The 55294-nt window shown below is 72.7% G+C and carries 60 protein-coding genes (2 of these 60 cut by a window edge); 28 read left to right on the top strand and 32 right to left on the bottom strand.

All coding sequences use genetic code 11. The features are described 5' to 3' along the window. The 3 genes from ACFPGP_RS03650 to ACFPGP_RS03640 all read right to left on the bottom strand — a co-directional run. Positions 1-134: the 5' portion of a 2-C-methyl-D-erythritol 4-phosphate cytidylyltransferase gene (locus ACFPGP_RS03650; protein ID WP_378587018.1), read on the bottom strand. The gene continues 436 nt to the left of window position 1, outside the view; only the first 134 of its 570 coding nucleotides appear in the window; it begins with the start codon at positions 132-134; its stop codon lies off the left edge, out of view. A 105-nt stretch (positions 135-239) separates the two neighbouring features. Next, positions 240-725: a CarD family transcriptional regulator gene (locus ACFPGP_RS03645; protein ID WP_378587015.1), complete on the bottom strand. Its 486-nt coding sequence runs from the start codon at positions 723-725 to the stop codon at positions 240-242. A gap of 125 nt (positions 726-850) precedes the next feature. After that, positions 851-2188 carry an anaerobic sulfatase maturase gene (locus tag ACFPGP_RS03640; protein WP_378587012.1) on the bottom strand — a complete coding sequence of 446 codons (1338 nt, stop codon included), beginning with the start codon at positions 2186-2188 and terminating at the stop codon, positions 851-853. Between the two features lie 214 nt (positions 2189-2402). Between ACFPGP_RS03640 and ACFPGP_RS03635 the strand changes: the two genes are divergently transcribed. The 4 genes from ACFPGP_RS03635 (at position 2403) to ACFPGP_RS03620 (ending at position 6079) form a co-directional block, all read left to right on the top strand. Then, positions 2403-3851 carry a sulfatase family protein gene (locus ACFPGP_RS03635; protein WP_378587009.1) on the top strand — a complete coding sequence of 483 codons (1449 nt, stop codon included), beginning with the start codon at positions 2403-2405 and terminating at the stop codon, positions 3849-3851. Positions 3852-3967: 116 nt separating this feature from the next. Next, positions 3968-4717, top strand: a complete 750-nt coding sequence (locus ACFPGP_RS03630) for a hypothetical protein (RefSeq protein ID WP_378587007.1) — start codon at positions 3968-3970, stop codon at positions 4715-4717. Positions 4718-4747: 30 nt separating this feature from the next. Then, complete coding sequence (locus ACFPGP_RS03625; RefSeq protein WP_378587005.1) at positions 4748-5296, top strand: copper chaperone PCu(A)C; 549 nt, start codon at positions 4748-4750, stop codon at positions 5294-5296. A gap of 39 nt (positions 5297-5335) precedes the next feature. Next, complete coding sequence (locus tag ACFPGP_RS03620) at positions 5336-6079, top strand: phosphoglyceromutase (RefSeq protein WP_378587003.1); 744 nt, start codon at positions 5336-5338, stop codon at positions 6077-6079. A 10-nt stretch (positions 6080-6089) separates the two neighbouring features. On the opposite strand, the gene phoU is transcribed toward ACFPGP_RS03620, so the two are convergent. Then, positions 6090-6740, bottom strand: a complete 651-nt coding sequence (gene phoU / locus ACFPGP_RS03615; RefSeq protein ID WP_378587000.1) for a phosphate signaling complex protein PhoU — start codon at positions 6738-6740, stop codon at positions 6090-6092. A gap of 121 nt (positions 6741-6861) precedes the next feature. Here phoU and ACFPGP_RS03610 point away from each other — a divergent pair, with 121 nt between their 5' ends. From ACFPGP_RS03610 to ACFPGP_RS03600, 3 genes are all read left to right on the top strand, one after another. Then, positions 6862-8043 carry a sensor histidine kinase gene (locus ACFPGP_RS03610; RefSeq protein ID WP_378586998.1) on the top strand — a complete coding sequence of 394 codons (1182 nt, stop codon included), beginning with the start codon at positions 6862-6864 and terminating at the stop codon, positions 8041-8043. Beyond that, positions 8040-8717: a response regulator gene (locus ACFPGP_RS03605; protein WP_378586995.1), complete on the top strand. Its 678-nt coding sequence runs from the start codon at positions 8040-8042 to the stop codon at positions 8715-8717. Before ACFPGP_RS03610 ends, ACFPGP_RS03605 begins: the two co-directional genes overlap by 4 nt. 100 nt (positions 8718-8817) lie before the next feature. After that, positions 8818-9786, top strand: coding sequence for a DMT family transporter (locus ACFPGP_RS03600; protein WP_378586992.1), 969 nt, complete (start codon positions 8818-8820; stop codon positions 9784-9786). Between the two features lie 17 nt (positions 9787-9803). Here ACFPGP_RS03600 and ACFPGP_RS03595 read toward each other — a convergent pair whose 3' ends face one another. The 3 genes from ACFPGP_RS03595 to ACFPGP_RS03585 form a co-directional block, all read right to left on the bottom strand. After that, positions 9804-10319, bottom strand: coding sequence for a type III secretion system chaperone family protein (locus tag ACFPGP_RS03595; RefSeq protein WP_378586989.1), 516 nt, complete (start codon positions 10317-10319; stop codon positions 9804-9806). Next, a complete protein-coding gene (mshA, locus tag ACFPGP_RS03590; RefSeq protein WP_465263244.1) occupies positions 10316-11578 on the bottom strand; it encodes a D-inositol-3-phosphate glycosyltransferase in 1263 nt (420 codons plus the stop codon). Before mshA ends, ACFPGP_RS03595 begins: the two co-directional genes overlap by 4 nt. Positions 11579-11658: 80 nt before the next feature. Continuing rightward, positions 11659-12036, bottom strand: coding sequence for a hypothetical protein (locus ACFPGP_RS03585; protein ID WP_378586987.1), 378 nt, complete (start codon positions 12034-12036; stop codon positions 11659-11661). 98 nt (positions 12037-12134) lie between these two features. Between ACFPGP_RS03585 and ACFPGP_RS03580 the strand changes: the two genes are divergently transcribed. After that, complete coding sequence (locus ACFPGP_RS03580) at positions 12135-12941, top strand: SDR family NAD(P)-dependent oxidoreductase (RefSeq protein WP_378586984.1); 807 nt, start codon at positions 12135-12137, stop codon at positions 12939-12941. A gap of 12 nt (positions 12942-12953) precedes the next feature. Here the strand turns inward: ACFPGP_RS03580 and trxA are convergent, their stop codons facing one another. Next, on the bottom strand, positions 12954-13283 hold the full coding sequence (trxA, locus tag ACFPGP_RS03575; RefSeq protein WP_378586981.1) for a thioredoxin: 330 nt from the start codon (positions 13281-13283) through the stop codon (positions 12954-12956). A gap of 186 nt (positions 13284-13469) precedes the next feature. Between trxA and ACFPGP_RS03570 the strand changes: the two genes are divergently transcribed. Together ACFPGP_RS03570 and ACFPGP_RS03565 are read left to right on the top strand one after the other, a co-directional pair. Further along, on the top strand, positions 13470-13952 hold the full coding sequence (locus ACFPGP_RS03570) for an ester cyclase (RefSeq protein WP_378586978.1): 483 nt from the start codon (positions 13470-13472) through the stop codon (positions 13950-13952). 52 nt (positions 13953-14004) lie between these two features. Then, positions 14005-14694, top strand: coding sequence for an aspartate/glutamate racemase family protein (locus tag ACFPGP_RS03565; RefSeq protein ID WP_378586975.1), 690 nt, complete (start codon positions 14005-14007; stop codon positions 14692-14694). Positions 14695-14754: 60 nt separating this feature from the next. On the opposite strand, the gene ACFPGP_RS03560 is transcribed toward ACFPGP_RS03565, so the two are convergent. Further along, complete coding sequence (locus ACFPGP_RS03560) at positions 14755-15057, bottom strand: protealysin inhibitor emfourin (RefSeq protein WP_378586972.1); 303 nt, start codon at positions 15055-15057, stop codon at positions 14755-14757. Positions 15058-15147: 90 nt separating this feature from the next. On the opposite strand from ACFPGP_RS03560, the gene cls reads away from it, so the two are divergent. From cls to typA, 3 genes are all read left to right on the top strand, one after another. Further along, positions 15148-16626, top strand: coding sequence for a cardiolipin synthase (cls, locus tag ACFPGP_RS03555; RefSeq protein ID WP_378586969.1), 1479 nt, complete (start codon positions 15148-15150; stop codon positions 16624-16626). 123 nt (positions 16627-16749) lie between these two features. Beyond that, positions 16750-17346, top strand: coding sequence for an HdeD family acid-resistance protein (locus ACFPGP_RS03550; protein ID WP_378586968.1), 597 nt, complete (start codon positions 16750-16752; stop codon positions 17344-17346). A gap of 107 nt (positions 17347-17453) precedes the next feature. Next, complete coding sequence (gene typA / locus ACFPGP_RS03545; RefSeq protein ID WP_378586966.1) at positions 17454-19373, top strand: translational GTPase TypA; 1920 nt, start codon at positions 17454-17456, stop codon at positions 19371-19373. 74 nt (positions 19374-19447) lie between these two features. On the opposite strand, the gene ACFPGP_RS03540 is transcribed toward typA, so the two are convergent. The 4 genes from ACFPGP_RS03540 to ACFPGP_RS03525 form a co-directional block, all read right to left on the bottom strand. After that, positions 19448-20074 (bottom strand): hypothetical protein, encoded by a 627-nt coding sequence (locus ACFPGP_RS03540; RefSeq protein WP_378586965.1) that lies wholly within the window; start codon positions 20072-20074, stop codon positions 19448-19450. A gap of 76 nt (positions 20075-20150) precedes the next feature. Continuing rightward, positions 20151-20858: a dihydrofolate reductase family protein gene (locus ACFPGP_RS03535; RefSeq protein ID WP_378586963.1), complete on the bottom strand. Its 708-nt coding sequence runs from the start codon at positions 20856-20858 to the stop codon at positions 20151-20153. Next, on the bottom strand, positions 20846-21766 hold the full coding sequence (locus ACFPGP_RS03530) for an LLM class flavin-dependent oxidoreductase (protein ID WP_378586961.1): 921 nt from the start codon (positions 21764-21766) through the stop codon (positions 20846-20848). Before ACFPGP_RS03530 ends, ACFPGP_RS03535 begins: the two co-directional genes overlap by 13 nt. 10 nt (positions 21767-21776) lie before the next feature. After that, on the bottom strand, positions 21777-23105 hold the full coding sequence (locus ACFPGP_RS03525; protein ID WP_378586958.1) for an MFS transporter: 1329 nt from the start codon (positions 23103-23105) through the stop codon (positions 21777-21779). Between the two features lie 212 nt (positions 23106-23317). Here ACFPGP_RS03525 and ACFPGP_RS03520 point away from each other — a divergent pair, with 212 nt between their 5' ends. Then, entirely contained in the window at positions 23318-24154 is an 837-nt protein-coding gene (locus ACFPGP_RS03520; RefSeq protein ID WP_378586955.1) for a hypothetical protein, read from the top strand. A 46-nt stretch (positions 24155-24200) separates the two neighbouring features. Here the strand turns inward: ACFPGP_RS03520 and ACFPGP_RS03515 are convergent, their stop codons facing one another. Genes ACFPGP_RS03515 through ACFPGP_RS03500 form a run of 4 tightly spaced genes read right to left on the bottom strand, consistent with a single transcriptional unit; the run spans position 24201 to position 27695 of the window. After that, positions 24201-24698 carry a class III extradiol ring-cleavage dioxygenase family protein gene (locus ACFPGP_RS03515; RefSeq protein WP_378586952.1) on the bottom strand — a complete coding sequence of 166 codons (498 nt, stop codon included), beginning with the start codon at positions 24696-24698 and terminating at the stop codon, positions 24201-24203. Next, positions 24695-25558 (bottom strand): dihydropteroate synthase, encoded by an 864-nt coding sequence (folP, locus tag ACFPGP_RS03510; protein ID WP_378586950.1) that lies wholly within the window; start codon positions 25556-25558, stop codon positions 24695-24697. Before folP ends, ACFPGP_RS03515 begins: the two co-directional genes overlap by 4 nt. Further along, positions 25555-26496, bottom strand: a complete 942-nt coding sequence (locus ACFPGP_RS03505) for a glucosyl-3-phosphoglycerate synthase (protein ID WP_378586947.1) — start codon at positions 26494-26496, stop codon at positions 25555-25557. The genes folP and ACFPGP_RS03505 overlap by 4 nt, the downstream gene beginning before the upstream one ends. A gap of 29 nt (positions 26497-26525) precedes the next feature. Continuing rightward, positions 26526-27695, bottom strand: coding sequence for an acyl-CoA dehydrogenase family protein (locus ACFPGP_RS03500; RefSeq protein WP_378586944.1), 1170 nt, complete (start codon positions 27693-27695; stop codon positions 26526-26528). A 45-nt stretch (positions 27696-27740) separates the two neighbouring features. On the opposite strand from ACFPGP_RS03500, the gene ACFPGP_RS03495 reads away from it, so the two are divergent. Further along, on the top strand, positions 27741-28796 hold the full coding sequence (locus ACFPGP_RS03495) for a Vgb family protein (RefSeq protein WP_378586942.1): 1056 nt from the start codon (positions 27741-27743) through the stop codon (positions 28794-28796). 14 nt (positions 28797-28810) lie between these two features. On the opposite strand, the gene ACFPGP_RS03490 is transcribed toward ACFPGP_RS03495, so the two are convergent. Genes ACFPGP_RS03490 through ACFPGP_RS03480 form a run of 3 tightly spaced genes read right to left on the bottom strand, consistent with a single transcriptional unit; the run spans position 28811 to position 30897 of the window. Next, positions 28811-29275 (bottom strand): MFS transporter, encoded by a 465-nt coding sequence (locus ACFPGP_RS03490; RefSeq protein WP_378586939.1) that lies wholly within the window; start codon positions 29273-29275, stop codon positions 28811-28813. Then, positions 29260-30042 carry an MFS transporter gene (locus ACFPGP_RS03485; RefSeq protein ID WP_378586936.1) on the bottom strand — a complete coding sequence of 261 codons (783 nt, stop codon included), beginning with the start codon at positions 30040-30042 and terminating at the stop codon, positions 29260-29262. The genes ACFPGP_RS03490 and ACFPGP_RS03485 overlap by 16 nt, the downstream gene beginning before the upstream one ends. A gap of 30 nt (positions 30043-30072) precedes the next feature. Beyond that, positions 30073-30897 carry an N-acetylmuramoyl-L-alanine amidase family protein gene (locus tag ACFPGP_RS03480; protein WP_378586934.1) on the bottom strand — a complete coding sequence of 275 codons (825 nt, stop codon included), beginning with the start codon at positions 30895-30897 and terminating at the stop codon, positions 30073-30075. 94 nt (positions 30898-30991) lie between these two features. On the opposite strand from ACFPGP_RS03480, the gene galE reads away from it, so the two are divergent. After that, positions 30992-31969: a UDP-glucose 4-epimerase GalE gene (gene galE / locus ACFPGP_RS03475; protein ID WP_378586932.1), complete on the top strand. Its 978-nt coding sequence runs from the start codon at positions 30992-30994 to the stop codon at positions 31967-31969. Positions 31970-31976: 7 nt separating this feature from the next. Here the strand turns inward: galE and ACFPGP_RS03470 are convergent, their stop codons facing one another. After that, entirely contained in the window at positions 31977-32441 is a 465-nt protein-coding gene (locus ACFPGP_RS03470; protein WP_378586930.1) for a hypothetical protein, read from the bottom strand. 246 nt (positions 32442-32687) lie between these two features. Between ACFPGP_RS03470 and gmd the strand changes: the two genes are divergently transcribed. From gmd to ACFPGP_RS03450, 4 genes are all read left to right on the top strand, one after another. Further along, positions 32688-33665, top strand: a complete 978-nt coding sequence (gene gmd, locus ACFPGP_RS03465; RefSeq protein WP_378586927.1) for a GDP-mannose 4,6-dehydratase — start codon at positions 32688-32690, stop codon at positions 33663-33665. A 1-nt stretch (position 33666) separates the two neighbouring features. Further along, a complete protein-coding gene (locus ACFPGP_RS03460; protein ID WP_378586925.1) occupies positions 33667-34629 on the top strand; it encodes a GDP-mannose 4,6-dehydratase in 963 nt (320 codons plus the stop codon). Continuing rightward, positions 34626-36053 (top strand): sugar transferase, encoded by a 1428-nt coding sequence (locus ACFPGP_RS03455; RefSeq protein ID WP_378586922.1) that lies wholly within the window; start codon positions 34626-34628, stop codon positions 36051-36053. The genes ACFPGP_RS03460 and ACFPGP_RS03455 overlap by 4 nt, the downstream gene beginning before the upstream one ends. A 164-nt stretch (positions 36054-36217) precedes the next feature. Next, positions 36218-37585 (top strand): hypothetical protein, encoded by a 1368-nt coding sequence (locus ACFPGP_RS03450; protein WP_378586920.1) that lies wholly within the window; start codon positions 36218-36220, stop codon positions 37583-37585. 21 nt (positions 37586-37606) lie between these two features. Here the strand turns inward: ACFPGP_RS03450 and rfbA are convergent, their stop codons facing one another. Beyond that, positions 37607-38476: a glucose-1-phosphate thymidylyltransferase RfbA gene (rfbA, locus tag ACFPGP_RS03445; protein ID WP_378586917.1), complete on the bottom strand. Its 870-nt coding sequence runs from the start codon at positions 38474-38476 to the stop codon at positions 37607-37609. 43 nt (positions 38477-38519) lie between these two features. Here rfbA and rfbB point away from each other — a divergent pair, with 43 nt between their 5' ends. After that, positions 38520-39518, top strand: coding sequence for a dTDP-glucose 4,6-dehydratase (rfbB, locus tag ACFPGP_RS03440; protein WP_378586914.1), 999 nt, complete (start codon positions 38520-38522; stop codon positions 39516-39518). Positions 39519-39539: 21 nt separating this feature from the next. Here rfbB and ACFPGP_RS03435 read toward each other — a convergent pair whose 3' ends face one another. From ACFPGP_RS03435 to ACFPGP_RS03415, 5 genes are all read right to left on the bottom strand, one after another. Continuing rightward, entirely contained in the window at positions 39540-39890 is a 351-nt protein-coding gene (locus ACFPGP_RS03435; RefSeq protein WP_378586911.1) for a phosphomannose isomerase type II C-terminal cupin domain, read from the bottom strand. 104 nt (positions 39891-39994) lie between these two features. Beyond that, positions 39995-40282: a DUF2516 family protein gene (locus ACFPGP_RS03430; RefSeq protein WP_378586908.1), complete on the bottom strand. Its 288-nt coding sequence runs from the start codon at positions 40280-40282 to the stop codon at positions 39995-39997. Positions 40283-40464: 182 nt separating this feature from the next. Continuing rightward, positions 40465-41205, bottom strand: a complete 741-nt coding sequence (locus ACFPGP_RS03425) for a hypothetical protein (protein ID WP_378586906.1) — start codon at positions 41203-41205, stop codon at positions 40465-40467. 51 nt (positions 41206-41256) lie between these two features. Further along, on the bottom strand, positions 41257-41697 hold the full coding sequence (locus ACFPGP_RS03420; protein WP_378586903.1) for a helix-turn-helix domain-containing protein: 441 nt from the start codon (positions 41695-41697) through the stop codon (positions 41257-41259). Between the two features lie 170 nt (positions 41698-41867). Then, on the bottom strand, positions 41868-42863 hold the full coding sequence (locus ACFPGP_RS03415) for an asparaginase (protein WP_378586900.1): 996 nt from the start codon (positions 42861-42863) through the stop codon (positions 41868-41870). 41 nt (positions 42864-42904) lie between these two features. Between ACFPGP_RS03415 and cysC the strand changes: the two genes are divergently transcribed. Genes cysC through ACFPGP_RS03400 form a run of 3 tightly spaced genes read left to right on the top strand, consistent with a single transcriptional unit; the run spans position 42905 to position 45701 of the window. Then, a complete protein-coding gene (cysC, locus tag ACFPGP_RS03410) occupies positions 42905-44104 on the top strand; it encodes an adenylyl-sulfate kinase (protein ID WP_378586897.1) in 1200 nt (399 codons plus the stop codon). Then, on the top strand, positions 44101-44652 hold the full coding sequence (locus ACFPGP_RS03405) for an arsenate reductase/protein-tyrosine-phosphatase family protein (protein ID WP_378586894.1): 552 nt from the start codon (positions 44101-44103) through the stop codon (positions 44650-44652). Before cysC ends, ACFPGP_RS03405 begins: the two co-directional genes overlap by 4 nt. Beyond that, positions 44649-45701: a sulfite exporter TauE/SafE family protein gene (locus ACFPGP_RS03400; protein ID WP_378586892.1), complete on the top strand. Its 1053-nt coding sequence runs from the start codon at positions 44649-44651 to the stop codon at positions 45699-45701. The genes ACFPGP_RS03405 and ACFPGP_RS03400 overlap by 4 nt, the downstream gene beginning before the upstream one ends. A gap of 18 nt (positions 45702-45719) precedes the next feature. On the opposite strand, the gene ACFPGP_RS03395 is transcribed toward ACFPGP_RS03400, so the two are convergent. Further along, complete coding sequence (locus ACFPGP_RS03395) at positions 45720-46583, bottom strand: beta-keto acid cleavage family enzyme (RefSeq protein WP_378586890.1); 864 nt, start codon at positions 46581-46583, stop codon at positions 45720-45722. A 121-nt stretch (positions 46584-46704) separates the two neighbouring features. Here ACFPGP_RS03395 and cysD point away from each other — a divergent pair, with 121 nt between their 5' ends. The 4 genes from cysD (at position 46705) to ACFPGP_RS03375 (ending at position 51156) form a co-directional block, all read left to right on the top strand. Next, positions 46705-47625 (top strand): sulfate adenylyltransferase subunit CysD, encoded by a 921-nt coding sequence (gene cysD, locus ACFPGP_RS03390; protein ID WP_378586887.1) that lies wholly within the window; start codon positions 46705-46707, stop codon positions 47623-47625. 62 nt (positions 47626-47687) lie between these two features. Continuing rightward, complete coding sequence (locus tag ACFPGP_RS03385) at positions 47688-48938, top strand: sulfate adenylyltransferase subunit 1 (protein ID WP_378588065.1); 1251 nt, start codon at positions 47688-47690, stop codon at positions 48936-48938. A gap of 83 nt (positions 48939-49021) precedes the next feature. After that, complete coding sequence (locus tag ACFPGP_RS03380) at positions 49022-50161, top strand: glycosyltransferase (RefSeq protein ID WP_378586885.1); 1140 nt, start codon at positions 49022-49024, stop codon at positions 50159-50161. Between the two features lie 38 nt (positions 50162-50199). After that, positions 50200-51156 (top strand): hypothetical protein, encoded by a 957-nt coding sequence (locus ACFPGP_RS03375; RefSeq protein ID WP_378586882.1) that lies wholly within the window; start codon positions 50200-50202, stop codon positions 51154-51156. 2 nt (positions 51157-51158) lie between these two features. On the opposite strand, the gene ACFPGP_RS03370 is transcribed toward ACFPGP_RS03375, so the two are convergent. The 4 genes in view from ACFPGP_RS03370 to ACFPGP_RS03355 are tightly spaced (at most 8 nt apart) and all read right to left on the bottom strand, a layout consistent with a single transcriptional unit that may run on beyond the window. Continuing rightward, complete coding sequence (locus ACFPGP_RS03370) at positions 51159-52481, bottom strand: lipopolysaccharide biosynthesis protein (RefSeq protein WP_378586879.1); 1323 nt, start codon at positions 52479-52481, stop codon at positions 51159-51161. 8 nt (positions 52482-52489) lie between these two features. Continuing rightward, on the bottom strand, positions 52490-53224 hold the full coding sequence (locus tag ACFPGP_RS03365) for a class I SAM-dependent methyltransferase (protein WP_378586876.1): 735 nt from the start codon (positions 53222-53224) through the stop codon (positions 52490-52492). 1 nt (position 53225) lies between these two features. Next, entirely contained in the window at positions 53226-54413 is a 1188-nt protein-coding gene (locus ACFPGP_RS03360) for a glycosyltransferase family 4 protein (protein ID WP_378586873.1), read from the bottom strand. Beyond that, on the bottom strand, positions 54410-55294 hold the 3' portion of the coding sequence (locus tag ACFPGP_RS03355) for a glycosyltransferase family 4 protein (RefSeq protein ID WP_378586870.1). Its footprint extends 162 nt past the window's final position; 885 of the gene's 1047 nt are visible here — the last part of the coding sequence; its start codon lies beyond the right edge, outside the window — the gene reads right to left on this strand; the stop codon is at positions 54410-54412. The genes ACFPGP_RS03360 and ACFPGP_RS03355 overlap by 4 nt, the downstream gene beginning before the upstream one ends.

The raw sequence follows: 55294 nt of genomic DNA, 5'->3' as shown, positions 1-55294 counted from the left end.
ACCACCCCGGCCTCCCCGAGCGCCCACGCCGCGCAGGCGACCAGCGCCTCACCGTGCAGCAGCGCGTACGGCAGCGAGCCCCGGGCGTCCTCGGCCACGGTCCCGAGCGCGGCAGCGCGGTCGTCGTCGTCCATGCCGCGACCCTAGGTCACCTGCGGGGCCCGGCCGCCCGGAAATGGGTCGTGGCCCCCGGGATCACCCGGGGGCCACGGAGACAGGATCGGCGTGAGCCGGTCAGGTCAGGAGGCGAGCACCTCGTCGAGGATGGCCTCGGCCTTGTCCTCGTTGGTGTGCTCGGCCAGGGCCAGCTCGGAGACGAGGATCTGGCGCGCCTTGGCCAGCATCCGCTTCTCGCCGGCCGACAGGCCGCGGTCACGCTCGCGGCGCCAGAGGTCACGGACGACCTCGGACACCTTCATGACGTCGCCGCTGTGCAGCTTCTCGAGGTTGGCCTTGTAGCGCCGCGACCAGTTCGTGGGCTCCTCGACGTGCTCGGCACGGAGGACGTCGAACACACGGTCGAGACCCTCCTTGTCGACGACGTCCCGGACCCCGACGAGGTCGAGGTTGCAGGCCGGGACGCGGACGACCAGGTCCTGCTGGGCAACGATCCGAAGGACGAGGTACTGCCGGTCCTCTCCCTTGATCTTCCGCATCTCGATGTCCTCGATGACTGCGGCCCCGTGATTTGGATAGACAACCGTTTCGCCGACGGTAAAGGTCATGTGTCAAGTACCCCTTCCTAGGTGACCAGTCTAACATGCCCGCGGTGGTGCTCCAGACATCGTTTGTGCAGGTCAGAGGCACAATCAGGGCTTGACAAGACCGGACTCGTGTGGTGGGGACGGCGTCAGTCCGGGGTGCCGCCGGCGGTCGGCTCGGCCCGGTGGGCGGCGGAGGGTGCTCGTCCGTGGCAGTCGGACCAGGCACGGTCGCGCCCGCAGGTGCAGCGATCCTCCGGGCGGCGCCGTTCGTCCGCACGTGCGTAGACCTCCATGACGTGGTCCGGCGAGGCGCCCCGTCGGAGTGCCTGGCACATCACGGCCATGGGCGTCGCCACGTGCTGGAAGAACAGGCGGTAGTCGGGGCACAGGTAGTTGCCGGGCGCTCCGTCGTCCGCCGCCCGGACGAACCTGTCCTTGGGACAGCCGCCGTGGCACAGCCTGCGGACCGGACAGTGGCGGCACACCTGCGGCAACGACGCGCCCTTCGCCCGCTTGAACGCCAGCTGGGCCGGCGACTCCACCATCTCCAGGAGGGTCCGGTCCATGATCGAGCCCAACCGGTGGCGAGCATCCACGAAGTGGTCGCAGGCGTACACCGAACCGTCGTGCTCGAGGACCACCGCGTCGCCGCAGGCAGGCTGGTGCACGCAGAGGCCACCGGGTTCCCCGAGAGTGTTGCCCAGGGTCGTGTCGAACATCTGGACGAACACGCTCCCGACATCACGGCGCACCCAGTCCTCGAAGACGTCGACCAGGAACCGCCCGTACGCCCCGGGGCGCACCGCCCACTCCCCCGGCTCCCACGATCCGCCGACGTCCTGGAGCGGCGTGACCACGGGGATGAACTGCATGAACCGTGCTCCGCACTCGTCGCGCAGGAAGCAGTAGACCTCCCGGCCGCGGTCCTGGTTCGCGGCGTGCACGGTGGTGAGCGCGTTCCAGGGCACGCCTGCGCCGGTCAGCAGGTCGACCGCGCGACGGACTGCGGCGAAGGAGGGTCGTCCCGCGTGGTTGCGGCGGTAGGCGTCGTGCACCTCGGCGGGCCCGTCGATCGAGAGCCCCACCAGGAACCCCTGCCGCCGGAGGAACGTCACCCACGGCCGGTCGAGCAGCACCCCGTTGGTCTGGAGGGTGTTCAGCACGGTCTGCCCGGGGCGGGCGAACCGGCGTTCGAGCTCCACGGCCTTCCGGTAGAAGTCGATCCCCCGCAGCGTCGGCTCGCCCCCCTGCCAGGCGACGACCACCTCCCCGTCGGGTTGCCCTGCGAACAGCTGCTCGAGGTAGCGACTCAGCACGTCTTCGCTCATGCGTGTGTGCGGATCCGGGAAGAGCCTCGACGTGTCGAGGTAGAAGCAGTAGTCGCAGGCCAGGTTGCAGGCCGGGCCGGTCGGCTTGGCCATCACGTGGAAGGGGCGGCGTCGACCTGCGTCGACGCCTCGTGCGGCTGCGCTCGCCTGTGCCACCGTCGTCACTCTCCTGAGGGGATGGTCGGCCACCTCGACGACGGGCGCCTAGGGCGGATGGTCCCGCCTGCGGAGGGCATCGGCCTCTGGTCGCGCCTGGAGGCCGGACGGTTGACTGGGCTGCATCGCGGAAGCCGGGCACGTCCCGGTGCCTCGGGGGCAGCTGCATCGGCCGTGACGTGTCGCAGAGCTCCGCACCTCACGAGGAGTAGCGATGCGTCACCCATCACTGTGGCTCTCGGCAGTGACCTCGATCTCGTCGGCGGCCCTGCTCGTCAGCGTGGGCGCAGGAACGCCCGCCCTGGGCCAGCCTGTCACCGACGCAGCGGCGACCGCGGAGATCGCAAGTGTCGACCAGCCGAACATCCTGATCATCAACCTCGACGACCTCCGCGCGACCGGCACGCTGCCGGCGATGCCCCGCGTCCAGAGCTACTTCCAGCAGGGAGGTCGGACCTACACCCGGAGCTACGCCACCACGCCGCTGTGCTCGCCCTCACGGGCGAGCCTCTTCACCGGCAGGTACGGCCACAACAACGGCGTGACCGGGAACGGTCTCGATGCGGAGATCGCGGCGCTCGACCAGTCCGCCATGTTCCAGGGTTACCTGCAGGCCGCGGGCTACAACACCGCGATGGCGGGCAAGTTCATGAACACGGTGCCGCTGTCACGGAGTCCGCGGTTCTGGGACCGGTGGGCCTTCACCACCGGGGGATACCAGAACATCTCCTACAACGTGAACGGCACGGTGAGGAGGATCTCGGGCTACTACTCGGACGTGCTGGGGAACTACGCGATCAGTGACCTGAACGAGTTCGAGCGGCAGGATGCCGAGCCCTGGTTGCTGTACATAGCCCCGCAAGCACCCCACTCTCCGAGCATTCCCTCGTCGAAGTACGCGAGCGCGCCCGTGCCTGCCTGGACCTATCCGCCCAGCTTCAACGAGGCCGACGTCTCGGACAAGCCGAGCAGTGTCCGGTGGCGCGGCCTGCTGAACACCTCGAGTGTCGAGCAGACGCGCACGCAGCACCTCCGGACCATCATGTCCGTCAACGACCTCGTCGGCCGCGTGGTGGACGAGATCTCGCGGCTCGGCGAGGACGGCCGCACCCTGGCGATCTTCACCTCCGACAACGGCTACATGTGGGGTGAGCACCGGATCGTCGACAAGCGCTTCCCCTACACCGAGTCCGAGGCCGTTCCGCTCCTCGTGCGCTGGCCGGGGCACGTCACTCCGGGAACCGTGGACAACAGGCTGGTCAGCAACGTGGACATCATGCCGACCCTCCTGGAGGCGGCTGGCGTGTCTCCCCAGCTCAGGTACCCGCTGGACGGGCTCTCCCTGTTCTCGCCGACACCGCGGACCCAGCTGCTGATCGAGTACGGACGCACTCTCGATGCGCCGCTGCCGCCCTGGGCATCGGTGCTGACGACGGCCAACCAGTACACCGAGTGGTACACCAAGGACACCGGAGCCCTCACCGCACGGGAGTTCTACGTGTTCGGGTCGGACCCCTACCAGCTCGTGAACCTGTTCCGCGACGGCAACGCTGCCAACGACCCGAGCATCGCCGTGTGGGGACCCCGCCTGGCAGCACTCCGTGGTTGTGTCGGAGTGGCGTGCGTCGTCACCGGTGCGGGGCGTTCGGCGCCCGGGAGGTGAGCCACCCGCCGGCCGACCATGCCCCCGGCTCGATTTCCCTCCGGTGACGGGGATGACGGGCGCTGGTGCAGGTGGATACTGCAGGCATGGGGGACTGGGGCACGGGAGGGGTCGCCGTGGGAGCCGACTCGGACACCGAGGTGCGTGCGGAGCGGCGCGGGTTGCGCGAGCTGGGACCCGTGGTGCTGGTGAGGTCGGCGCACCCGCTGGCGGCGGTGCTGACCGCCCTCGGCGTGGCCGTCGTGGCGGCGCTCGCGGGCCGCCCGCTGCGCGAGGTGCTGCTGGTCCTGGCCACCGTGCTCGTGGGGCAGGCGGTGGTCGGCTGGCACCACGACCTCGTCGACCGCACACGTCCCTCCAGCGCAGAGCCGGGCGGCTCGCCGCTCGGTCGGGGCCTGCTCGAGCCCGGCACGGTGTGGTTCACCGTGGCCTGCGCGACGCTGCTGCTGGTGCCGCTGTGCGTGGCCAACGGCCTCGTCGCGGGCTCCGCCTACCTGCTCTCCTGGGCCCTCCTCCTGCTCGGCAACCTGGTGCTGCGCCGCAGCTGGCTGTCGTGGGTGCCGGCCGCGGCGTCGTACGCGCTGCTCCCGGCGTTCGTCTCGTACGGCGGGTGGGGCGGCCAGGCGCGCGGCGAGCCGCCCGAGGTGGCGGTGACCGCGCTGGTGGCGGCGCTCGGCGTCTGCGTCCACCTGCTGACCTGCCTGCCGCACCTCGTCGAGGACAACCGCGAGGGCTATCGGCACCTCGCGCTGCGCATCGCACTGCGCACCGGAGCCCCCCGCCTGCTGTGGGCGACGCTGGTCCTGACCGGCCTCGTCGTGACCGCCACGGCGTGGGTCGCGACGCAGGTCGGGCTGGCGCAGTGACCGCCCGTGGGGACCGCTAGGCTGCCGCCCATGCACCTGCGCCGTACTCCCGCGCTCCTCGTGGGCGCGCTCCTGCTCGCGACCGCCCTCACCGGCTGCGGGACCGACGCCACCAACCGGATCAACCAGATCACGACGGGCAGCGTGAACCGCGAAGCGGAGATCGACGTGCTGGGCGCGGTCGTCGTCTCGGCCGAGGACGGCTCCGGCACCTTCGTCGCGACGTTCGTCAACAACAGCGAGGTCGAGCCCGCCTCCGTGGAGTCGGTGGCCGGCACCGACCCGGCCACCGGGCTGACGTTCGACGGCGACACCTCGGTCGACGTCCCGGCCGCGGGCATGGTCAACCTCGCCGATGACGGCGGCTTCCCGATCACGGGCGACTTCGTTGCCGGCGACTTCCTCGACCTGACCGTCACCTTCGGCGACGGCTCCAAGGTCGACATGAACGTCCCCGTGGTGACCAACTGCGGGATCTGGGAGGGCCTCGACGGCCCGACGACGGGCTGCGAGTCCGAGAGCGTCGAGCCGGACCAGACCGAGGAGACCTCGCCGACGCCCATCGAGCAGTCCGAGTGAACTCCGGCCGCTGAGCGGCCGACCGAGCCGGGAGGGCACATGTCCTACACGTTGATCCTGCTCCGCCACGGCGAGAGCGAGTGGAACGCCAAGAACCTCTTCACCGGCTGGGTCGACGTGGCCCTCTCGGACAAGGGCCGCACCGAGGCGGTCCGCGGCGGGGAGCAGCTGCGCGAGGCGGGCGTCCTGCCCGACGTCGTGCACACCTCGCTGCAGCGCCGCGCGATCAACACCGCCGCCCTGGCGCTCGACGCGGCCGACCGACACTGGATCCCCGTCCGCCGCTCGTGGCGCCTCAACGAGCGCCACTACGGCGCGCTGCAGGGCAAGGACAAGAAGGCCACGCTGGCGGAGTTCGGCGAGGAGCAGTTCATGCTCTGGCGCCGCTCCTACGACGTGCCCCCACCGCCGCTGGCCGACGACGACGAGTGGTCGCAGGTCGGCGACCCCCGCTACGCCGGGCTCGGCGAGGAGATGCCGCGCAGCGAGTGCCTCAAGGACGTCGTGGCGCGATTCCTGCCCTACTGGGAGTCCTCGATCGTCCCCGACCTGCGCGCCGGCCACACCGTGCTGGTGGCGGCGCACGGCAACAGCCTGCGCGCCCTGGTCAAGCACCTCGACTCGATCAGCGACGACGACATCGCCGGGCTCAACATCCCCACCGGCATGCCGCTGGTCTACCGCCTCGACGAGTCGCTGGCGCCCACCGTCCCCGGCGGTGAGTACCTCGACCCCGAGGCGGCGGCTGCCGCGGCAGCCGCGGTCGCGAACCAGGGCCGCTGAGCAGCAGCGCTCAGACGTCGACCGGGAAGTCGCCGGTCACGACGTACACGACGCGGTTGGCCACCGACACCGCGTGGTCGGCGATCCGCTCGTAGTAGCGACCGAGCAGGGCGATGTCGACAGCCGCCTCGACGCCGTGCGCCCACTCGTCGGCGAAGAGCTCGGCGAAGCTCTGCCGGCGCAGGCCGTCCATGATCTCGTCGGCGCGCCCGAGCTCGATCGCGGCCTCGACGTCCTTGGTGGTGATGATCTGCTCGACGCGGCAGACCATGTCCTCCGCGACCTCGCCCATCCGGGCCAGGGTGGGCCGGACCTCCTCGGGCACCGCGATGTCGGGCACCCGCAGGCGGGCGATCTTGGCGACGTGCACCGAGAGGTCGCCCATCCGCTCGAGCTCGGTGACCATGCGCAGGGCGCTGACGACGACCCGGAGGTCGCCGGCGACGGGCTGCTGGAGCGAGAGCAGCTGGAAGCAGGTGTCCTCGATCTTCTCCTTGGCCTTGTCGATGTCGGCGTCCGCGCTGATCACCTGCTCGGCGATCGCGGCGTCGCCGCTCAGCAACGCCTGTGTGGCGAGCCGGACCGCGGTCTCGACGCTGCGGCAGATCCCCGCGAGGTCGTCGAAGACCCCGTCGAGCTGTTCGTGGAAGGCCTCTCGCATGCTGCGATCGTAGGCAGCCCGGGTACCGGGAGCCCCACGGGGCGTGAATGGGCGGTGAACAGTCGGTGCGAAGCGCCTGCTCAGGGGCGGTTTCCCGGCGGGTTGCTCGTACGATCACGGTGTGGACCCGACGACGACGGCGCTGCTCGCCGCCCTGATCGGGGGCGTCGTCGTCGGAAGCGCGGTGTACGCCTGGGCGATCAGCGACCGGCTGCAGCACCGGCCGCCGGCCGGGCACGACGAGGAACCGCTCGTGCCGCCGGCCGTGGCGACGGTGCTCGCGGTCCTGCGCAGCAGCGCGGTCGTGGTCGGTGAGGACGACGTCGTCCTGCGCGCGTCCGCCCCGGCGTACGCCTACGGGCTGGTGCGCGGGAACCTGCTGGTCAACGCCGAGCTCGTCGAGCTCGTCCACCGGGTGCGCCGCGACGGGGAGATCCGCGAGTCGGAGATGCTCGTCTCGCGCGCAGCCATGCCGGCGCGCCACGTGACCGCGCGGGTGGCGCCGCTGGGCGCCCGGCTGGTGCTCGCGCTGGTCGAGGACCGCACCCGGGAGCGCCAGGTCGAGGCGGTGCGCCGCGACTTCGTCGCCAACGTCAGCCACGAGCTGAAGACGCCGGTGGGCGCGATCCGCCTGCTCGCCGAGGCCGTCGCCGACGCGGCCGACGACCCCGAGGCGGTGCGCAGGTTCAGCAACCGGATGCTCACCGAGAGCGACCGGCTCTCCCGGCTGGTGCAGCAGGTCATCGAGCTCTCGCGGCTCCAGGGTGACGACCCGCTCGAGTCGCCGACCGCGGTGTCGGTCGACGACGTCGTCACCACGGCCGTGGACACCGTCGCCACCGACGCCGGGGCCCGCAACATCTCGCTGGTCACCGGCGGCGAGACCGGGCTCGAGGTGGTCGGCAGCGCCGAGCAGCTCACCGCCGCGGTCTCCAACCTGGTGGCGAACGCCGTCACCTACTCCGGCAAGGACTCCTCGGTGCTGGTGACCGCCCGGTCGGTCGACGACACCGTGGAGATCTCGGTGATCGACCAGGGCATCGGCATCCCCGCCGCGGAGATGGAGCGCATCTTCGAGCGCTTCTACCGCGTCGACCCGGCCCGGCACCGCTCCACCGGCGGCACCGGCATCGGCCTCTCGATCGTCAAGCACATCGCTGCCACCCACGGCGGCGACGTGCGCGTGTGGTCCGTGGAGGGCCAGGGATCGACCTTCACACTCAGCCTGCCCCGCCACCAGCTCGACCAGTCGGCCCCCCCGGCCGGCTTCCCGTTCGCCCCCCACCAGGAGGTCAGCCCGTGACGAGGGTGCTCGTCGTCGAGGACGAGGAGAGCTACAGCGACGCTCTCACCTACATGCTGCGCAAGGAGGGCTTCGAGGTCGCGATCGCGGCCGACGGCAACACCGCCCTCACCGAGTTCGACCGCTTCGGTCCCGACGTCGTGCTGCTGGACCTGATGCTGCCCGGCATCCCCGGCACGGAGGTGTGCCGCCAGATCCGGCAGACCTCCAACGTGCCGGTGATCATGGTGAGCGCCAAGGACGACGAGATCGACAAGGTCGTCGGGCTCGAGCTCGGGGCCGACGACTACGTGACCAAGCCGTACTCCCCCCGCGAGCTCGTCGCCCGGATCCGCGCCGTGCTGCGGCGCGGGGCGGAGCCCGACCTCGCGCCGATGACGCTCGAGGCCGGACCCGTCCGGATGGACGTCGAGCGCCACGTCGTCACGGTGAACGGCGAGAAGCAGAAGCTCCCGCTCAAGGAGTTCGAGCTGCTCGAGATGTTCCTGCGCAACCCCGGTCGGGTGCTGACCCGCGGCCAGCTGATCGACCGCGTGTGGGGCTCGGACTACGTCGGCGACACCAAGACGCTCGACGTCCACGTGAAGCGGCTGCGAGCGAAGATCGAGCCCGACCCGGGCGAGCCGCGCTACCTGGTCACGGTGCGCGGGCTGGGCTACAAGCTCGACCTCTGAGGCGACGGCGGGGCCCGCCGCCGGTGCGCTGGCGGGAAGTCGCGCTGCGGCGTCCGAAATCCGCGTGTCACCTGTCGGTGGTCGTCCCTACGCTGGTCGGGTGACCGCCGCCGCCCCCACCTCCCCCGCTGCCGACGCTGCCGCGCCAGACGGGCCGCCGACCTGGCTGCCGCTGGCCGCGGTCGGCTGCACCCTCGTGCTGTGGGCCTCGGCGTTCGTGGCCATCCGCCACCTGGCCGACGACTTCTCCGCGGGCGCGCTGTCGCTCGGGCGGCTCGTCGTCGGGTCGCTGTGCCTCGCGGCCGTGGCGCTGCCGCGCGGCCTGCCCCGCCCCTCCCGCCGCGACCTCGCGATCATCGCCGTGATCGGCGTGCTCTGGTTCGGCGTCTACAACGTCGCCCTCAACGAGGGCGAGCAACGGGTCGACGCCGGCACCGCCGTGATGCTGATCCAGGTGTCGCCGGTGCTGATCGCCCTGATGGCCGCGCTCTTCCTCGGCGAGCGGTTCACCCGCAACCTCGGGCTCGGCCTCGCGCTGGCCTTCTCCGGCGTCGGCGTGATCGCGCTGTCGACCAGCCCCGGCGGCAACCGCGACGTCCTCGGCGTGGTGCTGTGCCTGGTGTCGGCGCTCGTCTACTCCGTCAGCCTGGTCCTGCAGAAGCCCCTGGTCGGCCGCCTGCCCGCGGTGCAGGTGACCTGGCTGGCCTGCACGGTCGGCGCGGTGGTGTGCCTGCCGTTCGCCGGGCAGCTGGTCGAGGAGGCGGGCGACGCGCCGGCGTCCTCGGTGTGGTGGCTGGTCTACCTCGGCGTCTTCCCCACCGCGATCGCCTTCACGACGTACGCCTACGCACTGCGGCACATGGACGCCAGCAAGCTCGGCGTGACCACCTACCTCGTCCCCCCGATCACGATCGTGATGAGCGTGGTCTTCCTGTCCGAGGCGCCGCCGACGATGGCCTACCTCGGCGGGGTGCTCGCGCTGGTCGGCGTGGCCGTCGCCCGCCGCAAGCCGCGCGAGCGGCTGCGACCGGCCGACCCGGAGGCCGCGACCGCTGCTGCCGGAAGCTGAGCCGACCGGGCCGACGGTCAGGAGGTCGGGGGGACCTCGCCCGCCTCGAGCCAGCCGCGGAAGGCCTCGAGGTTGCGGGTCGACTCGCCACGGAGCCGCCGCCACTCCCACTCCTTGCGGATCGCGGAGGCGAAGCCGAGCTCGAGGATCGTGTTGAACGACTCGTCGGCGTACGACAGCACCGCGCCGAGCAGGCGGTCGAGCTCGTCGGGCGTGACCGAGGCGAGGGGCAGCCGGGCGTCGAGGTAGATGTCGCCGGCGGCGTCGACGGCGAAGGCCACGGCATACATCCGCAGGTTGCGCTCGAGCAGCCAGCGGTAGACGCGCTCGTGGTTCTCGTCGGGCTTGCGGCAGACGAAGGCGTGCACGCCGAGCGCGTGGCGACCGACGTCGAGGCGCACCGGCACCTGCAGCTTCCGCTCGCCGGGCAGGCTCAGCGAGAAGACGCCCTCGGCGAGCTCCTCGTGCTCGATCCCCTGCTCGCGCAGGTGGGCCCGGACGACGTCGACGGGGCTGGTCGGCCCGGGGGTCACGACACCGCGCGGAGCAGCTCGCGGCGGGCCTGCTCGTAGACGTCGAGGGTGTGCTCGGCGGTGGTCTCCCAGGCGAACGACCGGGCCTGCTCGAGCGCGCCGCGCGACAGGCGGGCGCGCAGGGGCTCGTCGACCAGCAGGCGCTCGATCGCGTGCGCCCAGTCGTCCGGCTCGTGGGTGTCGAGGAGCAGCCCGCTGTGGCCGTCGCGGACGACGGTGGTCAGCCCGCCCACGGCCGCGGCGAGCACGGGGGTGCCGGTCGCCTGCGCCTCGACGGCGACCAGCCCGAAGGACTCGTTGTACGACGGGACCGCGACGAGGTCGGCGGCGGCGCACCAGCGCGCCAGCTCGACCTGCTCGACCGGCGGGACGAAGCGGACCACGTCGTCGAGGCCGAGCTCGGCGGCGAGCTGGGCCAGCGACTCGGGGTGCTCGAGCCCGGTGCCCGACGGCCCGCCGACCACCGGGACGACGAGCCGGGCGCGCAGGTCGGGGCGCCGCTCGAGCAGCACCGCGACGGCGCGCAGCAGCACGTCGGGGGCCTTGAGCGGCTGGATCCGGCCCGCGAAGAGCACGACCAGCGCGTCTTCGGGCAGGCCGACCGAGTGGCGCGCCTCGGCGACCGGGTGCGGCCGGAAGACGTCGAGGTCGACGCCCGGGTGGACCACCCGCACCCGCGTCGGGTCGGCGTCGTACAGGTTGATCAGCTGCTTGGCTTCGAGGTCGGTGTTGGCGACGAGCACGTCGGCGGCCTCGACGACCTGCTCCTCACCGATGATCCGGGCCAGCGGCTCGGGGGTGTCGCCGACGGCGAGGGCGTCGTTCTTGACCTTGGCCATGGTGTGCATCGTGTGCACCAGCGGGACGCCCCAGCGGTCGCGGGCCAGCGCGCCGACCTGGCCGGAGAGCCAGTAGTGGGAGTGCACGACGTCGTAGTGGCCCTCGGGCTGCGCGGCCTCGGCCCGCAGCACCTCGCGGGCGAAGACGCAGAGCTGGCCCGGGAGCTCCCCCTTGGTCAGCCCCTCGAACGGCCCGGCGTGCACGTGGTGCACGGTGACGCCGTCGAAGGCGGGGACGACCGGCGCGAGCCGCGAGCTGGTCGCGCGGGTGAAGATGTCGACCGCGATGCCGCGGGCGGCGAGGCGCTTGGCGAGCTCGACGACGTAGACGTTCATGCCGCCGGCGTCGCCCGTGCCGGGCTGGTCCAGCGGCGAGGTGTGCAGGCTGATCATCGCCAGCCGCTCGATCGCACGATCCACGTGGTGCCTTCCGTCAGGGGGCCAGTACCCACAACCTCCGGCCGGGCTCGCGCATTCCTTGCGGTCGTCCCGGGCGCCGGTCAGCGGGCGTGGGCACCCGCCCGCCTCGGCGGTGGCCGCCGCTTGCGCTCGCGGGCGATCACGACCGCGGACGCCACGATCGTCCCGGCGCCGAAGATCCCGTCGACGAGCTCGGGGTTGTCGGCGCGGAGCATCTCCAGAACGGACCAGACCAGGGCCGGGAAGCAGAGCCCGACGATGACCTGCAGCCAGTGCGCGCTCTTGCCGACCAGGCCGGCCCCGAACCCGATGTAGGCCACCACCAGCAGCAGCCCGCCCAGGAGGTAGAGCGGGTCGAGGGTGGTGTCCGAGACCCCGGCGAGGTCGAGCACCAGCCGCGCCACCCACACCAGGCCTCCGAGCACGCCGGCGATCGCCGCCACGGTGCGCAGGTTCAACAGTCCTTCTCTCTCTGCTCGTCCGTCCTCACCCCCGGACAAATGGCCAGTGTGCCACCGGCTACGCCGGGCCGACCACGGGGCTGGACAATCGGTGCATGCCCGACGCCGCGCAGAGCCCTCGTCCGACCTCTCCCGCCCCCGGCTACCCCGACGGCAACGCTGGCGGGATCGCCGTGGTCACCGGCGCCAGCGGCGGCATCGGAGCCGCGACCGCGCGGGCGCTCGCCGCGTCCGGGTTCGAGGTGGTCTGCACCGCGCGGCGTACCGACCGGATCGCCGCGCTGGCCGAGGAGATCGGGGGCCGCGCCGTGACCTGCGACGTCACCGACCCCGCCTCGGTGGCCGCCCTGGCCGCCGAGGTCGGGCCGGAGCTGCGGGTGCTGGTCAACAACGCCGGTGGCGCGCTCGGCGCCGACCCCGTCGAGGATGCCGACCCCGAGCAGTGGCGCACGATGTACGACGTCAACGTGCTCGGCCTCCTGCACGTGACCCAGGCCCTGCTGCCCGCCCTGCGCGCCAGCGGGGACGGCGTGATCGTCAACGTCGGCTCCACGGCCGGCCGCGCCGCCTACGAGGGTGGCGGCGGCTACACCGCGGCCAAGCACGGCACCAAGGTCGTCACCGAGACCCTGCGGCTCGAGCTGGTCGGCCAGCCGGTGCGGATCTGCGAGGTGGCGCCCGGGATGGTGCGCACCGAGGAGTTCGCCAAGGTCCGGTTCGGCGGCGACCAGGCGAAGGCGGACGCGGTCTACGCCGGCGTCCCCGACCCGCTGGTCGCCGAGGACGTCGCGGACGCCATCGCGTGGATCGCCACTCGGCCGGCCCACGTGAACATCGACGAGCTCGTCCTGCGCCCCCGCGCCCAGGCCGCCCAGCACAAGGTGCACCGGGTCGGGCAGTAGGGCCGGCCGTGGTCAGCCGGCCAGGATGTCGGCCAGGTCGCGCAGGAGGGCCGGCTTGGGCTTGGCCCCGCGGATCTGCCGGACCACCTCGCCGCCGACGTACACGTTGAGCGTGGGCATGCCCGTGACCCGGTAGGCCGCGGCGGTCACGGGGTTCTCGTCGACGTTGAGCTTCACGACCGTCAGGCGATCGGCGTGCTCGTCGGCGATCTGCTCGAGGACCGGCGCGACCTGGAGGCAGGGGCCGCACCACGGCGCCCAGAAGTCGACGAGCACCGGCCCGTCGGCGCCGAGGACGGTCTCGGCGAAGTCGGCGTCGGTCACGTTCCTGATCGTGCTCATGCGGGGTCGTTCCTCTCGTGGCTGCCCGCCGGCGGCGGGGACACCACGGAGCCTGCGGTCCGGTGCTGTCCGGGGACTGTCCGTGGGCTGTCGGCCGACAGCGGTGCGACAGGTGCCGGACAGCGCCGGACCGCAGCGTGGTGCGTGCGACGCCGACCGACCGCCGACCGACCTGAGGAGAGAGCCGTGCAGAAGCCGACCGTGAGGCTGTGGCCACCCGTGCGTGAGCTGGCGGTCGAGCCCGGCGTCGTACCGACGTGGGACGGCATCACGCCGGCCGGCGAGGTCGTCGCCCGCTTCCTGGGACTGGTGCGCACGACGGGCGACGGCGACGCCGCACGCGCGGTGATGGCACCCGCCGTACCCGCCCACCAGGTCGTCGCCGAGGCCCCGGCCACCGTCGTACGCACTCCGGAGGAGTACGCCGCGCACGTGCAGGACATGCTGCGGGAGCACGGGCGGTTCACGTTCGTGGTGACCGAGCTGCTCGCGGACGGCGACCGCGTCTACGTGCGGTGGCGCCAGCGCGGCGCCGGCCCAGAGCCGGCCACGGAGATCGGCTCGGCGGTCTACCGCGTGGCGGACGGTCGGATCGCGGAGTACTGGATCCAGCTCGACCGGCTCGGGCTGCTCGCCCAGCTCGACCCCGGCGCCCTGCTCCGGCCCTGACGGGCCGTGGGACGCGCCCGCCCCCGGCGCGCGGTGGTGGCAGACTGCCGCCGTGCAGACGATCGGACTCGTGGGCGGCATGAGCTGGGAGAGCTCGGCGGCCTACTACCAGGACCTGAACCTCGGGGTCGAGGCACGCCTCGGCGGCCTGCACTCCGCCCGGATCGCGTTGACCTCGGTCGACTTCGACGAGGTCAACGCGCTGCAGGAGCAGGAGCGCTGGGACGAGGTGGGGGCGATCCTGGCCGAGGCGGCGCGGGGCGTGGAACGCGCCGGGGCGGACTTCCTGGTGCTGTGCACGACGACGTTCCACATGGTCGCGGACCAGGTGGCCGAGGCAGTCGACATCCCGCTGCTCCACCTCGCCGACGTCGTCGCCGACGCCTGCAAGGAGCACCGGCTGGAGTCCGTGGCGCTGCTCGGCACGACGTTCGCGATGTCGCGGTCGTTCTTCTCCGACCGGATCGCCTCCCACGGCCTCACCGTGCACGTGCCGGAGGCGCGCCACCACGAGACCGTGAACCGGATCATCTACGACGAGCTCGTGCACGGGAAGGTGCTCGACTCCTCGCGCCGTACCGTCGTCTCCCTCGTCGACGAGCTCTGGGACGCCGGCGCCGGAGGCCTGATCCTCGGCTGCACCGAGCTCGAGCTGCTGGTCAAGCAGGCCGACGTCGAGCTCCCCCTCTTCCCCTGCACCACCCTCCACGTCGCCGCCGCCCTCGACCGCGCCCTGGCCTGACGGGTAGTACGTCACGAAAAGCCCCGTCGGACCGCAAGACATGGGGCCTTTCGTGACGTACTACCGGTCGGTGCCGGTGAGGACCAGGTCGGCGAGGCGGTGCAGGGCGGGGGTGAGGTGCTGGTCCGCGACGGTGTACGGCGGGTGGCCGGGCAGGGTGAAGGTGTAGACGAAGCGGTCGGGGTGGGGCGGACCGCTCGGGGCGGCGGCGAGGGCGGCGGCGAGGTCGTCGGCCTCGAGCAGGGCCCGGACCGCGGGCACCCGCGGGTCGTCGGAGGCGAGGTCGAGGGAGCCGGTGGCGGTGCGGCCGATGAAGCCGCCGCTGCGCCTGACCTCGACCCGTCCTGCTGCCCCCGCGTCCATGGCCCCACCCTGTCACGCGGCCGCGCACCACCCGGCGAGTCACCCGCTGCGAGGGATCCGGGGGCCCGGTGGCCGCCCTACAGTGCGCCAATGCCCACCGCGCTCGCGACCGATGCCGCCACCGTGTCCGCCGTCCTCGGGGCAGTCCTGGTCGCCGCCGACTTCCTGATCAAGGTGATCGCGCTCGGCGTGATCCCCGGGAACCGCAAGCCGGCCGCCGGCATGGCCTGGCTGATCCTGATCATGGTGATCCCCTTCGGCGGGATCCTGCTGTTCCTGCTCTTCGGCCAGAACTCCGTCGGCAAGGACCGCCGTGCCAAGCAGGCCGAGGCCGACGCCGCGATCCGCCACTACGTGCGCCACATGCCGGCCTCCGCGCCGACGTCCGGGCCCGACTACCTGCCGTCGGTCGCGACGCTCAACTCGAGGCTGACCGCGCTGCCGTGGCAGCCGGGCAACCGGATCCAGCTCTTCCCGGGCTACCAGGACGCGATCGACGCGATGACCGAGGCGGTGGAGGGGGCCCAGAGCGCCGTCGAGGTGCAGTTCTACATCTCGGCCTGGGACGACGTGACCGACCCGTTCTTCTCCGCCGTGGTCGCCGCCCACGACCGGGGCGTCCGGGTGCGCGTGCTCTACGACCACCTGGGCTCGCGTGGCATCCCCGGGTTCAAGGACTTCGTCAAGCGCCTCGACGCGGCCGGGCTCGACCACCACGCGATGCTGCCGATCCACCCGCTCAAGGGCGAGTTCCGCCGGCCCGACCTGCGCAACCACCGCAAGATCCTCGTCGTGGACGGGCTGACCGCCTTCGCCGGGTCGATGAACATGACCGAGCCCGGCTACAACAAGCCCAAGAACCACAAGGTCGGCCGCAAGTGGGTCGAGCTGGTCGCCAAGGTCGAGGGGCCGGCGGTCAGCGGGCTGCGCGCGGTGTTCGCGACCGACTGGTTCAAGGAGACCGGCGAGATCATGGCCCAGGACGTGGCGCCGGTCGTGCCGCCGACGTACCCCGACGGCGTGGACTGCCAGGTGGTGCCGAGCGGCCCCGGCTACCCCACGCAGAACAACCTGCTGCTCTTCACGACGCTCGTGCACGCGGCCCGGCAGCGGGTCTCGATCACCAGCCCCTACTTCGTGCCCGACGAGCCGCTCCTCAACGCCGTCACCACCGCGGCCCAGCGCGGCCTCGACGTCGAGCTCTTCGTGAGCGAGGAGGCCGACCAGTTCATGGTCGGCCACGCCCAGCGCTCCTACTACCAGGCACTGCTCGAGGCCGGGGTGCGGATCTACCTCTACCCCGCGCCCGCGGTGCTGCACAGCAAGCACTTCTCGATCGACGACGACGTCGCGGTGATCGGGTCGAGCAACATGGACATGCGCTCGTTCGCGCTCAACGCCGAGGTCTCGCTGCTCGCCACCGGCGCCAGCGTGGTGGCCGACATGAAGCGCGTCGAGGACACCTACCGCAGCCTCTCCCGCGAGCTCACGCTCGAGGAGTGGCGCGAGCGCTCCGCCGGGTCGAAGTACGTCGACAACGCGATGCGGCTGACCTCCAGCCTGCAGTAGCCGGCCGGGCGCCCCGGGACACGCGGCGGCGCGCGCCGCCCACACCCCGGGCCGCGCCGGTCCTACGATCGGCGCAGCGGCGCCAGGGGGCCATGAGCGCGCCGGAGCCCGGGAGGGGTCGAGATGGTCAGGGACTGGATGACGATGAGCTGGAAGGGCCTGCTGCTGCGCGGGGCCATCGCGGTCGTCTTCGGCATCGTCGCGATCGCCGCGCCGGTCGCTGCCGCGCTCGCGTTCGCGCTCCTGTGGGGCATCTGGGCGCTCGCCGACGGCATCGGCGCCTTCGTCCAGGCCTTCTCCAAGGACGTCGTCGGCATGAACGCCGACGGCACCGCCGTGATGGGCGGCCGCTCGGGCGGGGAGAAGGCGCTGCTGATCGTCCTCGGCCTGATCGGCGTCGTCGCCGGCCTGCTGGCGATCACCTCGCCCGGCCTGGCCGCCGTCGCGCTGACCTGGATCCTGGGCATCTGGCTGATCGTGCGCGGCATCTTCGAGCTGGTCGGCGCCTTCTCCGCCAGCGCCGCCGGCGCCCGCGGGCTGCTGATCCTGGGCGCCGTCGTCGACTTCCTGCTCGGCATCCTCTTCGTCGCCAACCCCGGCAAGAGCGTGGTCGGGATCGCGGTCTTCCTCGGCATCCTCGCGATCATCTGGGGCATCGTGATGTTCGTCATCGCGTTCATGATCCGCAAGCAGGCGAACGCCGCTCCCGCGGCCGTCTGAGCAGCGCCGGGGGCCGCTCCGCCGATGCAGGGCGGCCCGGGGATCGCCACTAGACTTCCGTGCGGCCGATCGGCCGACCCCACCACCGGAAGTGACGTCGTACCCCCATGCCTGAGCACACCCCCGAGACCTCGACGCGGTCCACCCGCGTCGACCTGCGCAACGTCGCGATCGTGGCGCACGTCGACCACGGCAAGACGACGCTCGTGGACGCCATGCTGCGCCAGGGTGGCGCGTTCTCCGAGCACCAGGCCGAGGGCGTCGGCGACCGCGTGATGGACTCCGGTGACCTCGAGCGCGAGAAGGGCATCACGATCCTCGCCAAGAACACCGCGATCCACTACGCGGGTCCGGCGGCCGAGGGCAAGCCGATGACGATCAACATCATCGACACCCCCGGGCACGCCGACTTCGGCGGCGAGGTCGAGCGCGGGCTCTCGATGGTCGACGGCATCGTGCTGCTCGTCGACGCCTCCGAGGGGCCGCTGCCGCAGACCCGGTTCGTGCTGCGCAAGGCGCTCAACGCCGACATGCCCGTCGTCCTGGTCGTGAACAAGGTCGACCGCGGCGACGCCCGCATCGCCGAGGTCGTCGACGAGACCTACGAGCTCTTCATGGACCTGCTCGACGACCACCACAGCCAGGACGCCCTCGACTTCCCGGTCGTCTACGCCTCCGCCAAGGCCGGCCGCGCGTCGCTGGAGGTCCCCGAGAACGGCGGGCTGCCCGACTCCCCCGACCTCGAGCCGCTCTTCCGCACGATCCTCGAGACCATCCCGGCCCCGACGTACACCGAGGACGCGCCGCTGCAGGCCCACGTCACCAACCTCGACGCCTCGCCGTTCCTCGGCCGGCTCGCGCTGGTGCGGGTGCACGAGGGCACGCTGAAGAAGGGCCAGACCGTGGCCTGGATCAAGCGCGACGGCACGGTGAAGAACGTCCGCGTGACCGAGCTGCTCGTCACCGAGGGCCTCGAGCGCAAGCCCGGCGAGTCCGCCGGCCCCGGCGACATCGTGGCGATCGCCGGCATCCCCGAGATCACCATCGGCGAGACCCTCGCCGACCCCGAGGACCCCCGGGCGCTGCCGCTGATCCACGTCGACGAGCCCGCGATCTCGATGACCATCGGCACCAACACCTCCCCGCTGGTCGGCAAGGTGAAGGGCTCGAAGGTCACCGCCCGCCTGGTCAAGGACCGCCTCGACTCCGAGCTGGTCGGCAACGTGTCGCTGCGGATCCTCCCCACCGACCGCCCCGACGCGTGGGAGGTGCAGGGCCGCGGCGAGCTGGCGCTGGCGATCCTCGTCGAGCAGATGCGCCGGGAGGGCTTCGAGCTCACCGTCGGCAAGCCGCAGGTGGTGACCAGGGAGGTCGACGGCAAGGTCCACGAGCCCGTGGAGCGCCTGACCATCGACGCCCCCGAGGAGTACCTCGGCGCCATCACCGAGCTGCTCGCCACCCGCAAGGGCCGCATGGAGCAGATGACCAACCACGGCACCGGCTGGGTGCGCATGGAGTTCCTGGTGCCGGCGCGCGGCCTGATCGGCTTCCGCACCGAGTTCCTCACCGAGACCCGCGGCACCGGCATCGCCCACCACGTCTTCGAGAAGTACGAGCCGTGGGCCGGCGAGATCCGCTCACGCAACTCCGGCTCGCTGGTCGCCGACCGCAAGGGCGCCGCCACGGCGTACGCGATGACCAACCTGCAGGAGCGCGGCATCATGTTCGTCGAGCCCGCCACCGAGGTCTACGAGGGCATGATCGTCGGCGAGAACTCCCGCGCCGACGACATGGACGTCAACATCACCAAGGAGAAGCAGCAGACCAACATCCGGTCCGCCACCTCCGACAACTTCGAGAAGCTCGTACCGCCGCGCAAGCTGTCGCTCGAGCAGTGCCTGGAGTTCTGCCGCGAGGACGAGTGCGTCGAGGTGACCCCCGACTCGGTGCGGATCCGCAAGGTCGTGCTCGACCAGAACGAGCGGGCCAAGATGGCGAGCCGGGCGCGCAAGGGCGCCAAGCCCTGATCTGACCGCGAGCTTCGGGTCGTGTGCCTGACACCACCCTCCAGGGTGTTCTCGGGCACACGACCCGACACGCGTCAGGCCGAGAGCGGTACGGCGACGCGGTGGTTGGCGTGGATGCCCAGCCCGGCGAGCGCGACGGTCAGGGCGAGGGTGCCGGCCACCGCGAGGGGCACGGCGAGCAGCACGCCCGCGGGGAGCAGCAGCACCGGCGCGAACAGCAGCACCACCATCCAGCGCGGCACCGTGCCCGCCCGCACCAGGGCGACGGCGAGCAGCAGCAGCCCGGCGAGGAAGACGACCGCCCCGCCGGTGGCGAAGAAGGCGATCGGGGGGCTCTCGAGGGCGGCGTCGTACGCCGCCTCGCCGGTGCCGCCCTCGACGACGAACGCCCGGGCCACCACGAGCGCCATCGCGTAGCCCGCCAGGGACAGGCAGCCGGCGGTGAGCAGCCCGACCGCGACCAGCGCCAGCCGGCGCCGGCGGCGCCCCGGCATCAGGGTGAGCGTCACCGGCAGGCCCCCGAGGAGCAGGACCGCCGCGAGCAGCACGAGGCAGGCGACGACCACCCACTGCACGTCGGCGGCAGTGTCGTACGGCGGCAGGACCGCGCCGGGGGCCGGGACCAGCACCAGGGCCACGGCGAGCGCGGCGGCGCCGGCGACGAGCGAGGCGGCCGAGTAGGGCACCCAGTCGACGCGCATCTCCACCTCCTCCCCCGCGGACCGGTCGAGACGCGCGCAGCCTAGGTCGGGGACTCGGGGGCCTGAGCCCGAACACTCAAGACTTTGCCCAACCTGGGGGATCGACCAGCCAGCGCCCGAGCAGCGTGCCGTCGTGCTCGAGGAGCACGTGGAGGCGCAGGCCGGCGTCGACGGGCGGGCCGTCGAGGATCCGCGGGTGGGTGCCGCCGACCAGGCGCGGCACGACGGTCTGGCAGAGCTCGTCGAGCACGCCCTGGTCGAGCAGGTCGCGCAGCAGGTGCGGGCCGCCCTCGCACAGCAGGTCGGCCAGCCCGCGCCCGGCGAGCTCGTCGGCCAGCCGCGCGAGGTCGACGCGGTGGCTGCCGAGCACCAGCACGTGCTCGTCGCCGAGGGTCTCCCGCGCAGCCTCGAGACCCTCGGCCGCGGCGCAGGTCGCGAGCAGCACCTGCCCGGGCGCGGCGTCGCGCAGCCGTTCGGGGACCTCGCCGCGGCGGCTCACCAGCACGATCGGCCGGTCGGTGGGGCGGTAGCCCTCGGCGCGAGCCGTGCCCGCCCCGACCACCACGGCGTCCGCGGACGAGCGCAGCAGCGCGAAGACCCGGCGGTCGACGTCGTTGTTGATCGAGCCGCTGCGTCCCGAGTCGCCCGCGGCGGCGCCGTCGACGGTCGCGACCATGTTGGCGCGCACCCACGGGTGGCGGGGCACGGCGTACAGCTCGCGGAGGTCGTCCTCGGAGAGCTCGGCGTCGGAGGGCGGACGGTCGGGAGCGGTCAGGAGGCGCATGGCGGCCAGTCTGCCGCCACCACCTCGGCGACCCGCGCCACCTGGGCCACGTCGCGCCCGGTCGGGATCAGGTGCACCTCGTCGGCACCCGCCTCGGCGAACGCCGCCAGCGTCACGTGCAGGTCGTCCGGCGTGCCGGCGAACCCCGTGGTGGGGGCCAGGGCGTCGACGAGGTCGACGGGCAGCCAGTTCATGTAGTGGCGCAGGTGGCGGTGCACCTGCGCGCGGGCGCTGCCGTCGCCGTCGTCGAGGGCGAACCAGAACGACGTCGACAGGTGAGGCGCCGGCCGGCCGGCGGCGGCCCACTCCGCGCGGGTGAGCGCGAAGAGGTCGGCCGCGGCCGCGGTGTCGAGGTCGAGGGTGACGCCGGCCAGGCCGTCGGCCCAGGCGGCCGCGCTACGGATCGTGCGCGGGCCCATGGTGCCGACCAGGAGCCGGGGGCCGCCGGGCTGCACCGGGGGCGGCCCGACCGGTAGCGTCGCCTCGCGCACCTTCTCCCCGGCCCAGACCCGGCGCATCACGCCGGCCCGGGCGGCCATCTCGCCCATGGTCTGCGTGGCCGGGTCGGCGCCGGCGGCGACGTAGTCCTCCTCGCGCCCGCCCACGCCGAGGCCGACCGTGAGCCGTCCGGCACTGAGCACGTCGGCGGTGGCCAGCGCCTTGGCCAGCCGCACCGGGTCGTGCAGCTGCGGCACGACGACGGTGGTCACGAGCCGCACCCGCTCGGTCCAGGCGGCGCACGCCCCGAGGAGGGTGAGGGTCTCGGGGTTGTCGAAGGCCACCCGCTCGCCGAAGCACAGCGACGCGAAGGGCCCCTCGTCGATCGCGCGCGCCCAGGCCTCCAGCGTCACCGCGTCGAGGTCCGGCTCCATCACCGGCATCGTCATGCCCACCTGCACGGTGGTCACTGTGGCAGGTCTAGGACACCAGCACGGGCACCCGGGTGCGCCGGAGCTGCGGCGCGAGGACGACGAGACCGAGCAGCGGGAGTACGGCGAGCACGCCGAGGCTGGCCGGCACGCCGATCACGTCGCCGAGCCCGGCCACCACCGCCGAGCCGACGCTGCCGCCGACCAGGAAGAGCAGGGTGGCGATGCCGAGCGCCACGCCGCGGACGTCCTCGTCGACGGCGTCGCCGACGGCCGCGCTCAGGGCCGGCTGGCCGAGGCCGAACGCCACGGTGACCAGCACGACGGCCAGGACGAGGACGACGGGCAGCACGGCCGAGGTGCCGATCGCGGCCAGCACCAGGGCTCCGGAGGCGATCAGACCGGCGACGGCGAGGCTGCGCGCCGCCCCGATCCGGGTGAGCAGTGGGCCGACGATGCGCGGCACCACGAGCGCGAACGCCGCGCTGGGCAGCAGCAGCGCGCCGACCTCCCACGGCTGCCAGCCGACGTGCACCAGCACCGCCGGCACGCCGACGAGCTGGGCGAACCACGCGGCCGGCACGGCCGCGGCGGCCACCGCGGAGCGGATCACGGCCGGGTTGCGCACCACCTCGACCGGCAGGAACCCGTCGGGCCGGCGCCGCACCCACAGCGCCACCGTGGGGACGCCGAGCACGAGGAGCAGCCCGCCGACGACGGCCACGGCGGCCCCGACGGTGGGCGACTGCACGAGCAGCACCAGGCCGCCCGCGGTCAGCGCCACCAGCACCGCGCCCAGCACGTCGAGCCGGGCACCGGTCCCCTCGCCGGTCAGCGTGTGCCACAGGAACGGGATCACCGCCGCCCCGAGGATCGGCAGCGCCATCACCGCGCGCCAGCCGAGGTGCTCCTCGACCACGCCTCCGGCGAGCGGGCCCAGGCAGCTCACGGCGGCCGCGATCCCGGCCAGCCGGCCGAAGGCGAGGCTCCGCACCTCACCGGCGTACCGCGTGCTCAGGATGGCCACGCCCAGGGTCGGCACGGCGGCGGCGCCGGCGCCCTGGCACATGCGCGCGACCAGCAGCACGCCGTACGACGGGGCGAGCGACGCGACGAGGGCCCCGCCGGTCATCAGCCCGATGCCGACCAGCAGCGGCACGCGGATGCCGACCAGGTCGGAGACCCGGCCGTAGACCGCGGTGGTGACCGCGAGCATCAGCACGTAGAGGCTGATCGTCCAGGCGGCCACACCGATCGGGACGCCGAGGTCGTCGGCCATGGTCGGCAGCACGATCGCCGCGGACGACGACCCCATGCCGGCGAGCCCGAAGAGCAGGCCCAGCAGCACGGAGACGCGGCGGGAGTCGTGGAGCGGCATTCCTGTGGCAACTCCTCGTCGTCCGGGTTCATTCCGCCCCCGGCGCACGACGGGGCGGGTCACGCCGGGAAGCTGGTCCAGCCGGGTGTCGGAGGTCGGGCCCCCGCTGCTGACGCGGTCGGCAGCGGCCGAGGAGACTCGGGCCCGAGGCAGCGCCGCGCACGCCCGTGCGCGTCGGGCGCGCAGGGCGCGCCGGGTGGGAGGTGGAGGCCGTGCCCGACATCCCGTGGTGGAGTGTGCTGCTGCTGAACGTCGTCGTCGTCCTCGGGTACTTCTGGTCCAGGGAGTACCGACGCCGCGACGAGCGCGCGACCATGGAGGCGGCCCAGCTGGCCGTCGAGGAAGTGGGCCCCGGCTCGGTGCCACCGCTGAGACCGTTCTCCCGGCGCACGTTCCTGGAGTCGCTCGAGGAGCGCGGGGTGCGCTTCCCCGCCGACCTCGAGGAGCAGCCGCTCGAGGTCTGGGCCAGGCTGGCGGCGGCACCGGCCGGCTGCACCGTGTGCTGGTGGACCGTCCACGACCTGACCGTCGACCACGTCTACTCCGAGTGGCTGGACGTCTACGCGGCCTGGCCGCCCGGTCGGGTCCCGTCCGTGCCCGGGTACCTCGACGCCGGCGACGGTTGGTGGCTCTTCCTGGTCCTCGACTCCTCGTGCGCCGACGCGGACACGTGGACCCGAGGCTCGCGCCTGTCGACACGAGCGGTGGTCATCGACCACGACGTGGACGTCTGGACGCTCGTGCCACCGACGTCCGACGACCAGCCGGACGCGCAGTCGGAGCGTGGGTGGAAACGGCTCAGGGGCCAGGCACCTGCAGGGCCGGCATCGTGCGGTCCGCCACGGGTCGTCGTTCCCGTCGGGGACGACCCCTCCCCGAGCCAGCTGCGCCGCCTGCACGACGTCGCTGCCCGCACCGGGACGGAGGTCCGCACCGAAGGCGCATGGACACCACGGGCGATCGACGAAGCCCTCACCGCCTGGACGGCTGAGATCCTCGGCCGGCCCGACATCTCGTTCGAGTGCTACGACTGCGACTGGCACCGCTGACGGCGTCGCTGGAGAGATCGACCTCGGGGCGAACTGCAGCGCCGACTCAGACCTGCCAGCGCAGCACCCAGTACTGCACCCCGAACGGGTCGTCGTCGAGGTCGACGCTGACCTCGGCGTCGGGGGTCAGCAGCTCGGCGAGGCGCGGGAAGGACCCGGTGTCGGCCCACAGCTCGGCCGCCAGCACCTGGTCGACGGCGGCGAGGGCCGCGGGGTCGGGGGCGGTCAGCGCCGCGCACAGGGCGTCGTCGAAGCTGGCCGCCCGCTCGTCGAGGTGGCCCGGGGCCTTCTCGGTGCGGCAGGCGCTCCCGTTGCCCACCACGAGGTACGACGGGTGGTCACCGTCGCGGGGCGGCGCCACGCCGAGCAGGTGGTCGGCCACGCGGCGGCCCTGGTCGGAGGCGACGACCTCGACCGACTCCCCCAGCCAGGCGACGGCCCGCAGGCAGGCGGCCCGCAGGTCCGCGACGGGGTCGTCGAGCCCGGCGTACTCGGGCATCAGCGCGAGCACGCCCGGCACCAGCACCACCCGGGTCTCGGTCACTGGAGCCCCCGGATCGCCCGCTGCGGCGGGCGGCGGCCGGCGATGGTGGCGACCATGTCGACCGTCTGGCGGGTCTCGACGACCTCGTGCACGCGGTAGACCCGGGCGCCGGCCATCGCGCAGACCGCGGTTGCGGCGAGGGTGCCGGTGAGCCGCTCGCCGACGGGGAGGTCGAGCGACTCCCCGACGAAGTCCTTGTTGGACAGCGAGACCAGCACCGGCCAGCCGGTGGCGACCATCTCGCCGAGGCGACGGGTCACCTCGAGGGAGTGGAAGGTGTTCTTGCCGAAGTCGTGGGCCGGGTCGATCATCACCGACGCGCGGTCCACGCCCGCGGCCACGGCCCGCTCGGCGTAGGCGACGGTGTCGGCGATCGCGGCGGCGACCACGTCGTCGTACTCGATGCGGTAGGGGCGGGTCCGCGGCGTCACCCCGCCGGTGTGCGTGCAGACGAGTCCGGCGTCGTGCGCCGCCGCGGCGTCGACCAGCTCGGGGTCGGCGCCGCCCCAGGCGTCGTTGATGACGTCGGCGCCCGCCCGGCACACGGCGTCGGCCACCTCGGCCCGCCAGGTGTCGACCGAGATCACGAGGTCGGGGAGCTCCTCGCGCACGCGGGCCACGAAGTCGACGACCCGCGCTTTCTCCTCGGCCGCGCCGATCTCGACGCCCGGCGCGGCCTTGATGCCGCCGATGTCGACGATCTCGGCGCCCTGCGCCGCGACGAGCGCGACCCGCTCGAAGGCCTTCTCCTCGGCCCAGGTGGCGCCCTTGTCGTAGAAGGAGTCGGGCGTCCGGTTGACGATCGCCATCATCAGCGAGGCGTCGTCGGCGAAGGCGTGCCGGCGCAGGCGCAGGGTCACGGCAGGTACCTCTCCGCGGGCGGGCGCTCGAGGGTCGGCACCACGCGGTCGGCCGGCACCAGGCCGGGCAGCACGAACTGGCGCAGCACCGCGCCGTCGAGGGGCAGGTCGGCGTCGGTACGCCGCGCCAGCGACGCGGCGAGGATCTGGGTCGCCATGCCCCCGAGGTCGTGCAGCGCCTGGTGGCGGTGCGCGCGGGTGCCGAGGTCGACCTGGGCGATCGCCTGCAGGCCCAACCGGGCCTCGGTGTCGACGAGCGCGGCGAGCTCGACGGCGTACCCCGTCGGCACCGGCAGCGAGGCGAAGAGCGACCGCCGCACCGCCCACTCGCCGGCCAGCGGCTGCACCAGGTCGGCCAGGCCGGGATGCAGCAGCGCCACCAGCGGGCGGGCGACCAGCTCGGTCACCCGGCCGCCGTCGAGCGAGCCCCGCTGGCCGGGGCGCTCGTAGAACCCCTTGACCAGCGCGACCTCGGGACGGGTCAGCAGCGGCCCGAGCAGCCCGGGCACGAAGTGCGTGTCCCAGTCGAGGAGGTCGGCGTCCATGAAGACGACGAGCTCGCCGGCGGTGACGAAGAGCGACTTCCACATCGCCTCGCCCTTGCCCGGGTGGCTCCCGAGGTCCGGGCGGATCTCGGCCGACCGGTGCACGGTGGCCCCGGCGTCGGTGGCCACGGCGTAGGTCTCGTCGGTGGAGTCGGAGTCGATCACCACGATCTCGTCGAGCAGCGCGACGGTCTCGACCAGCGCCTCGCGGACGCGGGTGACCACGTCACCGACGGTCGCGGCCTCGTTGCGTGCCGGGACGACGAGGCTCACGGTCGCGCCGGAGGCGACCTTGGCGCCGACGAGGGAGTCGAGCGTCCAGTCGTCCCAGTGGTGGGTGTGGGTGCGCGACCACACGTCCGCTCCCACCGCGCTCGAGGCACCCCGGTTCACCCCGAAACCCTAGCGACGAGGTTGAAATCTCAACCGAGGTGTCCGCGGACGGAGGCGTGCCCCGCGAGCAGGTTGCGGGCGATCGTGCGGCGCTGGATCTCGTCGGTGCCCTCGTAGATCCGCAGCACGCGGAGCTCGCGGTACCACCGCTCGACCGGAAGCTCGCGGGTGTAGCCCATGCCGCCGTGCACCTGAAGCACCCGGTCGACGATCTCGTTGGCCTTGACGCCGCCGTAGAGCTTGGCCATCGACTGCGACTGCCGCGAGTCGATCCCGGCATCGACCTGCCAGGCGGCCCCGAGCACCAGCCAGCGCAGCGCCTCGATCTCGACCGCGGAGTCGGCGATCATCCACTGGATCGCCTGCCGCGTGGCGATCGGGGCGCCGAAGGTCTCGCGGTTCTGCGCGTGCTCCATCGCCATCTCGACCAGCCGCTCGCAGGCGCCGAGCGCGCGGGCGGGGAGCAGGTAGCGGCCCTGCCCGATCCAGCGCATCGCGAGCTCGAAGCCGCGGCCCTCCTCGCCGAGGATCGCCGAGTGCGGCACCCGCACGTCCTGGAACGAGAGCGAGGCGGGGCCCCACTCGCCCATCGTCGGGATCGGCGCGGAGGTCCAGCCGGTCTCGCGGTCGACGATGAAGCAGGTGACGCCGCCGTCGGCGCCCTTCTCGACGTCGGTGACCGCGAAGACCAGCGCGAAGTCGGCGACGTCGCCGCCGGTGATGAAGGTCTTCTCGCCGTTGATCACCCACTCGTCGCCGTCGCGGACGGCGCGGGTGCGGATGTTGCGCGCGTCGGAGCCCGCGCCGGGCTCGGTGATCGCGAAGCAGCTGACCTTCTCGCCCTCGATGGTCGGGCGCAGGTAGCGCTCCTGCTGCTCGTCGTTCGCCGCGAAGAGGATGTTGTCGGCGTCCCCTCCGAACTTGAACTGCACGAACGAGCGGCCCAACTCGACCTCGATCAGCGCCGCCATCAGCGCGCCGAGCCCCATCCCGCCGTGCTCCTCGGGGGTGAGCACGCCGAAGAAGCCGGACTCGCGGGCCTTGGCCTGCAGCCCGCGCAGCTCCTCGAGCGTGAGCCCCCGCTCGCCACGCCGCTCGCGCTCGAGCACCGTTGGCTCCAGCGGCATGATCTCGCGGGTCACGAAGGTCCGCACCCAGTCGCGGACCTCCCTCTCCTCCTGGGTCAGCGTGAGGTCCATGCGGGGACCCTATGCCTGCGGCGGATCCCGCCGTACCGTCGGACCATGAGGGTGACCGCCCCGCTCGTGGTGCTGCTCGCCGTGATCGGTGGCGGCTGCTCGTCGGCGGACGACTCGCCGGGGACGGCAGCGCGGAGCTCGCCGGCCTCCGGGTCGGCTGCCAGCTCCGACCCCACGCCCGGTGGGGCCACGCTCGGCGTGGAGCCCACCGACCTCCCGGAGGTCCAGGACGTCGGGGCAGCGGGTGGAGCCAGGCTCGACGTCGCCGACGCTGACTGGATCCAGGTCGTGGACGGCGCAGCCTGGACGGCCGTGCCGGGGGCGGTGGTCCGGCTGGACGACCGGGGCCGCGAGACCGCACGCGTTCCGGCCCGGCCCGGCAGCTGCCTGGCCATGGATGTCGGTGACGGCTCGCTCTGGGTGGGCGTCTGCTCCCGCTCCCCGGAGGTGCTGCGCATCGATCTCGCGACCGGCGAGGTCGAGGCGAGCATCCCCCTGCCACCGGGCCTCGGGCTCGTGCCCGAGGGGTCGGTCGGCGCCGGCGAGGGGAGCGTCTGGGTGATCGCGGCGTCGGGAACGGGAGACAAGGAGCTCCTGCAGATCGACCCGCGCCGTGACCGGGTGGTCAGTCGGCACCGCATGCCCCTGACGGTCGCGGGGGTCCGCGCGGGTCTGGGAGGAGTCTGGGTGACCGACCCGTCCAACGGCCAGCTGCTCCACGTCGACCCGGCCGACGGGCACGTGCTCGCGCGGATCCCCACCGGGGCGGGCGCGCGCTTCTTCGACATCGGCGAAGGCGCTGTCTGGGTGCAGAACAACACCGACGGCACCGTCACCCGCGTCGACGCTCGCACCGATGAGGTCGTGGCCACCATCCCCGTCGACCAGGGGGTCGTGAACGGCGGTGACCTGGCCGTGGGCGGGGGCTCCGTCTGGGCCCGGGTGACCTCCTCGCTGGTGACCGAGATCGATCCCGACACGAACACCGAGGTCGCGCGGTACGGCATGCCCGAAGGCAGCGGCAGCGTGGCTGCGGACGAGGGATCTGTGTGGATCACGGCGCACGACGTCGACGCCGTCTACCGGATCCCGCTGCGCTGACTGACACCTCCTCGTCAGGTCCGGGTGGTCTCGGACTCCGCGGCGCGGGGCAGCGTGCGCACGGAGCGCGACAGCAGCGTGCTCAGCGCGATCACCACGTAGAGCACGCCACTGACCACCATCACGTCGGCCAGCCCGTACGCCGTGCCGAGCGGTCCGTACAAGAGCTGGCCGACCGGGATCGCCACGAACGAGCCGAGCGCGTCGTAGGAGTAGGCGCGCGAGAGCATCCGGTCGTCGACGTTCTCCTGCATCGCCAGCGCCCAGCCGAGCCCGAACACCTCGGTGCCGGCCCCGGCGACGAAAGCGATCATCATCAGCAGCGCCAGCTCGTCGGTCAGGCCGTACGTCGCGATCAGGACGCCGTAGCCCGCCATGCCGAGCATGCCGAGCAGCAGCGGCCGCTCGAGGCGCACGCGCAGGAAGACCAGGCTGCTGACCAGCAGGCCCATCGCCTGCGCGCTCAGGACCAGGCCCACCCGTCGGCACCGATGGTCTCGTCGGCGCGCACCGGGCCGAGCGTGCTCCAGGCGCCGGACGAGATGGCGTTCATCGCGCCGAAGGCGAGCACCACGACCCAGAGCCAGGTGGTGCCGGTGAAGAGGTACCAGCCCTCGCGCAGGTCGCTCCACGTCGAGGACCGCTCCGTGCGGACGGCCGCGGGGATCTTGACCGGCGCCAGCAACAGGCTGGCCAGGAGCCAGGTCGCGGCGTCGAAGGCCAGCGCCCACCCCGGCCCGGCCGTCACCACCAGCACGCCGCCCAGCGCGGGGCCGAGCACGCGGAACCCGTTGCGGAGCACGGCGTTGAGCGCGTTGGCCTGCTGGAGCTCCTCGCGCGGCACCAGCTGCGGCACCAGGCTCGCATACGCCGGGAACACCAGCGCCATGGTCAGCCCTGCGAGGGCCTCGATCACGACCATCATCCAGATCTCGGCGACACCGGTGAGCACCAGGAGCGCCAGCGAACCCTGCAGCACGGCGATCGCGACCTGCCCGACGCGCAGCACCAGGGCCCGCGGCAGCCGGTCGGCGATCACCCCGCCCCAGAGCAGGAACAGCACCAGGGGGATCGAGTTCGCCGCCAGCACCACGCCCAGCGCGCTCGGGTCGTCGGAGACCTCGAGCACGGCGAAGGCCAGGGCGACGCTGGTCATGAACGTGCCGGCCAGGTTGACGGCCTCGGAGGCGATGTACCAGCGGAAGTTGCGCTCCCGCAGCGGCGCGAGCGCCTCCCCCCTCAGCACCGGCTCAACCTAGTCGAACCGAGCTGCCCCTCAGCCGAGGTAGCGCTCGACGGCGGCGACCAGCCCCCGCACGTAGGTCCGCTGCCCGTGGGACGAGGTCAGCCGGTGCGCGTCGTGGCGGTTGCGCAGGTTGCCCATCTCGAGCATCACGGTCGGGACGTCGGAGAGGTTGAGCGTGCCCAGGTCGCCGCGGCGGTCGAGCCCGTCGCCGCCGGCGACGTAGTTGGCGACGGCCAGGTCGCGGGCCACGAGGGCGCGGCGCACGTCCCTGGCCAGCCGCACCGACGCCTTCGCGATGTCGCCCGTCCAGCGGGGGCGGTTGGTGGGCGCGATGACGTGGAAGCCGTGCGCGTGGGCGACGTACGACCCGTCTCCGTGCAGGCTCAGCTTGAGGTCGGCGCCGATCGCGTTGCCGCGGCGGCCGCGCTCGTCGATGCACGGACCCCAGCGGTCCTCACGGTTGCTGGTGCGGGTGCGGACGACGTCGGCGCCGAGGTCGACCAGCCGGGCGCGCAGCCGCTGGGCTACCTGCCAGGCGATCGTGGCCTCGGGGACGCCGGCGTTGGTCGCCGTCCCCGTCGTGTTGCACTCCTTCTTGAAGCCGCCGGCCGGCACCAGCTTCGCGATCTTGCGTGGGTAGTTGTGGTTGCCGAGCTGGTGGCCGGCGTCGATCACCACGGTCCGCCCGGCGAGGGGCAGCTCGGGGGCGGCCACGAGCGACACGGAGCCCGGGCCGTCGGTGCCCGGGGCCACGACCGGCGTCGACGCCGGCGCCGCGAAGGCGTTGCTGCCGACCGCCGCGAGCAGCACCGTCGCGACGACGGCGGCGCGGGCGTGGGGCAGGACGGGGATCACCCCGTCGAGGCTACGTGGCCCCGAGGCCGTCCGCAGCGACCGGCGCCGATCCGGCTACGGTGGACGTCTGCCACCCCGACCGAAGGAGACCCCCGTGACCTGGCTCGTGACCGGAGGCGCCGGCTACATCGGCTCGCACGTCGTCCACGCCCTGCTCGAGGCCGACATCGACCCCGTGGTGATCGACGACCTGTCCTCCGGCGTGGAGTCCTTCGTGCCCGAGCGGGTGCCGTTCGTCCGGGGCACGCTGCTCGACGGCGCGCTGGTCGAGCAGACCCTGCGCGACCACGACGTCGAGGGCGTCATCCACCTCGCCGGCTTCAAGTACGCCGGGGTCTCGGTGCAGCGCCCGCTGCACACCTACACCCAGAACATCACCGCCACCGTCACCCTGCTGCAGGCGATGGAGACCGTCGGCGTCGACAAGATCGTCTTCTCCTCCAGCGCCGCCACCTACGGCACGCCCGACGTCGACATGGTCACCGAGGACACCCCGACCAGCCCCGAGTCGCCGTACGGCGAGACCAAGCTGGTCGGCGAGTGGCTGCTCCGCGACGCCGCCCGGGCCCAGGACCTCCGGCACACCTCGCTGCGCTACTTCAACGTCGTCGGCTCGGGCTCGCCCGACCTGTTCGACACCAGCCCGCACAACCTGTTCCCGATCGTCTTCGACATGCTCTACCGGGGCGAGACGCCGCGGATCAACGGCGACGACTACCCGACTCCCGACGGCACCTGCGTGCGCGACTACCTCCACGTCAGCGACCTCGCGCTCGCCCACGTCGAGGCGGCGCGGGTGCTCGCCGCAGGCGGGTCGCTCGAGCCCGTCTACAACCTGGGCAGCGGCGAAGGCGTGTCGGTGCGGCAGATCATGGACGCGATCCGCGAGGTGACCGGCATCCACTTCGAGCCCGAGGTCCGCGAGCGCCGTGCCGGCGACCCCGCCCGGATCGTCGCGAACGGCGACAAGGCCGGGCGCGACCTCGGCTGGCAGATGCGGCACACGCTGCGCGACATGGTCGAGAGCGCCTGGCAGGCGCGCAAGGCCGCAGGCGACCGCTACCCCGGCTGAGCAGCGCTCAGGAGCCGAGGCTCGGCAGCGGCAGGGGCACCTCGACCGGCCCGGTCACCCCGCTGTCGACGACGACCTCGTCGTCACCGACCTGTACCTCCACGTCGAGCGCGGTGTCGTCGTCGGAGCCGGGCGACTGATGATCGTGCGCGCCGTCACCACCGGCAGTGGCCGTGGCGTCGCCAGAGCCCGGGGCCGGGCCCGTGGACGCCTGGTGCACCTGCTCGCCGGGTGCCTGCCCCTTCGGCACAGGCCCGAGCGGGGTGTCCCTCCGGCCGTCGCCACCCCCGGCTCGGTGTCCCGCGAAGGCGGGCCGGGAGCGCACCGCCACCGGCTCCGCCGTGGAGCTCGACACGAGAGCCCGGGCGGAGCCGTCGGCGCCGGGAACCGCCTCGGCGCGCTCGCCGCCGCCCGAGACGACCGAGGGGGCGATGGCGACGACGACCGTGACCGCGGCCGCAGCACCGGTCACGGAGGAGAGGGCCGCAGGCGGCTGCCAGGGCCTGCGGGCGCCGCGGTGCCGGCCGGGTGCCTCTCGCCTCGACCCCGCACGGTGCTGACCTCGCATGTCCGCTCCTGCCTCGTCGGTGTGCGGGAGGATCAACGCCGCGCCGTAGAACGCGTTACTGCCTCAGAACCCGGGTTCCGTGTGGGCTGTGCCACCACCCGCCGTCCGGCCTGCCCGGCGGCGGGCCTCCCGGCTGGCATGATCGGCGCCATGCCCACCGCCTTGATCACCGGGATCACCGGACAGGACGGCCTCTACCTCTCCGAGCTGCTGCTCGCCAAGGGGTACGACGTCCACGGTGTCGTCCGGGGTCAGAACAACCCCAAGCGCGAGCTCGTCCGCCGCCTGCTGCCCGACGTACGGCTGCACAACGGCGACCTCACCGACCTCTCGAGCCTGATGAGGGCGCTACGCGACAGCCGACCCGACGAGGTCTACAACCTCGGCGCGGTCTCGTTCGTGGCGTACTCGTGGGAGAACGCCTTCGTCACCAGCGACGTGACCGCGCACGGCGTGCTCAACGTGCTCGAGGCGGTGCGGCTCCACGAGGACGACGCCGGGTCGGTGCGCTTCTACCAGGCGTCGAGCTCGGAGATGTTCGGCAAGGTGGCCGAGGTGCCGCAGCACGAGCGCACCCTGCTGTGGCCGCGCTCGCCGTACGGCGTGAGCAAGGTCTACGGGCACTACATGACCATCAACTACCGCGAGTCCTACGGCATGCACGCCTCGTCGGGGATCCTCTTCAACCACGAGTCGCCGCGGCGCGGGCCGGAGTTCGTGACCCGCAAGATCAGCCAGGCCGTGGCCCGGATCAAGCTGGGGCTGCAGGACGAGCTCGTGCTCGGCAACCTCGACGCCCAGCGCGACTGGGGCTTCGCCGGCGACTACGTCGAGGCGATGTGGCTGATGCTCCAGCAGCCGGTCGGCGACGACTACGTCATCGCCACCGGCGAGACCCACTCGATCCGCGACTTCCTCGACATCGCCTTCGCCCACGTCGGCATCGACGACTGGACGCCCTACGTGCGGCAGGACCCGCGGTTCATGCGCCCGGCCGAGGTCGACCAGCTGGTCGGCGACGCGAGCAAGGCGCGCGACGTGCTCGGCTGGAAGCCCCGGGTGTCCTTCGGCGACCTGGTGGCGATGATGGTCGACGCCGACCTCGAGGCGACCCAACAGGGCTGGTGACATGAGCCGCGCGTTCGTCACGGGCATCGGCGGCCAGGACGGCAGCTACCTCGCGGAGCGGCTGCTCGCCGACGGCGTGGAGGTTCACGCGCTCACGCTCGAGACCGACCCTCCGCCCGACCTGCCCGGCGTCACGCTCCACCCCGGCGACCTGACCCGCGTCGAGGAGGTGCGGGCGCTGCTGCTCGAGCTCGCCCCCGACGAGGTCTACAACCTCGCCGCGATCAGCTCGGTCGCGCTGGCCTGGGAGCGCCCCGACCTCACCGCCCGGGTCAACGGGCTCGCCGCCGTCGGCCTGCTCGAGAGCGCGCTGGAGGTGCAGGACAAGACGGGCCGGCGGGTCAGCGTCGTCCAGGCCTCGAGCGCCGAGATCTTCGGCGAGCCGGCCACCAGCCCGCAGGACGAGTCGACGCCGCTGCGCCCGGTCAACCCCTACGGCGCAGCGAAGGCGTACGCCCACCTCATGGTCGGCGTCTACCGGCGCCGCGACCTCCACGCGACCAGCCTGGTGCTCTACAACCACGAGTCGCCGCGGCGTCCGCCGCAGTTCGTCAGCCGCAAGATCACCTCCACGGTGGCGGCGATCGCGCAGGGTCGGGCCGACGTGCTGACGCTCGGCAACCTCGACGTACGGCGCGACTGGGGCTGGGCGCCCGACTACGTCGACGCGATGGTGCGGGCCGCGCGGGCCGACGATGCCGACGACTTCGTGGTGGCCACCGGGGTCGGCCACACCGTGCGCGAGTTCGTCGGCGCCGCCTTCGCCCGGGTCGGTATCGACGACTGGCCCCACCTCGTCACCGTCGACCCGGCGTTCGTGCGCCCGGTCGACCCCACCGACCTCACCGGTGACGCCAGCCGCGCCCGCGAGCGGCTCGGCTGGGCGCCGACCGTGGCGTTCGACGAGATCGTCGGCCGGATGGTCGACGCCGACCTCGACCCGCCGTCCGGCGGCGGCCGATGAGCTCGGCCGCCTCCCGGCCGCTGCGCTACGTGCCGGCGGTCGCGCTGGTCGTGGACGTCCTGGCGATCACCGTCGCCACCGCGGTCGCCACGTTGCTGCGGCACCGGGTACCGGGTTTCAGCACCGAGCTCGACGACGCCGACCTCTACCTCACCGGCCCGGCGCTCGTGGTCGTCTGGCTGGTCACGCTGTGGCTCTCGGGCAGCTACGCCGCCAACCTGTTCGGGGCCGGCACCGACGAGTACAAGCGCGTGGTCAACGCCAGCCTGCTCGCCGCCGGCCTCGTCGGCGTCACCTGCTACCTCGCGCGCTACCAGTTCTCCCGCGGCCTCTTCCTCTTCGCCTTCGGCATCGGCGTGCCCCTGCTCGTGCTCGGCCGCTACCTCCACCGCCGCGCGCTCCACCGCGCCCGCCGGGCCGGCTTCCTGCGCTACCAGGTGCTGCTCACCGGTGAGCCCGAGAACGTCGACGAGCTCGCCGGCGTGCTGCGGCGCGAGTCGTGGCTGGGCTACGAGGTGGTGGGCGCGCTCGTTCCCGGCGGCAGGCCGGGCGGCGCGACCCCGGGCGGTGTGGCGGTGCTCGGCGACCTCGCCGACACCCTCCAGCACGCCTCCGACGACGACCTCGACGTGCTCTTCCTGACCTCGGGATCGGGCTCCGCGCTGACCGTGCGGCGGCTGGTGTGGGCGCTCGAGGGCCACGACGTCCAGGTGGTCGTCGCGCCCAGCGTCACCGACGTCTCCAGCGACCGGATCCGGGTGCGCCCGGTCGGCGGCCTCCCCCTCATGCACCTCGAGCCGCCCCGCGCCACCGACGCCAGCCGCTGGGGCAAGCGGCTCTTCGACATCGTCGGGTCGGCCCTGCTGCTGGTGCTCTTCAGCCCGGTGCTGCTCGTCGCCGCCATCCGGGTCAAGGCCCACGACCACGGGCCGGTGCTCTTCCGGCAGACCCGGATCGGCCGGCACGGGCAGGAGTTCGACTGCCTCAAGCTGCGCACCATGGTCGTCGACGCCGAGGCCCGGCTCGCCGCGCTGCGCGCCGAGCAGGGGTACGTCGACGGCGCCGAGGGCCTCTTCAAGCTCAAGGACGACCCGCGGATCACCCGCCCGGGCCTGTGGCTCCGCAAGTGGTCGTTCGACGAGCTCCCGCAGCTGGTCAACGTGCTGCGCGGCGACATGAGCCTGGTCGGCCCCCGCCCGCCGCTGCCGAGCGAGGTCGCGGCGTACGCCTCCGACACGACCCGCCGCCTGCACGTCCGCCCCGGCCTCACCGGCCTCTGGCAGGTCTCCGGCCGCTCCGACCTCACCTGGGACGAAGCGGTCCGCCTCGACCTCTACTACGTCGACAACTGGTCGATGGTGCAGGACCTGACGATCCTGGCCCGCACCTTCAGCACGGTGGTGTTCCACCGCGGGGCGTACTGAGGGGTCCGGTGCAATTCACGGGGTAACCCGTGGTTTGTGCCTTGTCGCACCGAAATAACCATCCGGAAGCGGACAAACCACGGGTTACCCCGTGATTTGTGAGGCTCCTGTGACCAGTCCCCGCCCACCCCGGCCGCCCGATGGCTAGAGTCTCGCCACCGTTGGTGGACGTTGGGGGGCAGCTCGTGGTGCGCAGGTTCGTGGTCGTCGGGGTGGTGGTGCCGGCCTTGTCGGTGCTCGCGGCAGCAGGTCCGGCGCCGGCGGCGCCGGACGCCGCCGGGCGGACGTGCCGGGGGGTCGCGGCGACCGTCGTCGGTACGCCGGGGGACGACGTGCTCACCGGCACCCGGGGCGCCGACGTGGTCGTCGGGCTGCGCGGCGACGACACCCTCGTGGGCCTCGCGGGCGACGACGTGCTGTGCGGCGGAGGCGGCGCCGACGACCTGGCCGGCGGGCACGGGGCCGACCGCCTGTACGGCGGGCGCGACGCGCACGAGGAGCGCCGGCGGCGCACCTTCGTGGCGGGTGACCTGCTCGAGGGCGGGCCGGGCGACGACCACCTCAGCACCGGCCTGCAGCCTCGGGAGGAGGGCGTGTGGGTGCGCCGGAGCAACACCATCAGCTTCCGCCACAGCGCCGGGGCCGTGACGGTCGACCTGCGCGCCCGCACCGCCGTCGGCGAGGGCTCCGACGTGGTGGTGCGCGGCCCGTCGCTGGAAGTGGTCGGTTCGGCCCACGACGACGTCCTGCAGGGCTCCCGCGCGGACGAGGTCCTCGACGGCCTGCGCGGCGACGACCACACCCGTGGCGGCGGGGGTGCGGACGTCGTGCTCGACTACCACGGCGACGACGAGCTCGACGGCGGCGCCGGCAACGACATGGTCATCAGCACGACGGGCGTCGACACGGTGGCCGGCGGGGACGGTCACGACTTCCTGATCGCGTGGAGCCACATCACCACCACGCTGCTCGGCGGGGCCGGCTCCGACTACCTGTCACGGCCGATCACCCCCGGCGAGACGGGTGTCATCGACGGCGGACCCGGCGAGAACCAGCTCGAGCTCACCCCCCAGCTGTGGTTCGCGGACGCCCCCTCGGCCACCCTGGACGCGGCGGCCGGCACGTCGGTGGTGACCGCCGGCGACAAGACCCAGACGACCACGTTCACCGGCATCACCGCGTTCACGCTCTGGGACGGCCCGTGGACCTTCGCCGGCAGCGAGGGCGACGACTTCGTCCAGGTCCTGTGGGGCCGCCTGCAGGCCCAGGGCCTCGGCGGGGACGACTACCTGCTCGGCGGCGAGCGCAACGACGTCCTCGACGGCGGCGACGGCACCGACACCGCCTGGGGCGGCGAGGGGCACAACACCTGCCTCGCGACCGAGGCCGGCAGCTGCAGCGGCTACCCGTGGGACGGCACCACGACGCGGGCCCGCATCGTCACCGGCGACCACCCGCAGCAGCCCGACGCCGCCTCACCCCACCGGCTCGTGCAGCGCTGGCTGAGCCAGGGGGCGCGGCTCACCCGTTGAGCGGGTCGTGGCCCCAGCTCCTCAGCGGCCGAAGCGGAGCAGGTCGAGCAGGTAGTCGCCGTACCCGCTCGCGGTCAGCTCGGCGGCGCGCTCGGCGAGGGTGTCGTCGTCGATGAAGCCGAGCCGCCAGGCCACCTCCTCGGGGCAGCCGATCTTGAACCCCTGCCGCGCCTCGAGCGTGCGCACGAAGTTGCTCGCGTCGTTGAGCGCGTCGAAGGTGCCGGTGTCGAGCCAGGCGGTGCCGCGCGGCATCGGCTCGACGCGCAGCCGGCCCTCGGCGAGGTAGCGGCGGTTGAGGTCGGTGATCTCGAGCTCGCCGCGCGGCGACGGCTCCAGCGCCTTCGCGTGCGCGACCACCTCGTTGTCGTAGAAGTACAGTCCTGGAACGGCGTGGTTGCCGCGCGGGTGCTCCGGCTTCTCCTCCAGCGAGATCGCGCGGCCGGACTTGTCGAACTCCACGACGCCGTACGACGAGGGGTCGGCCACGCGGTAGCCGAAGACGACCGCGCCCTCGACGTCGGTGAACCGCCGCAGCGTCAGGCCCAGGCCCGAGCCGTAGAAGATGTTGTCGCCGAGCACGAGTGCGACCTTCTCCGCGCCGATGTGCTCCTCGCCGATGAGGAACGCCTGCGCGAGCCCGTCGGGGCTGGCCTGCACGGCGTAGGAGAGCTCGATGCCGAACGCCGACCCGTCGCCCAGCAGCCCCTGGAACTGACCGGCCTCATGCGGCGTCGTGATCACCAGGATCTCGCGGATCCCCGCCAGCATCAGCGTGGTGAGCGGGTAGTAGATCATCGGCTTGTCGTAGACCGGCACCAGCTGCTTGCTGATGCCCCGGGTGATCGGGTGCAGCCGGCTGCCGGTCCCGCCGGCCAGGATGATCCCGCGCATGCGCCGATCCTTGCAGACGGTGGCGCCTCCTAGACTCGCGCCAATGGAACGCCTGCTCGTCACGGGAGGCGCCGGCTTCGTCGGCGCGAACTTCGTGCACCACGTCCTCGCGCACACCGACGTCACGGTCACCGTGCTCGACAAGCTCACCTATGCGGCGTCGGAGGAGTCGCTGGCCGGGCTGCCCGGCGACCGCGTGGAGCTGGTGGTCGGCGACGTCGCCGACGGCCACCTCGTCGACCGGCTCGTCGGCGAGCACGACGCGGTGGTGCACTTCGCGGCCGAGTCGCACAACGACAACTCCCTCGACGAGCCCGGCCCCTTCATCCAGACCAACCTGGTCGGCACGTTCACGGTGCTCGAGGCCGCGCGCCGCCACGACACCCGGCTCCACCACATCTCCACCGACGAGGTCTACGGCGACCTCGAGCTCGACGACCCGGCCCGCTTCACCGAGGACTCGCCGTACCGCCCGAGCAGCCCCTACTCCGCGGCCAAGGCGGGGTCCGACCACCTCGTGCGCGCCTGGGTGCGCAGCTTCGGCGTGCGGGCCACGATCTCCAACTGCTCCAACAACTACGGCCCCTGGCAGCACGTGGAGAAGTTCATCCCGCGCACCATCACCACCGCGCTCGACGGCGAGCGGCCCCGCGTCTACGGCACCGGGCACAACGTCCGCGACTGGATCCACGCCGACGACCACGCCGCCGCGGTGTGGGCGGTGCTCGAGCGCGGCCGGATCGGCGAGACCTACCTGATCGGCGCGGACGGCGAGCGCTCCAACCTCGACGTGGTCGGCGACGTCCTCGAGCTGCTCGGCCGCGGGCGCGACGAGTACGACCTCGTCAGCGACCGCGCCGGGCACGACCTGCGCTACGCGATCGACGCGACCAAGGTGCGCGAGGAGCTGGGGTGGCGCCCGCAGCGGGCCGACTTCGCGACCGGGCTCGCGGAGACCGTCGCGTGGTACCGCGACCACGAGGACTGGTGGCGCCCCCACAAGGCCGCCACCGAGGCGGCGTACGCCGCGCGGGGGCAGTAGCGCGCCACCCTCGGGCAGGCCTCAGGCGTCGTGGCGCCCGTAGTCGTCCTCGAGCCGGCAGATGTCGTCCTCGCCGGTGTAGGCGCCCTGCTGCACCTCGACCACGATGAGGACCTCGTCCTCGTCGTTGGCGATCCGGTGGGCCTGGCCCACGGCGACGTCGACGAAGTCGCCGGGCCCGGCGATACGGACCTGGCCGTCGATGGTGCAGGTCGCCTTGCCGGTGACCACGAACCAGTGCTCGCTGCGGTGCTCGTGGGTCTGGTAGGAGAGCCGGCAGTGCGGCTGCACCACGATCCGCTTGACCTTGTAGCCGTCGCCCACGTCGAGGACGTGCCACGACCCCCAGGGGCGTTCGGCAGAGTCGGTCACGATGCCTCCGTTCAGGGCGCTGGGCTCGTGCGAGCCATCAGCCAAGGATATCGACGTGACACGGTGCTCCGGGCCGAATCCGGAGAGGTCGTCGTCCCGGGCAGTCAGCGCCGGTAGAGCCCCGCGAGCGCCGGGCGCACGTCGGCGAGGTAGACCAGCGCCGCGATCGTCAGCACGAGGTTGATCAGGTTCATCGGGGACCCGAGCAGTGCGAACTGCGCGAGCACGCCGATGCCGAGGATGATGCACCAGGCGGGCTTGGTCAGCTTGTCGGCGGCCTTGTAGGACTCGGTCGAGAACATCAGCGAGCTCACGAACGCGAAGACCTTCACGGCGAGCAGGGCGAAGGCGACGACGATGAGCACCGTTCCCTCGAGCTGGAAGACGTTCACGAGCGCAACTGTACGGGGCGGGCTCGGTAGTCCCCGACGAGTTGGCCCCCCTACTGGCGAGTAAGGGGGCCAACTCGTCGGGGACTACCCACCTCCGGACGTGCCGAGGCCCCCGCGGGCTCATGCTCCCCGGGGGCCTCGGACGAGGGTGGTGCATCCGGCACGGGGCCGGAGCGGCGAGATCAGTCGCCGATCTTGGCGGCCGCGTCGGTGGTCGCCTGGGCGGCCGACTCGGCGGTCTTCTTCGCGGCGGTGACGGTGGCCTTCGCCGACTTCTTCGGAGCGGCCTTCTTGGCGGAGGCCTTCTTGGCCGTCGACTTCGCCGACTTCTTGGCGGTGGTCGCGGTCTCCTGGGTGGCCTTGACCGTCTGGGTCTTGGTGGTCTTGGCCTTGGCGGTCGTGGTGGCGGCCGCGCGCTTGGTGGCCTGGGTCGACTCCTGGCGGCGGATCCGCGCCACGAGCACCTCGCCGCGCTTGACCAGGTCGCCGTAGGTGTCACCGGCGGTCTCGACGTTCTCGTTGACCAGCTCGGTCACGCGCGACTGGACCTTGCCCGGGTAGGCCTTGGCCTCGGCCTGCAGCTCCGTGACGCGGGCCTCGATGGCCGCACGACGGGCCTTGGCGTCCTTGCTCAGCGCCTCGACACGGGCGTTGACCACGGTGGTGGCCTGCTCGCGCAGGGCGGCGGGCTGGAGCTCGATCTTGGTGGCGCGCTTCTGCACGTCCTCGACACGGGTGGTGACGTCCTTCTGGACGCCCGCGACCTTCTTCTGCATGTCGGCGAGGTACTCGCGCAGGGCCTCGACGGCCAGGTCGGCCACGCCGGCGCCGGCGTAGAGGGTCTTGGTGGCGCTGTCGCGCGCGACCTTGAGGTCGAGCTGCGGCAGGTCCAGCTGCTTCAGGTCGAACTTGGTGTTCGGCATGGTGAACTCCTTCGGGTGGGGGTGAGGTGAGCTGCCAGGGGGAGGGGCCGGTCAGACGGCCTCGTCGGCGGCCGCGTTGAGGGCCAGGAACGACGCGTAGACGTCGAGCAGCGACTGCTTCTGCCGCTCGGTGAGGCCGGTGTCGCCGAGGACGGCCAGCTCGACCGACCCTCCGACGCCGTCCTCGGGGCTGAGGATGCCCGCACGGATGTAGAGCTGCTCCGCGGAGATCCGCAGGGCCTTGGCGATCTGCTGCAGGACGTCGGCCGACGGCTTGCGCAGGCCGCGCTCGATCTGGCTCAGGTAGGGGTTCGACACCCCGGCCTGCTCCGCGAGCTGCCGCAGGGAGAGGCGGGCGGCGACCCGCTGCTCCTTGAGGTAGTCACCGAGGTTCTCGACGGTCTTGCCGACCTTCGTGCCGACCTTGCCGGCCTTCTCGGCGGCCTTGTCGACACCCTTGTCGACGCTCTTGGTCGCTCTTCCCTTGGCCATGCCTCCATTGTGCTAGCAAGAGTTAGCACTTTGCAAACAAGACAAGGGTGAGTCACCCCACACTGGCTGAGTACGGAAGCCCTGTGTTTCTCAGGTGTTTCACGATCCGACACCCGTGCGCGCCGTACGCCGGCCCCCACCGCCTGCTAGCACCGCACCCGCCACGGGGCTCAGTAGCAGGCGCGGATCTCCCCCACCGGCCGGCCGCCCCCGAGCAGCACCACGCGACCGGTCGCCCGCACCGCCTCGGTGTCGACGCCGGGCTCGGTGTCGACGCCGCTGCGCCGCAGAGCCTCGGCCATCAGCACCGGCCGCACCCGCGGGGCCCCGTCGTCGGTCTTGAGCGCGAACGCCCGCCCGTCGGGCAGCGCGACGGCGTAGCACGACTCGGCCCCGGCCTTGCCGATCGCGCCCGGGATCGCCTCGAGCAGCGCCTTCTCGTCGCGTGCGCTCCCCGAGACGTACGCCGGGTGGGTGCGGATCGCGGCCGCGATCCGCGCCGCATCGGCATCGGCCGCGCCGGAGCCGTCGACACCCGTCGCCACCCGGGCGAAGGCGCGAGCCAGGCCCACGAGCGACGTGGAGAGCAGCGGCGCACCGCACCCGTCGACCGCGACGACCTCGACCTCCTCGCCGGTCATCTCGGCGAAGGTCGCGGCGATCCCCCGCTGCAGCGGGTGGTCGGGGTCGAGGTAGGTGACGGTGTCCCACCCGTTGACCACGCAGGTGGCGAGCATCGCGGCGTGCTTGCCCGAGCAGTTCATCAGCACCGGCGCGGCCCGGCCGCCCGAGCGCAGCACCTGGTCGCGCGCGGTGTCGTCGAGCGGGAGGTCGGCCGGCGTGCGCAGCGCCGACTCGTCGAGCCCCGCGCCGGCGAGGATCCGCCGTACCCCCTCGACGTGGAAGGGCTCGCCGGAGTGCGACGCGCAGGCCAGCGCCAGCAGGTCCGGCGGCAGGTCGAGGCCGAGCCGCACCATGCCGAGCGCCTGCAGCGGCTTGTTGCACGACCGGGGCAGCACCGGCGCGTGCACCGCACCCACCGACCAGTCGACCGACCCGTCGGCGGTCAGCGCCACCACGGAGCCGTAGTGGTGCCCCTCGACGAACCCGGAGCGGACGATCTCGGCCACGGGCACGGGCAGGGCGGACGGAGGGGTGGCGGGCATGGCCCGCAGGCTAGCGAGAGGCTGCTGGCAGGATGACCCCCGTGCCCCCTGCTCTGCCCCAGCACTGCCCCACGCCCGGAGAGCTCGACGACCTCGAGCTGCTGCTGAACGGCGCCCTGGCCCCGACCCGCGCCTTCAACGAGCCCGGCAGCCCGGTCACCCTGACGCTGCCGCCGGCCCTCGCCGACGCGCCCGAGGTCGAGCTCGTCGACCCCGAGGGCCTCCCGCTGGCGACGCTGACGACCGCGACCGGCGCGGTGGCGCCACTGAGCCACCCGGAGTACGGCCCCTTCCGCCGGCTCTACCTCACCCCCGCGCAGGTCCGCGAGCGCTACGCCGGGCGCACCTTCGTGCCGGTCGACGACGCCCTCTACGACGGCCAGCTCGCCGAGCTCGCCGGCGCCGGCCCCCTGGTGCTGCTGGCGCTGGTCGGCCACGGCACCCCCGAGCTCTCTGCTCCGGCCCTGCTGCGCGCGTCCCTGACCGCCGCCGCGCAGCTGCCCGACGCCGCGGTCGTCGCGGTGCCGGCCGCCGCGCACGGTGACGACCTGCTGCTCCGCGTGGTCGAGAACTACGCCGCCGGTGACCCGGTCCGCGACGCCGGGCCCGCCGACCACCACTCCGGCCGGATCGCCGAGATCGTGCGGCACGACCAGCCCCACGCCGACCACCGTGGGCTCGTGCTCTTCTTCACCGGCCTCTCCGGCAGCGGCAAGTCGACCCTCGCCCGCGCCCTGATGGACCGCATCCTCGAGCAGACCGACCGCCGGGTCACCAGTCTCGACGGCGACGTCGTGCGCCGCCACCTCTCGGCCGGCCTCACGTTCTCCAAGGAGGACCGCGAGACCAACATCCGCCGGATCGGCTGGGTGGCCGCCGAGATCTCCCGCCACGGCGGCATCGCGGTGTGCAGCCCGATCGCCCCCTTCGCCGAGACCCGCGAGCAGGTGCGCACGATGGTCGAGGACGCCGGCGGCGCCTTCTTCCTCGTCCACGTGGCCACGCCGCTCGAGGAGTGCGAGCGGCGCGACCGCAAGGGCCTCTACGCCAGGGCCCGCATGGGCGAGATCCCCGAGTTCACCGGCATCTCCTCGCCGTACGACGAGCCGGTCGACCCGGCCGTCCGCGTCGACACCACGGGCCGCACCATCGACGACGCCCTCGGCGACGTCGTCGCCGCGCTCGAGGAGCGGGGCTACCTGCACCTGCCCCGGGGTGCCGCCGGCGGGGACGGTCCGTGACCGCCGGGGCCGCGCGCTTGCGCGTGCTCTTCGTCTGCACCGCGAACATCTGCCGCTCGCCGTTCATGGAGCTGCTCACCCGCCACCAGGTCGGCGACGCGCTCGCGGTCTCGAGCGCCGGCACCCACGGCTTCACCGACCACCCGATGAGCGAGGAGATGGCCGACCGCCTCCGCGAGCGCGGCATCTCCCCCGACGGCTTCCGCAGCCGACCGCTGACCGGCGCGCTGGTCGAGGAGGCCGACCTGGTGCTGACCGCCGAGGCCGCCCACCGCGCCTTCGTCCTCGACGAGTGGCCGGCGGCCTCCCGCCGCACCTTCACCCTCGGCCAGCTCGCGGCGGCCGTCCGCGCCGACGGCTCCGGCCGCACCGGGCCCGAGCTGCTGGACCACCTCGGCGACCGCCGCGGCAACGCCGACCCGGCCCTCGACGTCGCCGACCCCTACCTGCGCGGTCCAGAGGTGGCCGCGCGCTGCGCAACCGGAATTGATGACCTGCTGCGCGTCGTCGTTCCCGCCCTCTCCGGAACAAGGATGATCGCCCCATGAGTGACCTGATCACCACCACCTTCTTCGCGATCCTCGCGGCGGGCTTCTTCGTCGGCATCGTCGTGGGTCTCACCGGGATGGGTGGCGGCGCGCTGATGACGCCCGCGCTGATCTTCCTCGGCGTCGGCGACGCGGCGACCGTGGTCACCGCCGACCTGACGGCCGCGGCGGTCTACAAGAGCGGTGGCGCGGTGGTGCACCACCGCGAGGGCTCGCCCAACATGCGGCTGGCGATGTGGTTGATCGTGGGCTCGGTGCCGATGGCGCTGCTCGGCCCCCACCTCGTCGCCTACTTCACCGATCCGGCGAACATCGACGACGTCCTCAAGATGTGCATCGGCTTCGCGCTGCTCTTCGCCGCCGCGACCTACGCGGCGCGCCTCTACATCGGCCTGCGCCGCGAGCGCCGCGGCGTGCCGCCGGGCGACCCCGACCCCCACATCCGCCCGATCCCGACGATCCTCGTCGGCGCCTTCGGCGGCCTGCTCGTCGGCATCACCAGCGTCGGCTCGGGCTCGGTCATCATGATCTCGCTGCTGATCCTCTACCCCGGCCTCTCCGCGGTGAAGCTCGTCGGCACCGACCTGGTGCAGGCGGTGCCGCTGGTGCTGGCCGCCGCGATCTCCAACATCGCGCTGCACGGGCTCGACTTCGAGATCCTGATCCCGCTGATCATCGGCTCGCTCCCCGGCACCATCCTCGGCAGCAAGATCGCCCCGCGCGTGCCCCAGTCGGTGATCCGCCGCGGCATCGTGATCGTGCTGACCATGTCGGGCGTCGCGCTGCTCGACAAGGCCGGCTGGGCCCCGCTCGGCGCGGGCGAGGACGACACCCACCCGATGCTGGTCGCTCTCGTCGGCGTCGCGATGCTCGTGCTGGTGCCGATCATCTGGGGCCTGATCCGGCGCACGGAGGGCCTGCCGATGTTCGGCTCGCCGACCGTCGCCGAGCTCGAGGACCCCAACTACAAGCCCGGCATCATCGGGATGAAACCCGCCAAGCCCGCCCTCGGCGACGACCACAAGCCCGACCGCACCGGCGGGGCCTAGCGGGCGCTGGTCCAGACCTCAGGCGGCGAGGCCGAGCAGGGCGCGGGCCTCGGCGGTGGTCATCGGCACCCGCTGGGCGAGCTCGCCGAGGGCCACGGCGCGCTCGACGAGCTGCGCGTTGCGCTCCACGGGTACGCCGCGCCGCAGGGTGAGCACGTCCTCCATGCCGACCCTCAGGTGACCGCCCTTGGAGAGCGCGGCGAGGGCGACGGCGAGGGTCGAGCGGCCGATGCCGGTGGCCGACCAGCTGGTGACGGCGTCGGGCAGCGAGGCGACCGCGGCCACGAGGGAGTCGGCGGTGCCGTTCATCCCGCCGGGCACGCCCATCACGAGGTCGCAGTGCACCCGCCCGCCGTACGGCAGGCCGAACTTGTCGAGCAGCCGCTGCAGTGCGTGCACCTGGCCGAGGTCGAAGAGCTCGAACTCCGGCACCACGCCGCGCTCCTGGCTGAGCTGGTAGAGCTCGCAGACGAAGGGCCAGGGGTTGGAGAAGACGTCGTCGCCGAAGTTGGTCGTGCCCATGGTCAGCGAACACGAGTCGGGCTGCGCGTCGAGGACCTTGAGACGGTTCTCCAGCGGGTCGTGCACCGAGCCGCCGGTGGAGAGCTGGACCACGAGCGAGGTCGACTCGCGCAGCGCCTCGACGGTCGCGGTGAGCCGGCCGAGGTCGAGCGTCGGCTTGTGCTCGTCGTCTCGGATGTGGACGTGGATCATCGCCGCGCCGGCGGCCTCGCACTCCACGGCGGTGGCCACCAGCTCCTCGAGCGTCGTGGGCAGCTGGGGGCAGTCCTGCTTGGTGGTCTCGGCGCCCGTGGGGGCGACGGTGACGAGCAGGCGGTCGGCGGGGATCTCGGGCGCTCGGCCGGCGGGGGGTACGGACACGGGGGCCAGCCTGCCAGAGCCGGGGCCGGGTGACCCACCTCGCACCCCCCTTCGATTTGAGGGACCCCCCGACCCGGCGGCTACAGTGGGCGAGATTTCACGAGGAGAGGCCACAACCCAGATGAGTGCACCCCCGACCCACGTCGACTACCAGCTGAGTCAGCTCGACCAGCTCGAAGCGGAGTCGATCCACATCTTCCGCGAGGTAGCCGCCGAGTTCGAGAAGCCCGTCCTCATGTTCTCGGGCGGCAAGGACTCCATCGTGATGCTCCGCCTCGCCGAGAAGGCCTTCTACCCGGCGAAGATCCCGTTCCCCGTGCTCCAGGTGGACACCGGGCTCGACTTCCCCGAGGTGCTCGAGACCCGCGACCGGTGGGTCGACCGCCTCGGCGTGCGGCTGGTGGTGGCCAGCATCGACGACGCGATCGCCAACGGCATCGTGGTCGACGACGGCAAGACCAGCCGCAACCGCCTCCAGATCGGCACCCTGCTCAACGCCATCGAGGAGAACGGCTTCACCGCCGCCTTCGGTGGCGGCCGCCGCGACGAGGAGAAGGCCCGCGCCAAGGAGCGCGTCTACTCCCACCGCGACGAGTTCGGCCAGTGGGACCCCAAGAACCAGCGCCCCGAGCTGTGGAGCCTCTACAACGGGCGCATCCACGCCGGCGAGCACATGCGCATCTTCCCGATCTCGAACTGGACCGAGCTCGACGTGTGGTCCTACATCGCCCGCGAGGGCATCGAGATCCCCAGCATCTACTTCGCCCACCAGCGCCGCGTGTTCGAGCGCGACGGCATGCTGATGTCGGAGACCCCGCTCAACCCGTGCCGCGAGGGCGAGACCGTCACCGAGCGCACCGTCCGCTTCCGCACCTGCGGCGACATCAGCCTCACCGGCTGCGTCGAGTCCCCCGCCTCCACGGTCGAGCAGATCATCGAGGAGATCGCGGTCGCCCGCGTGACCGAGCGCGGCGCCACCCGCGGCGACGACAAGTTCTCCGAGGCCGCCATGGAAGACCGCAAGAAGGAGGGCTACTTCTGATGGCCGCTGACGACACCACCCTGAACGCCGGCGCTGACGTCGTCGAGAACGTCACCTCCAACATGGACCTGCTGCGGTTCGCCACCGCGGGCTCCGTGGACGACGGCAAGTCGACGCTGATCGGCCGCCTGCTGCTCGACTCGAAGTCGATCTTCGAGGACCAGCTCGAGGCCGTCGAGGCCACCAGCGTGAGCCGCGGGTACGACTACACCGACCTGGCGCTGCTGACCGACGGTCTGCGCTCCGAGCGCGAGCAGGGCATCACCATCGACGTGGCCTACCGCTACTTCGCGACGCCCAGCCGCAAGTTCATCATCGCCGACACCCCGGGCCACGTGCAGTACACGCGCAACATGGTCACCGGCGCCTCCACCGCCGACCTCGGCCTGGTGCTCGTCGACGCCCGCCAGGGCCTCACCGAGCAGTCGCGCCGGCACGCGGTGATCCTGTCGCTGCTGCGCGTCCCGCACCTCGTGCTGGCCGTGAACAAGATGGACCTGGTCGAGTACTCCGAGGAGACCTACCAGAAGATCCACACCGAGTTCACGCAGTTCGCGACCAAGCTCAACATCCCCGACCTCGAGGTCATCCCGATCTCGGCGCTCAAGGGCGACAACGTCGTGGACCGCTCCGACAACATGAAGTGGTACTCGGGCCCGACGCTCATGCACCACCTCGAGCACGTCCACGTGGCCTCCGACCGCGACCTGGTCGACGTCCGCTTCCCGGTGCAGTACGTCGTACGCCCCAAGTCGGACGAGTACCACGACTACCGCGGCTACGGCGGCATGGTGGCCGGCGGTGTGCTGAAGAAGGGCGACGAGGTCGTCGTGCTGCCCAGCGGCATGACCTCGACCATCGCCGGCATCGACCTCTTCGACAACGAGATCGACGAGGCGTACCCGCCCATGTCGGTCACGGTGCGCCTCGCGGACGACGTCGACGTCTCGCGCGGCGACATGATCGCCCGCGTGAAGAACGCCCCGCAGCCCAGCCAGGACATCGACGCCATGGTCTGCTGGATGACCAACGAGCCCCTGCGCCCGCGCCAGAAGCTCGCCATCAAGCACACCACCCGCTCGGCCCGCGCCCTGGTCAAGGACATCCAGTACCGCCTGGACGTCAACACGCTGCACCGCGACCAGGAGACCAAGGAGCTCGGCCTCAACGAGATCGGCCGCATCCAGCTGCGCACCACCGTGCCGCTGCTGTGCGACCCCTACTCGCAGAACCGAACCACCGGCTCCTTCATCCTCATCGACGAGGCGACCGGCGTCACCGTCGGTGCGGGGATGATCAACAGCGGCGCCTGACACGCTGTTCTTACGTCGCACGAGGACCCGGGCCACTAGGCTCGGGTCCTCGTCAGTTTCGCGACAGCAGAGGGGGCCACGAGGTGGCAGCAGGTCGGCCTCGCGTCGCCCTGGCCCACGACTACCTCACCCAGCGCGGGGGCGCCGAGCGCGTGGTGCTCGCGATGACCCGGGCCTTCCCCGAGGCCACGCTGCACACGCTGCTCTACGAGCCGGGGAAGACGTTCGCGGAGTTCGCCGACGTCGACCTGCGGGTCTCCCCGCTCAACCACGCGTCGTACCTGCGGCGCCACCACCGGCGGGCGCTGCCGGCCCTCCCCTTCGCGGCGAGCGCGATGCGCATCGACGCCGACGTGGTGATCGCCAGCAGCAGCGGCTGGGCCCACGGCATCCGCAGCCCCGGCGCCAAGATCGTCTACTGCTATTCACCCGCCCGCTGGCTCTACCAGTCCGACCGCTACCTCGGCGCGCAGCCCTCGCTGGTGCGCTCCACCGCGCTGCGCACGCTGCGACCCGGCCTCATCCGGTGGGACCAGCACGCCGCCGGCACTGCCACCCGCTACCTCGCGATCTCGACCGCCGTGCAGCAGCGGATCGCGGACACCTACGGCCTGGCATCCGAGGTCGTGCCCGCCCCGGTGACGCTCAGCCGGGCCGAGCCCGAGGAGCTGCGCGAGCCGGCCACCCGAGCGCTGCTCGAGGCCGAGCCCTTCCACCTGGTCGTCTCGCGCCTGCTGCCGTACAAGAACGTCGACGTCGTGGTGCGCGCCTTCGAGCGGCTCCCCGGCGACCGACTGGTCGTCGTCGGCACCGGGCCGGAGCTGCAGTACCTGCGGTCGGTCTCCGGCCCGAACGTCACGTTCCTCGCCGGCCTGACCGACGGCGAGATGCACTGGCTCTACGCCCACGCCCGGTCGCTCGTCGCCGCCAGCCACGAGGACTACGGCCTCACCCCGCTCGAGGCCGCCCTCCACGGCACCCCCGCCGTGGTGCTGCGCTGGGGCGGATTCCTCGACACCATGGTCGAGGGCGCGACCGCCGTCTTCTTCGACGACCCCGAGCCGGCCGCCGTCGCCGACGCCGTACGCCGCGCCGACGACCTGCCCTGGGACGCCGGCGTGGTCCGCGCCAACGCGGAGCGTTTCTCCGAGGAGCACTTCGCCGAGAGACTGCAGGCCGAGGTCGCGGCCGTCCTCGCACGTCCGGGCACTCCGGGCCACTAGGCTCGGGTCCTCCGTCACCCGCCGGCCCGAGGAGCGCCATGCCGTCGTCACTGAGCTGGAAGCGCAGCATCCGGGGCCGGGTGCGTGCCGCACAGCTCGCCGCGGCTGCCCCGGTGCTCCAACGGCTCGACGACGACGCCGTCACCCGGGCCCGGATCTTCCTCGACCAGCGCGAGACGGCGGCCACCGATCCCGTCTCCGCCCACGAGCTGAAGGTCTTCTCGCAGTTCGGGGAGGACGGCATCCTCGACTTCCTGCTGCGGCACGCCGCGCAGCCTGTCCCGCGCACCTTTGTCGAGTTCGGCGTGGAGGACTACCGGGAGTCGAACACCCGGCTGCTGTGCGAGCTCGGTGGATGGCGCGGGCTGATCATCGACGGCGGCTCCGCCCACCTCCGTTTCGCCAAGCGTCGCAAGCTCTCCACCCACCGGGGCCTGCGCGCCGTCCAGAGCTTCCTCACCACCGACAACATCGCCTCGGTGATCGAGGCCCACGCGCCGGCCGGCCCGCTGGGCATCCTGAGCGTCGACGTCGACGGCGTCGACCACTGGCTGTCACAGGCCATCACCGCCCGTCCCGCCATCGTGGTCTCGGAGTGCAACCCCTACTTCGGGAGCACTCTCGCGGTGAGCATCCCCGACGAGCCGGCCTTCGACCGCCTGGCCGCCCACCCGAGCGGGGTCTACTACGGCGCGTCGGTCACCGCCCTGCACGACCTGTGGACGGGCCGCGGCTACCGGCTGGTCGGGGTCTCGAGCGAGGGCCTCAACCTCTTCTTCGTGCGCGACGACCACTGCCACCCGTCGTGGGGGCTCTCCGTCGCGGAGGCGTACGTCGCGCCGTCGTTCAGCCCCTCGCTCGGACCAGCCGGCGTCCCGCTCGCACACCTCCCCCGCTGCGAGGCGCTGGCGCCGGCGCGCGACCTGCCGCTCGTGAACACGCGCACGGGTGCCCGCCTGCGAGTGGCCGACGTGCTCGACGAGGTCGACGCCTGACGTCAGGCCGAACCAACGGCCAGGCCGAGCCCGGCCAGAGCGATGCCGAGCGCCGTGGGCCACAGCAGGTGCGGCAGCAGGGCGCGGGCGCCGCCGGTGGCCCGGGACACCCGCCACCACAGCATCGCCACCGCCAGCCCCTGCGACAGGAGCAGCGAGAGCGCCGCGCCGTACGCCCCGGCGAACGGGATGAGCAGGAGGTTCGCACCGATGGCGGCGAGCGCGGTGACCACCGAGACGACGGCGAGGAACCTCGTGTCCCCGAGCCGCACGCTGCAGATGTCGCCGCCCAGGTAGCTCAGCCCCACCAGGGGCAACGAGGCACACAGCACGAGGGCGATGGGCAGCACCTCGGTGTAGTCGCCGACGAAGCCCAGCTCGACCAGCACCGCCGAGCCCGCCGCGGTCAGCACGGCCACCGCGCTGCAGGCGCGCGCGTGGCCGGGGAGGACGCCGCGGGCGGCGGCCGCGAGGTCCTGCTCCCGCGCGATCACCGGCTGGAGGAAGGCGGAGAGCTCGATGAGGAGCACGCCCCCGATCATGACCAGCTGGCTGGCAGCGAAGTAGCTGCCACCGACGACCGCGCTGGCGAGGGCGACGACGAGAACCCGGTCGGCGTACCCCGAGACCCAGCGCGCGGAGTGCCCGACGGTGGCGGGGAGGCCCAGCCCCAGCGTGGACCGCACGTCACTCCGGGTCACCGGCGCGCGGCGGGCGACCTTCAGCAGGAGCGACGCGGTGCCGGCCAACAGGAGGAGAGCCCCGAGCAGGTCCCCGACCGGCCAGGCAACAGCGCCCCACCCGAGCCCCACCACGAGGCCCACCTTGATGGCCGAGGAAACGCCAGCGAAGCCCGCCCCAGCGAGGGCGTAGCGCGCGAGCTCACCCTGGCAGCGGAAGTGCACGGCCGGGAAGCGCCACGCGGTCGCGTGGAGAGCGCCCGCGAGCACCGAACCCGACACGGCCAGGGTGGGCACGCCGGCGGGCGTCGCCCCCGAGAGCAGCAGGAGTCCGGCCACGGGCAGGGCCAGGACGACCGGACCGACGAGGTGCACCCGCACCGCAGCCGACTCCAGCGAGCGGCCGGGGGCGCTGTCGTCGAAGTGGTAGCGGTACTCCACGACCTCCTGGCCCAGGCCGAACACCATCGACGCCAGCGTGAAGGCCGCGGTCAGGATCGCGACGTGCCCGTACTCGGCAGGCGTCATGAACCGCACGAAGACCGGGAGCAGGAGGAAGGGCAGGATCCGCTGGATCAGCCCCACGGAGACGAAGGCCAGACGGTCTCGCTGCGCCCGGACGAGCTGGCCGAGGAGGCCGATCATGGGCGGTGTCACCGCGGTGCGTCGCCGCCAGCGCGGGCGGTCACCACGACGTTCTGGGTGACGAGGTGCCCCCGGGGGACGCCTGTCTCCGCGGCCAGGACGAGCTTCATCAGCCCCGCCGCGACCTTCCAGATCACCCAGCGGGCGGCACTGGTGGCCCCGTGCACGGCCGGCTCGCAGGGGTGGACCTCCACCTCGTCGAAGCCCGCCGCAGCCAGCAGTTGCCGCAGGCTGCGCGCCGTGAACGAGCACTCGTGCGTCGCGTCGCCGTGCCGGTAGTTGCCCCCGAACGGGCTGACGGCGTTGGGCACCCGGAAGACGACCCGACCGTCGGGGCGCAGGGTCTCCCGGCAGTGGTCGAGGATCTGCAGCACCTCGAACTTGTCGAAGTGCTCGAGGAAGTCGGTGGCCACGACGACGTCGAGCGACGCCGGCTCGAGCACCTCGCGGAAGTCGCCGAGGCGCACCGTGTCGCGGCCCCGCTCGTGCGCGATCGCCACCTGCTCCGGGCTGACGTCGATCCCGCCGGCGCGGTGGTAGCCCTCGGCCAGGAGCCAGGCGACGAGGTCGCCCTGGCCGCAGCCGATGTCGACCACTGCCACGTCGCGCTCCTGCGGGAGCCGCGGCAGCAGGTCCTTGCGGAAGACGTGCACCGAGGCAGCCGTGTCGGACCGACCGGCGTGCGTGGTCGCGTACGCAGCGTAGAGCCGCGACCGGAGCTGGTCCTTCTCCTGGGACGTCATCTCAGGGCACCTCTCTCGTCACCGTCAGCCGCACCGAGGACGGCGCGACCCGGCGCGCGGCCACGTCGGCGAGCCAGGTGGCGCGCGCCGGCGCGGCCCGCTCGATGGCGTAGCGCGCCGCGGTCGCCTTCGCCGCGCGTCCCAGCTCGACGCGTCCCTCGTCGTCCTGACCGAGGTGCCGCAGGGCGGCCGCCAGGGCCGGGACGTCGTCGCACGGCACCAGCATGCCGTCCCGGCCGGGTGTGATCACCTCACTCGGCCCGCCCGGCGTGGTGGCGACGACCGCGCAGCCCATCCACATGCCCTGCACCACGACCTGCCCGAAGGGCTCCGGCGTGCGCGAGGCGTGCACGAGCACGTCGAGCCCGGTGAGCTGGGGCCAGGGGTCGGCGACGTGCCCGGTGAAGGTGACCCGCCCGCGCAGCGGAGGAGTGTCTGCGAGCTCGACCAGCTCGCGCTCGTAGTCGTCCTCGCCGAAGAGAGCGCCGCCGATGACGACCGCCTCGACCTCGGGGCGGTCCGCGAAGGCACGGGCGAAGGCCTCGAGGAACACGTCCTGTCCCTTCCAGTGGGCCAGCCGACCGAGGATGCCGACCCGCCGCAACGGCGCGGCCGGCCGCTCAGCGTCGACGTCGGGAAGCTCTATCGCCGGGTAGGCCACGAGCACGGGGGTCCGACCGGGCCGGATCGTGCTCAGCGTGGACCTGCTGTTGACGATGATCCCCGAGACGAGCCGGGGCGCGGCGTACCGGAGCAGGGGCACGACCCAGCCCGGGAAGTAGTCGCCGGCGACCCGGTCGTGCAGGCTCCAGACGACGGGGAGGCGTCGGCGGCGCGCAGCCAGCCAGCCGTACGCGAGCGACTTCAGGCTCGTGGCCACGACGACGTCCGCGCCCGCGTCGGCCAGGTCGCGGGCCGTGGTGCGGGCCGCGTCCCGCAGGCCGCCCACCGCGGCGAGCAACCGGCGTCCACCCGCAGACCCACGGCGCAGGGCCACCAGCGACCGGGACGTGGCTCCCACGCGCACGTCGGCACCGGCTGCCACGAAACGGGCGACCACCGGACCGTCCTCGGCCATCAGGACCACGGGGCGGGGCTCCCCCTCGGGCCAGTGGGCCAGGCTGGTGGCGAGGCTCAGCTCCGCCCCCGACTCCGCGCCCGAGTGGACGAGGTAGGCGACCTGGGTCACGCGCCGAGCCCGCAGTAGAGGTCGACGTGGCGCTGGGCGATCACGGACCAGTCGAAGAGGGCGGCGTGGCGACGGCACGCCTCGGCGTCGGGGACGTCGCCGTCGAGGGCGCGGGCGAGGCGGTCAGCCAGGGCTCCCGCGGAGCCGGGTTCGACCACGAGCGACGGGTCGAGACCCGTGACGGAGTCGGGCAGCCCGCCGACGCGGGTGACGACGGGCGCCCGACCCACCGCCAGTGACTCCAGAGCGATCAGCCCGAAGCCCTCGAGAGCCAGCGTCGGCACCACGCTGCAGGCCGCGTCGGCATAGGTGCGGCGCAGCTCCTCGTCGGTCACCCGGCCGGCGAAGCGCACCGAGCCGTCGACGCCGAGCTCGCGCGCGCGGGCCCGCAGCTGCCCCTCTTCGGAGCCGGTGCCGACGACCACGAGGTCGGCCTCCGGCCGGGCGCGGACGACGTCGACCCACGCCTCGAGGAGCACGTCGATGCCCATGCGACGCTCGAGACGTCGTACGCAGACCACGGTCGCGGCGCCGGGTCGCTCCGGCGCCGGGGTGAACCTGGCCAGGTCCACACCGGGCGGGATGACGTGCACCCGGTCGACCGGGAAGCCGTAGTCGCGGCACAGGATGTCGCGGAAGGGGGCGGACAGCACGACGGCCGCGTCGGCACCGCGGTAGCGCCGGCGCTCGATGGCCCGCTTGAGAGCGACCCCGGATCCACGCTGACCTGCGACGGCGCTCTCGGCGGCCCAGGGACCCTGGAAGTGCACGACGTCCACGCCGGCGCTCCGGGCGCCGGGTCCGTACGGCGCGAAGTGACGGTCCAGCACGGCCCCGTCGACCGCCGGTCCCCGCCGCGAGCTGCGCATCCGGGCCATCAG

It is taken from the genome of Nocardioides taihuensis (assembly GCF_042657275.1).
GTDB lineage: Bacteria > Actinomycetota > Actinomycetes > Propionibacteriales > Nocardioidaceae > Nocardioides > Nocardioides taihuensis.
Note: the sequence above shows the minus strand (reverse complement) of the source record. Positions and strands in the feature narration are given on the sequence as shown.

Coding starts and splice junctions, on each gene's coding strand:
- ACFPGP_RS03400 (WP_378586892.1), top strand. CDS start 44,649: ATGAGTGACCTGATCACCACCACCTTCTTCGCGATCCTCGCGGCGGGC.
- ACFPGP_RS03625 (WP_378587005.1), top strand. CDS start 4,748: ATGCACCTGCGCCGTACTCCCGCGCTCCTCGTGGGCGCGCTCCTGCTC.
- ACFPGP_RS03540 (WP_378586965.1), bottom strand. CDS start 20,074: ATGCGCGTCGACTGGGTGCCCTACTCGGCCGCCTCGCTCGTCGCCGGC.
- ACFPGP_RS03550 (WP_378586968.1), top strand. CDS start 16,750: ATGGTCAGGGACTGGATGACGATGAGCTGGAAGGGCCTGCTGCTGCGC.
- ACFPGP_RS03495 (WP_378586942.1), top strand. CDS start 27,741: ATGAGGGTGACCGCCCCGCTCGTGGTGCTGCTCGCCGTGATCGGTGGC.
- ACFPGP_RS03415 (WP_378586900.1), bottom strand. CDS start 42,863: ATGCCCGCCACCCCTCCGTCCGCCCTGCCCGTGCCCGTGGCCGAGATC.
- trxA (WP_378586981.1), bottom strand. CDS start 13,283: ATGAGCACGATCAGGAACGTGACCGACGCCGACTTCGCCGAGACCGTC.
- ACFPGP_RS03365 (WP_378586876.1), bottom strand. CDS start 53,224: ATGACGTCCCAGGAGAAGGACCAGCTCCGGTCGCGGCTCTACGCTGCG.
- ACFPGP_RS03375 (WP_378586882.1), top strand. CDS start 50,200: ATGCCGTCGTCACTGAGCTGGAAGCGCAGCATCCGGGGCCGGGTGCGT.
- rfbB (WP_378586914.1), top strand. CDS start 38,520: ATGGAACGCCTGCTCGTCACGGGAGGCGCCGGCTTCGTCGGCGCGAAC.
- cls (WP_378586969.1), top strand. CDS start 15,148: ATGCCCACCGCGCTCGCGACCGATGCCGCCACCGTGTCCGCCGTCCTC.
- ACFPGP_RS03620 (WP_378587003.1), top strand. CDS start 5,336: ATGTCCTACACGTTGATCCTGCTCCGCCACGGCGAGAGCGAGTGGAAC.
- phoU (WP_378587000.1), bottom strand. CDS start 6,740: ATGCGAGAGGCCTTCCACGAACAGCTCGACGGGGTCTTCGACGACCTC.
- ACFPGP_RS03460 (WP_378586925.1), top strand. CDS start 33,667: ATGAGCCGCGCGTTCGTCACGGGCATCGGCGGCCAGGACGGCAGCTAC.
- typA (WP_378586966.1), top strand. CDS start 17,454: ATGCCTGAGCACACCCCCGAGACCTCGACGCGGTCCACCCGCGTCGAC.
- ACFPGP_RS03535 (WP_378586963.1), bottom strand. CDS start 20,858: ATGCGCCTCCTGACCGCTCCCGACCGTCCGCCCTCCGACGCCGAGCTC.
- ACFPGP_RS03425 (WP_378586906.1), bottom strand. CDS start 41,205: ATGCCGAACACCAAGTTCGACCTGAAGCAGCTGGACCTGCCGCAGCTC.
- ACFPGP_RS03455 (WP_378586922.1), top strand. CDS start 34,626: ATGAGCTCGGCCGCCTCCCGGCCGCTGCGCTACGTGCCGGCGGTCGCG.
- gmd (WP_378586927.1), top strand. CDS start 32,688: ATGCCCACCGCCTTGATCACCGGGATCACCGGACAGGACGGCCTCTAC.
- cysD (WP_378586887.1), top strand. CDS start 46,705: ATGAGTGCACCCCCGACCCACGTCGACTACCAGCTGAGTCAGCTCGAC.
- ACFPGP_RS03560 (WP_378586972.1), bottom strand. CDS start 15,057: ATGGACGCGGGGGCAGCAGGACGGGTCGAGGTCAGGCGCAGCGGCGGC.
- rfbA (WP_378586917.1), bottom strand. CDS start 38,476: ATGCGCGGGATCATCCTGGCCGGCGGGACCGGCAGCCGGCTGCACCCG.
- ACFPGP_RS03370 (WP_378586879.1), bottom strand. CDS start 52,481: ATGATCGGCCTCCTCGGCCAGCTCGTCCGGGCGCAGCGAGACCGTCTG.
- ACFPGP_RS03420 (WP_378586903.1), bottom strand. CDS start 41,697: ATGGCCAAGGGAAGAGCGACCAAGAGCGTCGACAAGGGTGTCGACAAG.
- ACFPGP_RS03385 (WP_378588065.1), top strand. CDS start 47,688: ATGGACCTGCTGCGGTTCGCCACCGCGGGCTCCGTGGACGACGGCAAG.
- ACFPGP_RS03635 (WP_378587009.1), top strand. CDS start 2,403: ATGCGTCACCCATCACTGTGGCTCTCGGCAGTGACCTCGATCTCGTCG.
- ACFPGP_RS03580 (WP_378586984.1), top strand. CDS start 12,135: ATGCCCGACGCCGCGCAGAGCCCTCGTCCGACCTCTCCCGCCCCCGGC.
- ACFPGP_RS03525 (WP_378586958.1), bottom strand. CDS start 23,105: ATGCCGCTCCACGACTCCCGCCGCGTCTCCGTGCTGCTGGGCCTGCTC.
- ACFPGP_RS03500 (WP_378586944.1), bottom strand. CDS start 27,695: ATGGACCTCACGCTGACCCAGGAGGAGAGGGAGGTCCGCGACTGGGTG.
- ACFPGP_RS03645 (WP_378587015.1), bottom strand. CDS start 725: ATGACCTTTACCGTCGGCGAAACGGTTGTCTATCCAAATCACGGGGCC.